Source organism: Caballeronia fortuita, assembly GCF_001544835.2.
Taxonomy (GTDB): domain Bacteria; phylum Pseudomonadota; class Gammaproteobacteria; order Burkholderiales; family Burkholderiaceae; genus Caballeronia; species Caballeronia fortuita.
This window is the reverse complement of record NZ_FCNX02000006.1, coordinates 229408-284452: the sequence shown is the minus strand read 5'-3', so window position 1 is coordinate 284452 and position 55045 is coordinate 229408. Positions and strand designations below refer to the sequence as shown.

The 55045-nt window shown below is 63.8% G+C and carries 56 protein-coding genes (2 of these 56 running past the window's edge); 30 read left to right on the top strand and 26 right to left on the bottom strand.

Features of this window, described 5'->3' with window-relative positions; translation table 11 throughout:
• The 11 genes from AWB77_RS35790 to AWB77_RS14005 form a co-directional block, all read left to right on the top strand.
• Positions 1 to 122, top strand: partial view of a hypothetical protein gene (locus tag AWB77_RS35790; protein ID WP_157694810.1) — the 3' portion only. Its footprint begins 199 nt before the window's first position; only the last 122 of its 321 coding nucleotides appear in the window; the start codon falls outside the window, past its left edge; it ends in the stop codon at positions 120 to 122.
• Positions 123 to 628: 506 nt separating this feature from the next.
• Positions 629 to 1876, top strand: a complete 1248-nt coding sequence (locus AWB77_RS14050; RefSeq protein WP_061135036.1) for a molybdopterin-binding domain-containing protein — start codon at positions 629 to 631, stop codon at positions 1874 to 1876.
• Complete coding sequence (locus tag AWB77_RS14045) at positions 1873 to 3567, top strand: formylmethanofuran dehydrogenase subunit A (RefSeq protein WP_061135035.1); 1695 nt, start codon at positions 1873 to 1875, stop codon at positions 3565 to 3567. The genes AWB77_RS14050 and AWB77_RS14045 overlap by 4 nt, the downstream gene beginning before the upstream one ends.
• Before the next feature lie 3 nt (positions 3568 to 3570).
• Positions 3571 to 4512: a formylmethanofuran--tetrahydromethanopterin N-formyltransferase gene (fhcD, locus tag AWB77_RS14040; protein ID WP_061135034.1), complete on the top strand. Its 942-nt coding sequence runs from the start codon at positions 3571 to 3573 to the stop codon at positions 4510 to 4512.
• Positions 4509 to 5330, top strand: a complete 822-nt coding sequence (locus tag AWB77_RS14035) for a formylmethanofuran dehydrogenase subunit C (protein ID WP_061135033.1) — start codon at positions 4509 to 4511, stop codon at positions 5328 to 5330. The genes fhcD and AWB77_RS14035 overlap by 4 nt, the downstream gene beginning before the upstream one ends.
• A gap of 46 nt (positions 5331 to 5376) precedes the next feature.
• Complete coding sequence (locus AWB77_RS14030) at positions 5377 to 5949, top strand: cytochrome b (protein WP_061135032.1); 573 nt, start codon at positions 5377 to 5379, stop codon at positions 5947 to 5949.
• Positions 5946 to 6866: a pyrroloquinoline quinone biosynthesis protein PqqB gene (gene pqqB, locus AWB77_RS14025; protein WP_061135148.1), complete on the top strand. Its 921-nt coding sequence runs from the start codon at positions 5946 to 5948 to the stop codon at positions 6864 to 6866. The genes AWB77_RS14030 and pqqB overlap by 4 nt, the downstream gene beginning before the upstream one ends.
• Before the next feature lie 14 nt (positions 6867 to 6880).
• The gene (gene pqqC / locus AWB77_RS14020) at positions 6881 to 7627 is read left to right on the top strand and encodes a pyrroloquinoline-quinone synthase PqqC (RefSeq protein ID WP_061135031.1); all 747 of its coding nucleotides are present in this window, start codon (positions 6881 to 6883) and stop codon (positions 7625 to 7627) included.
• Complete coding sequence (pqqD, locus tag AWB77_RS14015) at positions 7624 to 7932, top strand: pyrroloquinoline quinone biosynthesis peptide chaperone PqqD (RefSeq protein ID WP_244158545.1); 309 nt, start codon at positions 7624 to 7626, stop codon at positions 7930 to 7932. Before pqqC ends, pqqD begins: the two co-directional genes overlap by 4 nt.
• Before the next feature lie 4 nt (positions 7933 to 7936).
• Entirely contained in the window at positions 7937 to 9151 is a 1215-nt protein-coding gene (gene pqqE, locus AWB77_RS14010; RefSeq protein ID WP_061135030.1) for a pyrroloquinoline quinone biosynthesis protein PqqE, read from the top strand.
• Positions 9148 to 9822: a response regulator gene (locus AWB77_RS14005; RefSeq protein WP_061135029.1), complete on the top strand. Its 675-nt coding sequence runs from the start codon at positions 9148 to 9150 to the stop codon at positions 9820 to 9822. The genes pqqE and AWB77_RS14005 overlap by 4 nt, the downstream gene beginning before the upstream one ends.
• Here AWB77_RS14005 and AWB77_RS14000 read toward each other — a convergent pair.
• A complete protein-coding gene (locus tag AWB77_RS14000; protein WP_061135146.1) occupies positions 9768 to 10763 on the bottom strand; it encodes a histidine kinase in 996 nt (331 codons plus the stop codon). The two genes, AWB77_RS14005 and AWB77_RS14000, sit on opposite strands and share 55 nt — an antisense overlap.
• Positions 10764 to 10939: 176 nt before the next feature.
• On the opposite strand from AWB77_RS14000, the gene AWB77_RS13995 reads away from it, so the two are divergent.
• Positions 10940 to 13252 (top strand): TonB-dependent receptor, encoded by a 2313-nt coding sequence (locus tag AWB77_RS13995; protein ID WP_061135028.1) that lies wholly within the window; start codon positions 10940 to 10942, stop codon positions 13250 to 13252.
• A 35-nt stretch (positions 13253 to 13287) separates the two neighbouring features.
• On the opposite strand, the gene AWB77_RS13990 is transcribed toward AWB77_RS13995, so the two are convergent.
• The 3 genes from AWB77_RS13990 to AWB77_RS13980 form a co-directional block, all read right to left on the bottom strand.
• Entirely contained in the window at positions 13288 to 14358 is a 1071-nt protein-coding gene (locus AWB77_RS13990; protein ID WP_061135145.1) for a beta-propeller fold lactonase family protein, read from the bottom strand.
• Between the two features lie 140 nt (positions 14359 to 14498).
• Positions 14499 to 15026 (bottom strand): DUF3280 domain-containing protein, encoded by a 528-nt coding sequence (locus AWB77_RS13985; RefSeq protein ID WP_061135027.1) that lies wholly within the window; start codon positions 15024 to 15026, stop codon positions 14499 to 14501.
• Positions 15027 to 15091: 65 nt separating this feature from the next.
• Positions 15092 to 17287 carry a SulP family inorganic anion transporter gene (locus tag AWB77_RS13980; protein ID WP_096031130.1) on the bottom strand — a complete coding sequence of 732 codons (2196 nt, stop codon included), beginning with the start codon at positions 17285 to 17287 and terminating at the stop codon, positions 15092 to 15094.
• A gap of 240 nt (positions 17288 to 17527) precedes the next feature.
• Between AWB77_RS13980 and AWB77_RS13975 the strand changes: the two genes are divergently transcribed.
• The 3 genes from AWB77_RS13975 (at position 17528) to AWB77_RS13965 (ending at position 18792) form a co-directional block, all read left to right on the top strand.
• Complete coding sequence (locus tag AWB77_RS13975; RefSeq protein ID WP_061135025.1) at positions 17528 to 17851, top strand: hypothetical protein; 324 nt, start codon at positions 17528 to 17530, stop codon at positions 17849 to 17851.
• Between the two features lie 11 nt (positions 17852 to 17862).
• On the top strand, positions 17863 to 18234 hold the full coding sequence (locus AWB77_RS13970) for a VOC family protein (protein WP_244158544.1): 372 nt from the start codon (positions 17863 to 17865) through the stop codon (positions 18232 to 18234).
• Between the two features lie 309 nt (positions 18235 to 18543).
• A complete protein-coding gene (locus tag AWB77_RS13965; RefSeq protein ID WP_061135023.1) occupies positions 18544 to 18792 on the top strand; it encodes a hypothetical protein in 249 nt (82 codons plus the stop codon).
• Positions 18793 to 18811: 19 nt separating this feature from the next.
• On the opposite strand, the gene AWB77_RS13960 is transcribed toward AWB77_RS13965, so the two are convergent.
• Both AWB77_RS13960 and AWB77_RS13955 read right to left on the bottom strand, forming a co-directional pair.
• Positions 18812 to 19366 (bottom strand): J domain-containing protein, encoded by a 555-nt coding sequence (locus AWB77_RS13960; RefSeq protein WP_061135022.1) that lies wholly within the window; start codon positions 19364 to 19366, stop codon positions 18812 to 18814.
• An 87-nt stretch (positions 19367 to 19453) separates the two neighbouring features.
• Complete coding sequence (locus AWB77_RS13955) at positions 19454 to 19774, bottom strand: hypothetical protein (RefSeq protein WP_061135021.1); 321 nt, start codon at positions 19772 to 19774, stop codon at positions 19454 to 19456.
• An 87-nt stretch (positions 19775 to 19861) separates the two neighbouring features.
• Between AWB77_RS13955 and AWB77_RS13950 the strand changes: the two genes are divergently transcribed.
• From AWB77_RS13950 to AWB77_RS13940, 3 genes are all read left to right on the top strand, one after another.
• Positions 19862 to 20410 carry a phosphonate degradation HD-domain oxygenase gene (locus AWB77_RS13950; RefSeq protein WP_061135020.1) on the top strand — a complete coding sequence of 183 codons (549 nt, stop codon included), beginning with the start codon at positions 19862 to 19864 and terminating at the stop codon, positions 20408 to 20410.
• Between the two features lie 108 nt (positions 20411 to 20518).
• Positions 20519 to 21928, top strand: a complete 1410-nt coding sequence (locus tag AWB77_RS13945; RefSeq protein WP_061135019.1) for an MFS transporter — start codon at positions 20519 to 20521, stop codon at positions 21926 to 21928.
• A 117-nt stretch (positions 21929 to 22045) separates the two neighbouring features.
• Complete coding sequence (locus AWB77_RS13940) at positions 22046 to 22621, top strand: lytic transglycosylase domain-containing protein (RefSeq protein WP_061135018.1); 576 nt, start codon at positions 22046 to 22048, stop codon at positions 22619 to 22621.
• Between the two features lie 141 nt (positions 22622 to 22762).
• Here the strand turns inward: AWB77_RS13940 and AWB77_RS13935 are convergent, their stop codons facing one another.
• The 3 genes from AWB77_RS13935 to AWB77_RS35785 form a co-directional block, all read right to left on the bottom strand.
• The gene (locus tag AWB77_RS13935) at positions 22763 to 23170 is read right to left on the bottom strand and encodes a hypothetical protein (RefSeq protein ID WP_061135017.1); all 408 of its coding nucleotides are present in this window, start codon (positions 23168 to 23170) and stop codon (positions 22763 to 22765) included.
• Positions 23171 to 23268: 98 nt separating this feature from the next.
• Positions 23269 to 23580: a hypothetical protein gene (locus AWB77_RS13930; protein ID WP_061135016.1), complete on the bottom strand. Its 312-nt coding sequence runs from the start codon at positions 23578 to 23580 to the stop codon at positions 23269 to 23271.
• A gap of 90 nt (positions 23581 to 23670) precedes the next feature.
• Positions 23671 to 23970, bottom strand: coding sequence for a hypothetical protein (locus AWB77_RS35785; protein WP_157694809.1), 300 nt, complete (start codon positions 23968 to 23970; stop codon positions 23671 to 23673).
• On the opposite strand from AWB77_RS35785, the gene AWB77_RS13925 reads away from it, so the two are divergent.
• The gene (locus AWB77_RS13925) at positions 23969 to 24442 is read left to right on the top strand and encodes a hypothetical protein (RefSeq protein WP_061135015.1); all 474 of its coding nucleotides are present in this window, start codon (positions 23969 to 23971) and stop codon (positions 24440 to 24442) included. The genes AWB77_RS35785 and AWB77_RS13925 overlap by 2 nt on opposite strands.
• A 204-nt stretch (positions 24443 to 24646) precedes the next feature.
• Positions 24647 to 25150, top strand: a complete 504-nt coding sequence (locus AWB77_RS13920) for an Mpo1 family 2-hydroxy fatty acid dioxygenase (RefSeq protein WP_061135014.1) — start codon at positions 24647 to 24649, stop codon at positions 25148 to 25150.
• On the opposite strand, the gene rarD is transcribed toward AWB77_RS13920, so the two are convergent.
• On the bottom strand, positions 25151 to 26125 hold the full coding sequence (rarD, locus tag AWB77_RS13915; protein ID WP_061135013.1) for an EamA family transporter RarD: 975 nt from the start codon (positions 26123 to 26125) through the stop codon (positions 25151 to 25153).
• Between the two features lie 375 nt (positions 26126 to 26500).
• On the opposite strand from rarD, the gene egtD reads away from it, so the two are divergent.
• Complete coding sequence (gene egtD / locus AWB77_RS13910; RefSeq protein WP_061135012.1) at positions 26501 to 27469, top strand: L-histidine N(alpha)-methyltransferase; 969 nt, start codon at positions 26501 to 26503, stop codon at positions 27467 to 27469.
• On the opposite strand, the gene AWB77_RS13905 is transcribed toward egtD, so the two are convergent.
• From AWB77_RS13905 to AWB77_RS13885, 5 genes are read right to left on the bottom strand one after another with little or no spacing between them, the layout of a single operon-like run.
• A complete protein-coding gene (locus tag AWB77_RS13905; RefSeq protein WP_061135011.1) occupies positions 27466 to 27762 on the bottom strand; it encodes an acylphosphatase in 297 nt (98 codons plus the stop codon). The two genes, egtD and AWB77_RS13905, sit on opposite strands and share 4 nt — an antisense overlap.
• Before the next feature lie 49 nt (positions 27763 to 27811).
• Positions 27812 to 28951, bottom strand: coding sequence for a hybrid sensor histidine kinase/response regulator (locus AWB77_RS13900; protein WP_061135010.1), 1140 nt, complete (start codon positions 28949 to 28951; stop codon positions 27812 to 27814).
• A gap of 22 nt (positions 28952 to 28973) precedes the next feature.
• Positions 28974 to 29570 (bottom strand): chemotaxis protein CheB, encoded by a 597-nt coding sequence (locus AWB77_RS13895; RefSeq protein WP_061135009.1) that lies wholly within the window; start codon positions 29568 to 29570, stop codon positions 28974 to 28976.
• A gap of 2 nt (positions 29571 to 29572) precedes the next feature.
• Positions 29573 to 30418, bottom strand: a complete 846-nt coding sequence (locus tag AWB77_RS13890) for a CheR family methyltransferase (RefSeq protein WP_061135144.1) — start codon at positions 30416 to 30418, stop codon at positions 29573 to 29575.
• The gene (locus AWB77_RS13885; protein WP_061135008.1) at positions 30415 to 33558 is read right to left on the bottom strand and encodes a response regulator; all 3144 of its coding nucleotides are present in this window, start codon (positions 33556 to 33558) and stop codon (positions 30415 to 30417) included. The genes AWB77_RS13890 and AWB77_RS13885 overlap by 4 nt, the downstream gene beginning before the upstream one ends.
• Before the next feature lie 160 nt (positions 33559 to 33718).
• On the opposite strand from AWB77_RS13885, the gene hpnA reads away from it, so the two are divergent.
• The 3 genes from hpnA (at position 33719) to AWB77_RS13870 (ending at position 37932) form a co-directional block, all read left to right on the top strand.
• Entirely contained in the window at positions 33719 to 34729 is a 1011-nt protein-coding gene (gene hpnA, locus AWB77_RS13880) for a hopanoid-associated sugar epimerase (RefSeq protein WP_061135007.1), read from the top strand.
• Positions 34730 to 34972: 243 nt separating this feature from the next.
• Positions 34973 to 37219, top strand: coding sequence for an NADP-dependent isocitrate dehydrogenase (locus AWB77_RS13875; protein ID WP_061135143.1), 2247 nt, complete (start codon positions 34973 to 34975; stop codon positions 37217 to 37219).
• A 200-nt stretch (positions 37220 to 37419) separates the two neighbouring features.
• A complete protein-coding gene (locus tag AWB77_RS13870; RefSeq protein ID WP_061135142.1) occupies positions 37420 to 37932 on the top strand; it encodes a hypothetical protein in 513 nt (170 codons plus the stop codon).
• 12 nt (positions 37933 to 37944) lie between these two features.
• Here the strand turns inward: AWB77_RS13870 and AWB77_RS13865 are convergent, their stop codons facing one another.
• On the bottom strand, positions 37945 to 39147 hold the full coding sequence (locus AWB77_RS13865) for a glycosyltransferase (protein ID WP_061135006.1): 1203 nt from the start codon (positions 39145 to 39147) through the stop codon (positions 37945 to 37947).
• A gap of 406 nt (positions 39148 to 39553) precedes the next feature.
• Here AWB77_RS13865 and ispH point away from each other — a divergent pair, with 406 nt between their 5' ends.
• Together ispH and hpnH are read left to right on the top strand one after the other, a co-directional pair.
• Positions 39554 to 40516: a 4-hydroxy-3-methylbut-2-enyl diphosphate reductase gene (gene ispH / locus AWB77_RS13860; RefSeq protein ID WP_061135005.1), complete on the top strand. Its 963-nt coding sequence runs from the start codon at positions 39554 to 39556 to the stop codon at positions 40514 to 40516.
• 13 nt (positions 40517 to 40529) lie between these two features.
• Positions 40530 to 41684 carry an adenosyl-hopene transferase HpnH gene (gene hpnH / locus AWB77_RS13855; RefSeq protein ID WP_061135004.1) on the top strand — a complete coding sequence of 385 codons (1155 nt, stop codon included), beginning with the start codon at positions 40530 to 40532 and terminating at the stop codon, positions 41682 to 41684.
• 66 nt (positions 41685 to 41750) lie between these two features.
• Here the strand turns inward: hpnH and AWB77_RS13850 are convergent, their stop codons facing one another.
• From AWB77_RS13850 to AWB77_RS13835, 4 genes are all read right to left on the bottom strand, one after another.
• A complete protein-coding gene (locus AWB77_RS13850; RefSeq protein WP_061135003.1) occupies positions 41751 to 42146 on the bottom strand; it encodes a type II toxin-antitoxin system VapC family toxin in 396 nt (131 codons plus the stop codon).
• Entirely contained in the window at positions 42143 to 42382 is a 240-nt protein-coding gene (locus AWB77_RS13845) for a type II toxin-antitoxin system Phd/YefM family antitoxin (RefSeq protein WP_374728695.1), read from the bottom strand. Before AWB77_RS13845 ends, AWB77_RS13850 begins: the two co-directional genes overlap by 4 nt.
• A gap of 140 nt (positions 42383 to 42522) precedes the next feature.
• The gene (locus AWB77_RS13840) at positions 42523 to 42717 is read right to left on the bottom strand and encodes a YbdD/YjiX family protein (RefSeq protein WP_008354281.1); all 195 of its coding nucleotides are present in this window, start codon (positions 42715 to 42717) and stop codon (positions 42523 to 42525) included.
• Between the two features lie 11 nt (positions 42718 to 42728).
• Positions 42729 to 44813 carry a carbon starvation CstA family protein gene (locus AWB77_RS13835; protein ID WP_061135002.1) on the bottom strand — a complete coding sequence of 695 codons (2085 nt, stop codon included), beginning with the start codon at positions 44811 to 44813 and terminating at the stop codon, positions 42729 to 42731.
• 149 nt (positions 44814 to 44962) lie between these two features.
• Between AWB77_RS13835 and AWB77_RS13830 the strand changes: the two genes are divergently transcribed.
• Complete coding sequence (locus AWB77_RS13830) at positions 44963 to 46390, top strand: cache domain-containing protein (protein ID WP_061135001.1); 1428 nt, start codon at positions 44963 to 44965, stop codon at positions 46388 to 46390.
• Positions 46380 to 47018, top strand: a complete 639-nt coding sequence (locus tag AWB77_RS13825) for a response regulator (RefSeq protein WP_061135000.1) — start codon at positions 46380 to 46382, stop codon at positions 47016 to 47018. Before AWB77_RS13830 ends, AWB77_RS13825 begins: the two co-directional genes overlap by 11 nt.
• 30 nt (positions 47019 to 47048) lie before the next feature.
• Here AWB77_RS13825 and AWB77_RS13820 read toward each other — a convergent pair whose 3' ends face one another.
• Positions 47049 to 47666: an MlaC/ttg2D family ABC transporter substrate-binding protein gene (locus tag AWB77_RS13820; RefSeq protein WP_061134999.1), complete on the bottom strand. Its 618-nt coding sequence runs from the start codon at positions 47664 to 47666 to the stop codon at positions 47049 to 47051.
• Between the two features lie 215 nt (positions 47667 to 47881).
• Here AWB77_RS13820 and hpnN point away from each other — a divergent pair, with 215 nt between their 5' ends.
• Both hpnN and AWB77_RS13810 read left to right on the top strand, forming a co-directional pair.
• The gene (gene hpnN / locus AWB77_RS13815) at positions 47882 to 50542 is read left to right on the top strand and encodes a hopanoid transporter HpnN (protein WP_061134998.1); all 2661 of its coding nucleotides are present in this window, start codon (positions 47882 to 47884) and stop codon (positions 50540 to 50542) included.
• On the top strand, positions 50539 to 51513 hold the full coding sequence (locus AWB77_RS13810; RefSeq protein ID WP_061134997.1) for an MlaA family lipoprotein: 975 nt from the start codon (positions 50539 to 50541) through the stop codon (positions 51511 to 51513). Before hpnN ends, AWB77_RS13810 begins: the two co-directional genes overlap by 4 nt.
• A gap of 72 nt (positions 51514 to 51585) precedes the next feature.
• Here the strand turns inward: AWB77_RS13810 and AWB77_RS13805 are convergent, their stop codons facing one another.
• The 5 genes from AWB77_RS13805 to shc all read right to left on the bottom strand — a co-directional run.
• Positions 51586 to 51894, bottom strand: coding sequence for a type II toxin-antitoxin system RelE family toxin (locus AWB77_RS13805; RefSeq protein ID WP_061134996.1), 309 nt, complete (start codon positions 51892 to 51894; stop codon positions 51586 to 51588).
• A complete protein-coding gene (locus tag AWB77_RS13800; protein ID WP_061134995.1) occupies positions 51894 to 52145 on the bottom strand; it encodes a type II toxin-antitoxin system Phd/YefM family antitoxin in 252 nt (83 codons plus the stop codon). Before AWB77_RS13800 ends, AWB77_RS13805 begins: the two co-directional genes overlap by 1 nt.
• Before the next feature lie 66 nt (positions 52146 to 52211).
• Complete coding sequence (locus AWB77_RS13795; RefSeq protein WP_061134994.1) at positions 52212 to 52685, bottom strand: acyl-CoA thioesterase; 474 nt, start codon at positions 52683 to 52685, stop codon at positions 52212 to 52214.
• A gap of 123 nt (positions 52686 to 52808) precedes the next feature.
• Positions 52809 to 53465, bottom strand: coding sequence for a phosphorylase (locus tag AWB77_RS13790; RefSeq protein WP_061135140.1), 657 nt, complete (start codon positions 53463 to 53465; stop codon positions 52809 to 52811).
• 26 nt (positions 53466 to 53491) lie between these two features.
• Positions 53492 to 55045, bottom strand: partial view of a squalene--hopene cyclase gene (gene shc, locus AWB77_RS13785; RefSeq protein WP_061134993.1) — the 3' portion only. 426 nt of this gene lie beyond the right edge of the window; 1554 of the gene's 1980 nt are visible here — the last part of the coding sequence; its start codon lies beyond the right edge, outside the window; its stop codon occupies positions 53492 to 53494.

Here is a 55045-nt window from a genome sequence, read left to right as displayed (position 1 = left end):
TTCGCTTCGGTCTATTAGCATTGCCCCTGTGCGGGGCGGCACTCACTTTCTTTGCTGCTGCAAAGAAAGTAAGCAAAGAAAGCAGCTTCTGTTACGCCCGCGGTCACACGCAGTTTGGGTAGTCCTCTCGTTCACCGTGGCACTCGCCTAAAGAGTGCCCTCATCACAATCACCCGGCTTGGCTCGCGCACGGTCCGATTCGCGAGTCCGTTTAGCGCGCGGGTTCAGCACCAAACAGCTCCGGCCCGCTTCGCGGCCGATGGGTCAAGCGGGTTTGCAAGTGCTTCTTCTTCGATGGTTTCGCTCGCATACCCAACGGCAGCGCGCAGCGCCGTGCCGACGCTTTTTCGCGCTGAACCAGCGCGTTATACGGTGTTGGGCGGCAGACCGTGCGCGAGCCAAGCCCGATTGGGCCTATGAGGGCGACACTTAGGCGAGTGCCACCGAGGACGAGAGTACTACCCAAACTGCGTGTGACCGCGGGCCTGAAAAGCTGCTTTCTTTGCTTACTTTCTTTGCAGCAGCAAAGAAAGTAAGTGCCGCCCCGCACAGGGGCAGTGCTAATAGACCGACACGAAAACGGGACCAACCGAAAAAAAAGGCATAAACCTTGCTCCAAAGCTCCACCATGCACGAACCCCCACCATCCCCAACGCCGAACCGGCAGGCCCCGGCCTGGACCTGCCCCTTCTGCCCTCTGCTATGCGACGACATCGCACTCGCGCCCGCCCTAGCGGCGCCTCACCCCGCGTGCCTGCGTCTGGAAGCATCCCTTGCCCGCTTCGGTCCAGACGATGCAAACCAAAGACCAACGATAAACGCGCAAATCACCAACGAAACATCGGCGCTCTCGCAAGCCGCTGCGATCCTGTCGAAAGCACGTCGACCGCTCTTCAGCGGACTCGCGACCGACGTAGCCGGCGCACGCGCGCTCTATGAACTCGCCGCACAGCACGGCGCAATCCTCGATCATCTGCACGGCGACACGCTCGCCGACAGCAATCGCGCCCTGCAAGACCGCGGCGCATTCTTCACGACGCTCTCCGAAGTGCGCTCGCGCGCCGATCTCATCGTCGTGTTTGGATGCGAGCCGTCGAAGCACTATCCGCGCTTCTTCGAACGCATCGCAAGCGAAAGCCTCGATAAGCAAGCCGTATTCGTCGGATGCGGCATCGATAAAGCCGCACCCGCCAACGCCGAATCCATCCTCCCGAACGCCGATCCATTCGATACGCTCGCGCTATGGTCCGCGCTCGTTGAAGGCGGCCGCGCGATTCCCGCGCCCGAACTCGCCGCGCTGACCGAACGCATCAACGCCGCGCAATACACCGCGTTCATCTACGAACCGTCGGCACTGCTGACGCAACATGCGACGCTCGCGATCGAAGCGCTGCAACGCATCGTCAAGGCGCTCAACCGCACTACGCGCGCAGGCACGCTCGCCCTGACCGGCGACGATGGCGCCGCGTCCGTCAATCAAACGATCACGTGGCTCTCGGGCTTTCCGCTGCGCACGCGCGTCGCGTACGGTCTGCCGCTCGATCACGACGCGCATCGCTATCGCACGCAGACGCTGCTGCAGCGCGGCGAAATCGATGCGCTCGTCTGGGTGTCGAGCTTCGCGCCCGAACCGCTGCCTGCATCGCTCGATGACAACGTGCCCGCGATCATCCTCGCGCATCCATCGACGAATGTGCCCGCGCGCCACGCGCCGACCGTGTTCATTCCGGTCGCGACGCCCGGCATCGACAGCGGCGGCCATCTCTTTCGCGTCGATACATCGGTCGTCGCGCCCCTCGCCGCCGCGCGCGACTACGCATTGCCGACGGTCGCATCGATCGCGTCGCAACTCGCGCAGGCAAGGAGACGCGCATGAGCCTCACGTGCCTCAAAGGCGGCACGCTGTACGATCCTGCGAACGGCGTCGATGGCGTGAAGCGCGATATCTATATCCGCGATGGCCGTATCGTCGATGCTGCTTCGAACGAAAGCATCGACCGCGATTACGACGCCAGCGGCATGATCGTAATGGCGGGCGGCATCGACCTGCATTCGCATATCGGCGGCGGCAAGACGAATCTGTCGCGCGTGCTCTTGCCCGAAGATCATCGCGACGATCCGCGCGCCGTGCCGCATCGTCCCGACGAAGGGCGTTACATGCGTCTGCCCTCTTGCGGCGTATGCGCGCCGGGCACACTCGCGGCGGGCTATCGCTACGCGGAAATGGGTTACACGGCAGCGTTCGAGCCGGCGATGATCGCGTCGAACGCGCGTCACGCGCATCTGGAAATGGGCGACACGCCGATCATCGATCACGGCGCCTACGTGATGATGGGCAACGACGAACTCTTTCTTCAAATGCTCGCCGCACACGAAGACTTCGAACGTCTGCGCGATTACGTCGGATGGACCATCGATTCGAGCAAGGCGCTCGGCGTGAAAGTCGTGAATCCGGGCGGGATATCGGCGTTCAAGTTCAATCAGCGATCCTTGGATGTCGATGAAAGACACGTGCGTTACGGCATCACGCCGCGCGATGTGTTGAAGACGCTCACGCGCGCGCTCACCGATCTGCGCGTGCCGCATCCGCTGCATGTCCATGCGAGCAATCTCGGCGTGCCGGGCAACATCGAATCGACCATCAGGACGATGGACACAGCCGAAGGCCTGCCCATTCATCTGACGCATATCCAGTTTCATAGCTACGGCACCGAAGGCCCGCGCAAGTTTTCATCGGGCGCGCGCGCGATTGCCGATGCGGTGAACGCGCGTCCCAACGTGACGATCGATGTCGGCCAGATCATCTTCGGCCAGACAGTCACCGCATCGGGCGACACGATGATGCAGTTCAAGAACGCGCCGATGGCCCGGCCGCGCAAATGGATTCTCGGCGATATCGAATGCGATGCGGGTTGCGGCGTCGTGCCGTTCAAGTATCGCGAACAGAGCTTCGTGAATGCGCTGCAATGGATCATCGGGCTGGAGATCTTTCTGCTCGTCGACGATCCCTGGCGCGTCTCGATGACCACCGATCATCCGAACGGCGCGCCCTTCACGAGCTATCCGCATCTGATTCGTCTGCTGATGGACAAGTCCTTTCGCGACGAACAACTCGACACGCTGCACGCCGACGCGAAGACCGCGAGCGCACTCGCCGAGATCACGCGCGAGTTCTCGCTGTACGACATCGCGATCATCACGCGCGCCGGTCCCGCGAAGCTGCTGGGACTTACGGATCGCGGGCATCTCGGCGCGGGCGCGGCGGCGGATATCGCCGTGTATCGCGACGATGCGGATCGCGAGCGCATGTTCACATCGCCCGCGTATGTGTTCAAGGACGGCGAGCTTATCGCGCGCGACGGCACGCTGCTCGCGACGCCCACGGGCGGCATTCATTATGTGCGCCCCGAGTACGACCGCGCGATCGAAAAGCGCGTGCGCGAATTCACACAGAAGAATCTCGCGACGCGCTTCGAGAACATCGCTATCGGCGACGATGAGATCTGCGCATGCTGCAACGGCGGGCGGCTGTTGCCCGTCGCGTGCTTCGCGGCGAGCGGGAGCTGACGCATGCGCATCAACGACACGCTGATCGACGACACCTTCGCCGAAGCCTTCCCGATGAAAGCGACGCGCCTCGTCATCACCGCGCATTCGTCGACGTGGGCGCGCCATGCGGCCGATTCGCTGACGGGCTTCGCCACGTCCGTCATCGATTGCGGCTGCGAAGCGGGCATCGAACGGGATCTCTCCGGCGACGAAACGCCCGATGGCAGGCCGGGCATCGCGGTGCTGATCTTCGCGATATCGTCGAAGGAACTGGCGAAGCAGATCGCGCGGCGCGTCGGTCAATGTGTGCTGACGTGCCCGACGACCGCGGTCTATGGCGGCATCGATCCCGCGAACACGCGCGCGCCGCTCTCCGACAATGCGCCGCTCGGCGCGGCGCTGCGGTTCTTCGGCGACGGCTATCAGATATCGAAAGTGCTCGACGGCACGCGCTACTGGCGCGTGCCCGTGATGGACGGCGAGTTCGTCTGCGAGGACTTCACCGCGACGGTCAAAGCGGTCGGCGGCGGCAATCTGCTGTTTCTCGCGCGCGATATCGACAGCGCATTGCACGCCGCCGAATCGGCCGTCGCCGCGATGCATCGGCTGCCGAACATCATCACGCCGTTTCCGGGCGGCGTCGTGCGCTCGGGTTCGAAGATCGGCTCGAAGTATGCGGGCGCGACGGCATCCACGAACGATGCGTTCTGCCCGACGCTCGTCGGTCTGTCGAAAAAAAGCGAATTGACGCCGGATATCGCATGCGTACTCGAAATCGTGATCGACGGTCTCACCGATGCCGACGTCGGCGCTGCGATGACCGCGGGCATCGCAGCCGCGACGAACATCGGGCGCGCGGGCGGCGTGCTGCGCATTTCGGCGGGCAACTACGGCGGCAAGCTCGGGCCGTATCATTTCAAACTGCATGAACTGTCTAAGGATATCGACGGGAGCCGCGCATGAACGCGATCACGTTGCGCGTAAAAAATGCGCCTGGCTTTCGCGTCGACGGGTCGAAATTACTGCCCGCGACACTGGCCGACGTGTCATCGGGCGAGTTACCGCGTATGGTGTTGCAGGGCGCAGGCGAAACGTGCGCGCTCGCCGATCTCTTCGATATCGCCATCGAAGAAGCCGATGCGCCCGCGCTCGCGATAGAAGGCGATGCGCCGTGGCTCGATCGCATCGGCGCGAACATGACCGAAGGCACGCTCGTCGTTCGCGGCAATGCGGGCGATTACGCGGGCATAAAGATGTCGGGCGGCCAGTTGCACATACAAGGCGATGCGGGCGCGTTCGCCGCGTGCGAGATGCAGGGCGGGCGCGTATCGATCGACGGCGACGCGGGCGATTTCGCCGCGAGCGCGCTGGCGGGCGACATGGAAGGCATGACGGGCGGCACGCTTTTGATTCGCGGCAACGCGGGCGCGCGGCTCGCGGATCGCATGCGGCGCGGCACGGTGCTCGTCGCCGGCGATGCGGGCGATTTCGCGGCGTCGCGGCTCGTCGCGGGCTCGGTCTGCATCGGAGGGAAAGTGGGCGCACACTTGGCCTATGGCATGCGGCGCGGCACGGTGCTGCTGGCCAACGCGCCAGCGCGCATTGCCCCGACCTTCACCGAAGGCGGTCATGGCTTCGACACGTTCTGGCTGCTCTTCACGCGCATGCTCGCAAAGGAGGCCGCGCCTTTTTCACGGTTCGCGGGCAAGATGGTGCCGCGGCGTTACGCGGGCGATCTCGCCGTGGATGGGCGCGGGGAATTGCTGATCGCCAATTCATAGCCGGGAGATGAACAATGGATCATTGGCACTTCACGGGAGACGTTCGATGAGTACCGCGCAAACCGGCGCAACGTCGCGTCAGGGCGGCATCGATACCGCCAGCGAGCGTTATGCTCGCCCGATGATCGCGCTGCACTGGCTCATCGCGATCGCGATCATCGCGATGCTGTGCATCGGCTTCTATATGGTCGGCCTGCCGCGCGGGCTGCCGTTCAAGTCGGATCTCGTCAACTTTCACAAGTCGCTTGGAATCACGGTTTTCCTGCTGGTGCTGCTCCGCATCGTCGCACGTCTGGTTTATCGCCGGCCGCCTTTGCCGCCGATGCGAACGTGGCAACGCGCCGCCGCGAGCATTACGCAGGCTCTTTTATACGTAGGCATGATCGCGATGCCGCTCACCGGTTATCTCGGCTCGTCCTTCAACAAGTTCGGCACGAAGTTCTGGGGCATCGCGCTGCCGCAATGGGGATGGGACGACAAGCCCATGCGGCAGATCTTCTTCGGCATTCACGAATATCTCGCCTGGATCATGGCTGCGCTCGTCATCGTGCATTTTCTCGGCGCGATGAAACATCAACTGATCGATAAAGACGGTCTCTTGCGGAGGATGTGGCCGTGAAGATACGCGTGCTCGGTTCATCGGCGGGCGGCGGGTTTCCGCAATGGAACTGCAACTGCCGCAATTGCGACGGTGTGCGGCGCGGCACCATCGCGGCACGCGCGCGCACGCAATCGTCCATTGCCGTTACCGATAACGGCGAGGACTGGCTCCTCGTCAACGCATCGCCGGACATTCTCGCGCAGATCGCCGCGAATCCGGATTTGCAGCCCGCGCGTCGCGTGCGCGACACGGGCATCGCCGCCGTCATCACGATGGATGCGCAGATCGATCACGTCACAGGTCTTCTGATGCTCCGCGAGCGCGGCACGCCGCTGCCGCTCTATACCACCGATGCCGTATGGCAAGACCTGTCGACCGGCTTTCCGATCACGTCGATTCTTGCGCATTACTGCGGCGTGGAGCACAGGGGCATCGCGCTCGATGGCGCATCGTTCTCCGTGCCGGAACTGCCGCGCGTGAGCATCGACGCATTGCCTTTGTCCAGCAAGGCGCCGCCATATTCGCCGCGTCGCGATGCGCCTGAAACGGGCGACAACATCGGCCTGATGTTCACGAACACGGCAACGGGCAAACGCGCGTTCTATGCGCCGGGACTGGGCGCGCTGGAGCCGCACGTGCTCGATGCGATGCGCGAGGCAGACTTGTTGCTCGTCGACGGCACTGTCTGGACCGACGATGAAATGATCCGCCTCGGCCTCACGAAGAAGACTGGCCGCGACATGGGCCACCTCGCGCAAACTGGCGCGGGCGGCATGATCGACGTGCTCGATTCCATCGATCGCGATAGCGTGCGGAAGGTGCTGATCCATATCAACAACACGAATCCGATCCTCATCGAGGATGGACCCGAAAGGCGCATGTTGGCCGAGCACGGCATCGAAGTCGCGCATGACGGCATGAGCTTCGAGCTATGACTGGAGATTCACGGATGTTCGATCCGATGCAGAACCCGACCACAGGCCCCATCTTCACCAAAGCGGACGACGACGGCCCCGCGTGGACGCGCGACCAATTCGAAGCGCAGTTGCGCGCGAAGGGCACGGCGTATCACATCCATCACCCGTTCAACGTGAAGATGAATAGCGGCGGCTGCTCGAAAGAACAGATACGCGGCTGGGTCGCGAACCGCTTCTACTATCAGATCAACATTCCGCTGAAGGATGCGGCGGTGATGTCGAATTGTCCCGACCGCGAAACGCGCCGCCGCTGGGTGCTGCGCATTCTCGATCACGACGGTCATGACGATCAGCCTGGTGGGATCGAAGCATGGGCGCGTCTCGGCGATGCGGTCGGCCTCTCGCGCGACGAATTATGGTCGCTCAAACTGGTGACGCCGGGCGTGCGCTTCGCCGTCGATGCGTACGTGAACTTCGCGCGGCGCGCGCCGTGGCAGGAGTCGGTGTGTTCGTCGCTGACCGAAATGTTCGCGCCGCAGATTCACAAGGACCGGCTCGCCACGTGGCCCGAGCATTACACGTGGATCGAGCCTGAAGGGCTTTCGTATTTCCGCTCGCGCGTATCGCTTGCGCAGCGCGATGTCGAACACGGGCTCGAAGTGACGCTCGCGCATTTCACGACGCGCAAGGAACAGCAGCGCGCGCTCGATATCCTGCAGTTCAAGCTCGATATCCTCTGGACCATGCTCGATTCGATCGAAAAGGCCTTTCCGCAATGAGCGATACCCATCCAACGCAACGCAAGCAGGAAGCGGTCGAAGCACCCGACGATTCGTTGCATCCGAGACTCAAGCGCCTTTTTCGCCTGCAATGGGAACCGGCGCAGAACGCGCACGTGCTGCTTTATCCGGAAGGCATGGTGAAGCTCAATCAGAGCGCATCGGAGATTCTTCTGCGCTGCGATGGTTCGCGCGATATCCCCGCGCTCGTCGCGGATCTGGAACAGGCGTTCAACGCAACCAATCTCGGCGACGACGTGCGCGCGTTCATCGCCGGCGCGCGTGCGCGAGGCTGGCTGGAGTAGCAACATGACCGACTTGTCCGAACCGATCGCCAAGCCCGGCCACGAAGACGCGCCGGACGCGCCGGACGCGCCTCTCGCGCCACCGCTCTGGCTGCTTGCCGAACTCACGTATCGCTGTCCGCTGCATTGCGTGTTCTGCTACAACCCGGTGAATTACGCCGATCACACACGAGAACTCGATACCGCGCAATGGATCGACGTGCTGCGTCAAGCACGCGCGCTGGGCGCGGCGCAACTCGGCTTCTCCGGCGGCGAGCCGCTCTTGCGCGACGACCTCGAAACGCTCGTGGCCGAAGCGCGCAAGCTCGGCTTCTATACGAATCTCATCACGTCGGGCATCGGTCTGACGGAGAAGCGCATCGGCGCATTGCAGGACGCCGGTCTGGATCACATCCAGCTTTCGTTTCAGGACTCTTCGCAAGAGCTCAACGACTTTCTGTCGAGCACGAAGACCTTCGACTACAAGAAGCGCGTCGCGAGCCTGATCAAGGCGCATGGCTTTCCGATGGTGCTCAACTGCGTGCTGCATCGCTATAACCTGCCGCATATCGGACGCATCATCGACATGGCGCTCGCGATGGGCGCCGAATATCTCGAACTCGCGAACACGCAGTACTACGGCTGGGCGCACAAGAACCGCGCGCAACTCATGCCGACGAAAGAGCAGCTCGACGAAGCGGAAGCGGTCGTCGAACGCTATCGCAAAGAAATTGGCGACAAGTGCAAGATCTTCTTCGTCGTGCCCGATTATTACGAGCGCAGGCCGAAGCGCTGCATGAACGGCTGGGGCTCGGTGTTTCTCGGCATCGCGCCCGATGGCGCGGCGCTGCCCTGTCACACCGCGCGCTCGCTGCCGGGTCTCACGTTTCCGAACGTCACCGAGACGCCGATCAAGGACATCTGGTACGAGAGCGATGCGTTCAATCGCTTTCGCGGCTTCGGCTGGATGAAAGAGCCGTGCCGCAGTTGCGATGAAAAATCCATCGACATGGGCGGCTGCCGCTGTCAGGCGTATCTGCTCACGCAAGACCCCGCGAACGCCGATCCCGTCTGCGACAAGTCTCCGCATCACGAACGCGTGATCGAAGTGGTGCGCGCGGCATCGGCGCGGCAGGAACCGCAAGAGCAGCCGATCATCTTCCGCAACGATGCGAACTCGAAGCGCATCGCGGCAGAAGCCTCCGGTAATGGTGCACAAGAAGGAGAAGAGAAGCCATGACTGCCGACATCTCCGTACTGCTCGTCGACGATCACGCCGTCGTGCGTGAAGGCTATAAACGCCTGCTCGAACTGAGTCCCGACGTGAACGTCGCAGGCGAAGCGGCGGATGCGGCCGAGGCCTATCAGAAGTTCTGCACGTTGCAGCCGGATGTCGTCGTGATGGATCTCGCGCTGCCCGGCGCAAGCGGTATCGAGGCGATGCGCCGCATGCTCGCGCGCGAACCGCATGCGCATGTGCTCATCTTCAGCGTGCACGAGGAAGCGATCTTCGTGCGGCGCGCGCTCGATGCCGGCGCGCGCGGCTATGTCACGAAAGCGAGCGCGCCAGATGTGCTCGTCGAGGCTGTGCGCGCCGTCGCGCGGCGCGTTTCGTATTTGAGTCCCGATGTATCGCAGGCGCTCGCATTGCGCGCGAGCATTCAGGAAGGACGTCAGTTATCCGCGCGCGAATTCGAAGTGCTGCGCTTGCTTGTGCAGGGTTATACGCTGCCGAGCATTGCGGAGAAACTAGGCTTGAGTCAGAAGACGGTCGCGAATCATCAGTCGGTGATACGGCAGAAATTCGGCGCGGATAACGGCGTGCAACTCGCGCAGATGGCGAATCGGCTGGGACTTCACTTCGCCGACTTCGCTTCGTCCGCGGTTGCGGGCAACGGCAGCCCCGCCTGAGCGGGCACCCGCGCGCACAACAGAAAGCCCGCGCCCGGCTCGCTCGCGATCTGAAACTCGCCGCCGAGTGCTTCCACGCGCTCGCGCATGCCGATGAGACCAAGCCCCTTGCGCGGCTTCGCGAGATCGACGCCCGGTCCGTCGTCGGCCATCGTCACGACGATTTCTTCCGGCGCGCGCGCCAGATAGATCTCCACGCGCGAAGTCCGCGCGAACTTCGACACGTTCGTCAGCCCTTCCTGCACGAGCCGATAGAGCGCGATGTTGAGCGCATCGCTGAGATCATCGAAGTTGCCATCGACGGCAAGCGTGAACGTCGCATCGGGCAAGCGCTCGCGCCAGCCATCGACGCAATGTTCTAGCGCCGTCGGCAAGCCGAATTCATCCAGCCCGATGGGACGCAGCTTGCGGATCATGCCGCCGATCTCGCGGTACACATGCGTCGCGCTTTGCATCAGCGCAAGCGACAGCCGATGAATCTCCGCCTCGCGCGTCGCCGACAGATCGCGGATACGCCCCGCATCGAGCGATATTGCGTTGAGGTATTGCCCGAGTTCGTCATGCAGTTCGCGCGCGAGATGCCGCCGTTCGGTTTCCTGTGCGGCGAGCGCCTGACTCGCGAGCCGGCGATTTTCCGCGAGCAGATGCTCGGCCTGTTCTTCGAGCGCGCGCCGCCGGCGCACTTCCGAGCGCGCCTCGCGATAGCGCCGCCACGCGAACCATGCGAAGCCGATAGCGAGCACGACGAGCGTCGGCGGCAGTTCGTCGACGTCGAAGCGCTCTGCCCGGCGCGTCGAACGATACATGTACTCGCTGAAATCGAAATGCGCGAAGAGTGCGGCGGCGATCAGCGTGACCGCGAGCAGGATGGCCAGATCGCGCCACACCGGCGAGCGTGACGACGCGTTCTTCGCGAGAGAGGGCACGGATTCGGATGGCATCACGGAATGCATTCTACGCACGGCTTGATCGCACAGTGCACGTTGCACAACGCGATTGGGAACGCTTCCCTGCGCAATCGGGAAAAGCTCCCGGTCAACTCGGGCAGTCTTATGCGACGCTTTCATTGAAAGAAACTTTCCCGGCACGTGGATCGGAATATAACAAGGAGACGACGATGAAGAGCATGCAGCGCCCGAGCGCGCCTGCGCATCCGTTCAAACCCCGAGCGGGTTTGCGCCTCGTCTTCGGCGGCGCGTTCGCCAGCATCACCGTGGCCGCGTGGGCGCAGACCGCCCCTGCTCCGCAAGCCGATACACCGCCCAACACCGAACTGCCTTCGATCATCGTGGTCGGCACGACACCGCTCATCGGCATCGGCACGCCGCTCGAGAAAGTCCCTGCGAACGTGCAGACGATCAAGGGCAAAGAGATCGAAGCGCAGCACTCGCCGACCATCACGAACTATCTGGAGAAGAACGTCGCGAGCGTCGATACCAACGATGCGCAAGGCAATCCGTGGCAGACCGACATCAACTATCGAGGCTTCACGGCTTCGCCCTTGCTCGGCACCCCGCAGGGCCTGTCGGTGTTCATGGACGGCGTGCGCATCAACGAGCCGTTCGGCGATGTCGTCAACTGGGATCTGATTCCGCAGGCCGCGATCCAGACGATGCAGATCATCCCAGGCTCGAACCCGACCTTCGGTCTCAACACGCTCGGCGGCGCCGTGGCGGTGACGACCAAGAACGGGCGCAGCAATCCGGGCGGCAACGTCGATGTCGGCTTCGGCTCGTTCGGTCGCAAGTACGCGCAGATCGAGCAAGGCGGTGTGATCGGCGATCATCTCGACTACTACTTCACCGCGAACATCACCAACGACAACGGCTGGGCCGATCACAACGCGAGCAAGCTGCGTCAGGCCTTCGGCAAGATCCGCTACACCGACGCCGACACGACGATCTCCGTTTCGATGGGCGGCGCCGACAACACGCTGAATGGCTCGCAGACGATTCCGCGTTCGTTCATGGACAACTTCCGTCAGGCCTACACGTTCCCCGACACGAACGAAAATCAGATCGGCTATCTGACGATCAATGCCGAGCATTACTTCACGCCGAACGTGCAGTTGAGCGGCAACGTGTACTACCGCCACTATCGCAACAAGAACACCAGCTCGAACGTCAACGACGATTTCGATCCCAATGGCGACGATGCCGACGAACTCGCGCAAGCCTTCAACGATCAGTCGGTGATCGTGACCGACAGCTACGGCGCGAGTCTGCAGCTCACGCTGCTCAACAAGCTGTTCGGCCGTGACAACCAGTTGGTGATCGGCGCGGCGGGCGACTTCGCCAATTCGCATTTCACGCAGGCGGAGCAGGCGGCGACATTCGAGGATAACCGCGCGACCATCGGCACCGGCCCGTTCGCGCCGACGACCGATGCGAAGACACACAACTCGAACCTCGGCATCTACTTCGAGAACACGTTCTCCTTCAACGAACAATGGTCGATGACGCTCGCCGGGCGCTACAACTGGGCGAAGGCGACCATCGGCGACGAAAGCGGCGTGCAGCCGCTGCTCGATGGAAATCACACGTTCTCGCGCTTCAATCCGGCCGTGGGCTTCAACTGGAATCCGACGCCGTACTTCACCGCATACGCGACGTACAACGAAGGCATGCGCTCGCCGACCGCCATCGAGCTGGCATGCGCGGACCCGGCGGCGCCGTGCTCGTTGCCGAACGATTTCATCGCGGACCCGGACCTGAAGCCGGTCATCTCGAAGACGTTCGAAGTGGGCGCGCGCGGACGTATCGGCGGTCATACGACATGGAGCGCGGCCGCCTACAGCACGACGCTCACCGACGACATCCAGTTCGTGAGCGCGCAAGGCGCGGGCAGCACGCTCGGCTATTTTCAGAACGTGGGCAAGACGCGGCGGCAGGGCTTCGAACTCGCGGGCCGCACGCAATGGGGACCGGTCGGCGTCGCGGCGAGCTATAGCTACGTGAACGCGACGTATCGATCGACGTGGACGGAAAGCAGCGCGAGCAATTCGAGCGCGGATGCCGACGGCAATATCACCGTGCACTCGGGCGATCGCATTCCGGGCATTCCGGCGAACACGGTGAAGATGCGCATCGACTACAGCCCGTTTGCGCAGTGGAACATCGGCACGAACCTCACGTATCGCAGCAACATCTTCGCGCGCGGCGACGAGAACAATCAGGACGTCAACGGCAGCGTCGCGGGCTACTTCCTGATCGATCTCGACACGACCTACAACGTGACCAAGCAACTCCAGGTCTACGCGACGGTGAAGAACCTGCTGAACAAGCGCTATGCGAACTTCGCGATCCTCGGCGAGAACTTCTTCGACGGACCGAACCACACGTTCAACAACGGCGCGACGATCAATGAGCAGTTTCTCGGCGTAGGCGCGCCGCGCGGCGTGTGGGTCGGGATGCGGTATGCGTGGAAGTGAGGCGTGAAACGTGAGACAGCGCGCACCGCGCTCGCTCAACGCCCGACAATCGACCCCGCGCTCGGCGGATACGTCACGATGCCCCACGCGAGCGGCAACTCGCCGATCTGCTTGACTTCCTTGTAGTCGGAGCCGTCGAGCACATAGACCGCGTTCGAACGCCCGCAGGCGAGCAGGAGCTTCGAGCCGTCCGGCGTGAAGCTGAAGTGCCAGCAACGCTGACCGACGGGCACGTCCTGCATATGCTCGTAAGTCGAGCCGTCGAAGACCTGCAAGGTCTTGTCGCGCGATGCCGCAACCAGCAGCCGCTTGCCCGACGGATCGAACGAAACGCCATACGGGCCGGTCTTCGTATCGACGGTCTTCACGGCCTTCAGGCTCGTGCCGTCGAGCACGACGAACTTGTTCGCGTTCTCGAGCGTGACGACGTATTGCTTGCCATTGGGCGAAGCCTTGATGCCGCGCGGACGCGAACCCTTGTCGAGCTTCACCGTGCGCACCGGCTTGCCCGTTCCGACGCGATACACCGACACCGTATCGTCGCCTTCGTTGGTCACGAGGATCAGCTTGCCGTCCGGCGAAAATTCGACGCCCTCGGTCTCGTGGCCGCTCTTGACCGAATGCGTGACCTTCATCGTCTTCAGATCGACGATGGCGATCTCGGCGGGCGGCGAGTTGGCGTCGTCGTCGTCCTTCTCGGGCTGGCCCGGCTTCGGCGGACCGCCGCTTTCGCCTGGCTCGTACGTCACATACGCATAGCCGCCGAAGACGCGCACGAACTCGGGATTCTTGCCGATCTTCGCGCGCCGCGTGACCTTGCCCGTCGACGTATCGATCTCCGAGAGATCGCTCGTCGCCTTGTTCGCCACGTAGAGACGCGTGCCGTCCTTGTTGAGCGAGAGACCGCGCGGACCATCCTTGCCGATATCCCAGGTCTTCGCGAGCGCGAGGCTGTCGAGATCGATCACGCCGACGCCGGCGTTTTCCGTCGTCACGTAGGCGGTCGGCGCGGCGGCATGCGCGGCGTTCACGGTGAATGCGAAGGCAAGCGACGCCGCGATCACCGGCGCGCGAGCAGAGCGCGCCGCCTTGATTCTGACTTGCATGGTCATCTCCAGCGGTTCCGATACGTGTCGATTGATTGTTCGTGTGCGTGGGCCCAACTTAGCCCAATCGGCGCGGCCGTGGCAACGGCATCGGCCGGGAGAAATTCCCGAATTGCATCGGCATCGCTTTGAACGCGATATCAGCGCGTAGCGGACGCATCGCTCGCGAGCAGATCGACGAGCGCCTTCGCGCCACGCTTCCACGACAGATCCGTGTTGCCGCGTATGTCGACCGAACGTTGGAAGAGCATCGTGCCGCTGTCCGCGTCTTCGACGCGCAGGTTCATGTTGAGGATGAGGTTGCTGATCTTCTGCACCCAGCACACGCCGACGCGCGACGCGCCCAGCGCCTTCGCCACGCGCCGCTCGCAGCCATTGCAGGCGTTCATGTGCTGCGTGTTCTTCAGCGTCGCGATGAGATCGCCGGCCTGCGCATTGTCGGCAACGCGAAAGAGCGCGCGCTCGCGCAGATCGTCGCGCAACACGCCGCTCAGCATCGCAAGACGCGCGGTCTGAATGCGGTCGGTCTCGGCATCGTTATAGGCAGCGTTATCGTCGATGAGCGTGCAGTCGAGCATCGCGATGGATTGCGGCGCGCTTTGCGCATGCGCGCCCGTCACGACGATGGCAAGCGCGAGCGCGGACATCGCGCGGACAATGTGTGTCATGTCGACGGCCTCGATGAAGGAACTACGCGCAAAAAGCAGATCGCGTGCCTATCGCGTGCCTGTTGTCACGATGCCGCGCGCAAGGCTTCATCGGCGAGCGCGAGCCGCGAGGCCATCATCTTCACGACGAAGCGATGCCATTCCTGCGCGGTCAACGGATCGTCGAGTTCCAGCTTGCGCAGACCGGCGAGCGTGAGACGGCGCAGGCGCGCGGGCTCGTCTGCGACGACATCGGCGCTGCGCGGCGCGTGCGTGTACACGGCCATCTCGCCGATGACCGTCCCTGGTCCGAACGAACGCAGCCGCACCGAGCGGCCATCGGCGAGCGGCAGCGACACCGTCACGCGCCCTTCTTCGACGATGTAAAGCGCATCGCCCGCGTCGCCGCGGCGAAAGAGCGCCTCGCCCGCGCCCACTTCGCATACATCGAGAAAGTCGGCCAGTCCGCGCAGCGCGTGCGCCGAAAAATGCGGCGCGAACATCGCACGAAAGTCGCCGCCCGCGACGCGCGGTTCGAGCGCGACCGTCGACGTCGCAAGCTGCTGCGCTTCGATCCATTCGAGGCCCGCGTCGAGCGTATCGAATTCGTGGATGCCGAGTGCGAGCGCGCCGGTTCGCCCGAGCAGCACGCGCGAGTTGCGCGGCAATGCGGTCAGCACGAGATCGGCGCCGATCGCCGCGCACGCCTGACGCAGCTTCACGAATGCGAGCGACACGGACGCGTCCATGCCGTTGGTCCATGCGAAATCGAGCACGACGTAACGCACCGGACGCGGTCCGTGCGAGCGGATGCGCTCGCGGATACGCTGCAGCATCGAATTCGCCGATCCGAAGAAGAGAAATCCTTGCAGGCACACGCCGCAAATCTGATCGCCACGCTCGATCAGCAAACGCGTTTCCTCGATGCTGCGCTCGACATTCGACGTGCGCGTGCGGCCATCGAACTCCATGCGCACGCAGCCCGCGCGGCCATAAAGCAGCGCGAACGTGACGCACGCCGCGACCACGCCCGCGACGACGCCCGCGATCACGCCATAGAACGCGATCACTGCGAGGATGAGCGGCACGAGCAGATATTCATGCCACGTGAGCTTGCGATATGCGCCGACGAGCCAGTCCACCATCAGACGCAAGCCCATGTAGATCTGCATGCCGACGAGCACGGGCACCGGAAAGAGCGAGACGAGATCGGGCGATGCGATCAGCAGAAAGAGACACGCGAGCGCGGCGAATACACCTGCCGCGCGGCTCGTCGCGCCGGCGCGCGCGTTGAGCATCGAGCGGTTGTACGACTGATAGCCGACCATGCCGCCGAAAAGGCCGCTCGCGATGTTCGCGAGGCCGGCCGCGCGCATCTCGCGATTGAGGTCGATGTCCTGCCCGGTCGCCGCGCCCATCGCGGTCGAATTCATGATGATCGTGATCGCCGACACCGACGTGACGATGAGCGTCTCGGGCAGATGCGCGACGATCGCGTGCCAGTCGATCTCGCCGCGTGCGAGCGACGATGGCAGATGCAGCTCCGGAATATGCAGCGCATGCGTCGGCACATGCTGAAGCAGGAGGCCCATGTCGCGCGCATCGTCGGGCGAGATGCCGGCGATGCGCAGCAGCGCATAGAAGAGCGCAATGCCGATGGCGAGCGTGATCGGCAATGCGGCAGCGTGACGCCAGGTGCGCGCGAGAATCGTCGCGAGCGCGCTGACGAAGAGCGCCGGCGTCCACGCGAGCCAGTGCAGTTGCGCGAGCTTCGGCAGCGTGTGCCAGTCGGGCGCGACACCCGTCAGCACGCGAAACGCGCCCGCGATCAGCAGATAGCCGGTGCCCGCGAGAAAGCCGCCCATCACCGGATACGGAAGAAACTGCAAGCTGCGGCTGCGCTTGGATGAACCAATCGCGAAAAGAATGAGGCCTGTCACGAGCGAGCACAACGCGATGGCGACGAGCACCGTCAACAGGATCACCGTGGGCGTGCCGCCGTTCGCGCGCACGCTGCTCGCGACGCCCGCCGCGACACCGACGAGAAACGCCGTCGCGTTGCTGTCCGGCCCGCCGATGTTCATGCGCATCGAGCTCGTCACCGCGATGACGAACGCCGTGACGATGCAGCTCACGAGGGCGGTCGGCACGCCGAGCTCGGCATAGCGCGCGAGGTCGGCGCTGAAGATGAGCGTGCCGAGACTCATTGCGTAGCACAGCATCATCAACGTGGACACGGTGCCCGCCGTGATGTCGCCGACGAGCGCGGCCGCGCGCGGCATGGCGCGCGCGAGAACCGTGCGATGTGTCGTGGCTGGCTTCACGGCGCCTCCCGTATCGGGACAAGGGCAGACGTATGCGATCGAACGCGAAGTGCGCCGGAAAGTATCCGCCGCGCGCGAAGACGCTGTCAATTTCCCGCAGCCTGCACTCGTTTCTTCTGACGTGAGTGCGCTGGGTGGATTCGCCGCGCCAACAGGAGTAACGTTGTTTTGCGAGCGAACACTACAAAGGAGGCGATCATGCCCGACGATCCCGCTCAATGGCACGTCTTCGAATACGAAGGTTTTGAAATTCACGTGCAGCCGCTGCAAAAGCCGACGCCCGAGCACGCGCCGCCGAGTGCGATCACGCGTTACGTGTATATCGGACATGTGTGCAGGCCGGGCGCGAATGCCGACGTGCCGGGCGAAGCGGTGCACTTTCACGCCGACGGCGACGATGCGTACAAGAGCGCGCAAGATGCAGTCGACGATGCGCGGCATATCGGCAAGAGCATCGTCGATGGCACGCATCCCGATCTTTCCGTGTTGCCGCTCGTATCGCATCAACATCATCCGGGATGACGAACGAACGCATGGAACCATCATCCGGCGACGCGCGCGTCGAAAGCCTGAGTGCGATCACGCTGGCGACGCGCGATATGCCGCGCGCGGTGCGCTTCTATGAAGCGCTCGGCTTTCGTATCGTGCATGGCGGCGCGAGCGAAGCCTTCACGTCGTTCGCGCTCGGCAGTTCGTTTCTCAACCTCACCACCGAGACGCATGCCCCGATTCATTTCTGGGGCCGCGTCATCGTCTATGTGTCCGATGTGGACGCGTTCTATCGGCAAGCACAGGCGCGTGGCATCGAGCCGCAATTCGCACCGCGCGATGCGCCCTGGAACGAGCGCTACTTCCATCTCACCGATCCCGACGGTCACGAACTCAGCTTCGCGCGTCCGCTGTAACGCTCGAGTCGGGCATGGCGTTCGCTTTATCTCAAGTGACGGGTAACGAACGCGTCGAACATTTCATATGAACGATCGCGCACATACCCTCGCAACACGTTGCACGACGATGGCTTCAACGGCGAAGGCGAAAAGAAGCGCGCTGTTGCTATTTCGCAAAAACGGGCACGGCTCAGGATTTGAAGCGTAGAGTTCAAGTGCTTTGTCAAGAACGTGGTGCGTCGCGGCAGGGGTTTTACTGGTAGGGCTTCAAACACCGGCGAGTTCGGCCGTTATCCCTATCATGAATGCCGCGTGCTGGAGACTGAGATGAAATGCGCGAACGAGCAGTCCCTTCGTTATCAGGTAGAAAAATGGCTGGCGCCGGGCAGCATGCCGGTGCATGTGAGGCAGTTCAGCCGCACGCGTTCGGACAGGCGGCGCTATGTCTGCGTCGAGGCGCTGCACGGTGCGGTATCGCGAGCGCTGTTCTTCTTCCGTCACGATGACGGCCACTGGTGCGTTTATCCGCCCGCGCCGAAACAGAGCAACATGCGCAGCGAAAGACTCGCGGCATGACGCGCTTCACAATCACGCTCTAAAAACGCATGTTGTTGAGGAACTGGAACCACATCGTGCCGAACGGGTTTGACGCATCGGCGGGAGCAGCGTCCTTCTCTTCATCTTTCTTTACCGCGCGCTCTTCCTCCCGCTCTTCTTTCTCTTCCCTCGCCTGACGCGACTCGTGCAGCGCGATCGCGCTATCCGCGATCTGCCGCGCGGCAGGCTCGTCGCATTGCGCGCCGAGCAGCACGCCGAAGACGACATCGCGGTTATGCCCTTGCGATGCGAAGCGCATGGCAAGCGACACACGTTGCGCACAGAGCGCTTCGCGTTCGGCTTCTTCCTGACGCACGCGTTCTTCCCAGCGACGCATCTCTTCGGTATAGATGCGGTCGTACACCTCGCGTTGCGCGCGATCGGAAAGAATGGCGTAGGCCTCTTTGATCTCGAGAAACTTTGCGCGTGCGGCGTCTTCATTGCCGACATTGCGATCGGGGTGGCAGCGCATCGCCGCCTTGCGATACGCGCGTTTGATGTCTTCTTCGGTGGCGTGCTCGTCGACGCCTAGCGTTTCGTATAGCGTTGCCATCGTCCGTTGAATGAGTGCGGGTCGCGAAGCATCGTAACACGCTAAAAACGGGGTCTTTTCATGCGATGCGGCATTGCAACACGAACCTCAACGCCCCGTGATCGTGCGGGCGGCCTTGCTTCCGAGCGTATCGAAGATGGCGCGCGCCGGCTTTAGATATCGTCCGATGTGAACGCGGATATTGATCACGCCCGCGATGAAGATCGCGAGCGTCAGCAGCACGTAATCGCGTCTCCCGGGCACGACGCCATAACGCGTGTGCAGCAGCACGAAGACGATCCACGCGAACGCCGGCGCATGCAGCGTCCAGTGGCGTTGCGCGAAATGCCACGCCATGCGGCGCACGTCGCGCCGCGATGCGCGATCGAGACCGGCGAACTCGGGACGTCGGCTGAAATAGAAAGGCATAGTGTCGGATTCAACTGCGCGTCACAAACGGCTGCGACAATCGCGAATTTCCCTCGTTCAGCATAACTGCTCTGTCCTTTCCTTACGATGGCGCTTTCAATCGACGATATCCGGCATCTCTTCGACAAACACGGTTCGATCGCCTATAGCGGCGAACCGGTTAGCCAGTTGCAGCACGCATTGCAAACCGCGACGCTCGCCGAAGCGTCGGGCGCGAGCCGCGAGCTGATCGTCGCGTCCTTGCTGCACGATCTCGGGCACTTGCTGAACCTGCAGGGCGAGACACCGAGCAAACGCGGCATCGACGATTTGCATCAATACTTCGCGCTGCCGTTCCTGCGTCCGCTTTTCTCCGATGCCGTGCTCGAACCGATTCGCCTGCATGTCGACGCGAAGCGCTGCCTGTGCGCGATCGATGCGTCGTATCACGCGCGGCTGTCGGCGGATTCGGTGCGCAGTCTGCAATTGCAAGGCGGCATATTCGACGATGAAACCGCGCAGGCGTTCCTCGCGAAGCCCTACGCGCGCGATGCCATCGCGTTGCGACGCTGGGACGATGAAGCGAAGGACGCACAGCGCGTCACGCCCGAGCTGGAGCACTTCATGGGAATCGCGCGGAGCGTGATGCTGGCTTAGTCAGGCGGCGCTGGTCGAAGAACGTCCGTGCGCGTAACGCGCTAGACTGTGCGCCATGCACTCATCCCCTTTTCATCGCGCCGTTCGCGCGCACGCGGGCGCGGCATCTTGAGGGGCGGCAACTTTCGCATCACCGCCGCCGTCGTCGCTTCGGCCCTTTTCATGCAGAACATGGACGGCACGATCGTCGCGACCGCCATCCCGGCGATGGCCCGCGATCTCAACGTCGACGCCGTTCATCTCTCGAGCGCGATCACTGCATATCTGGTCGCGCTAACCGTCTTCATTCCGGCAAGCGGCTGGGTCGCCGACCGCTTCGGCGCGCGCCGCGTGTTCATGTGGGCGATCGCAACCTTCACGCTCGCGTCGATCGCGTGCGCCGCCGCGATGAATCTGCCGCAATTGCTCGCCGCGCGCGTCGTGCAAGGTCTCGGCGGCGCGATGATGGTGCCCGTCGGCCGTCTGATCCTGTTTCGCGGCGTCAAGCGAGAAGAATTGCTCCAAGCGACGACGTGGCTCACCATGCCCGCGCTCGTCGGCCCGCTGCTCGGCCCGCCGCTCGGCGGTTTCCTCACCGACGCGCTCTCGTGGCGGAGCATCTTCTGGGTCAACGTGCCGGTGGGCATCGCCGGGATGGTGCTCACGTGGAAGCTGCTGCCGCCGTCGCCGCCCGAGGACCGCACGCCGCCCGATCTGCGCGGCATGGTGATGTCGGGCGCATCGCTCACGCTCTTCATGGTCGGCATTGAAAGCGCGGGCCGCGGCGTGTTGCCGGCGGGCGCGCCGTGGGTTTGCGTCGCCGCCGGACTGCTGCTTTTTCGCGCGACGGTGCTGCACTGCCGACGCGTGCCGAATCCGGCCATCGACTTCTCGCTGCTGTCGATTCCCACCTTCCACGCCGCGACGGTCGCGGGGAGTCTGTTTCGCGCCGGCGCAGGCGCGCTGCCCTTTCTCGTACCGCTGACGCTGCAGACGGGCTTCGGCTATAGCGCGACGGCGAGCGGTCTCGTCACGTTCGCGAGCGCGCTCGGCTCGTTCTGCATGCGCCCGATGACGTCGCTCGCGCTGCGGCATTTTTCGGTCCGCACGGTGTTGTGCTCGGGCAGCGTCGTGTTCGCGGCCGTGCTGCTCGCCTGCTCGACGATGTCGCAAGCCTGGCCCGCCGCCGGGATCTTCCTGCTCTTATTGCTGGGCGGACTCGGCCGCTCGCTCAGTTTCGCGACGATGGGCGCGCTCGCTTTCGCCGACGTACCCAAGCCGCGCCTCGCCGCGGCAACCTCATTTCAGGGCACCGCGCAGCAGTTGATGAAGGCGGTCGGCGTGACCGTCGCGTCCGGCACGATCCAGGCGACGATGCTCGTTTCGGGCAGCGCGCACACCGGGCGCTGGCAACTGGCGTGTGGATTCATCGTGACCGCGCTCGTCGTTCTGGCTTCCCTGCCGATGTTCACGCGTCTATCGGCGGACGCCGGCGAAGGCATTTCGATGCCCGCCGCCAAGCGCGTTGAACGCACCTAAGTCGACGCGTAATTCATTCCGATTCCCGGGACGAAACATCATATTTAAGACAAGTACATGATCCGCAAGGCTTTTTTATGAGGCTATAATGCGACTCCGCTTTGATCTGTCCATCCGATGCGCCGTGTCCTTGTCATCTTTGCCGCCTTTGCCTTCTCGCTGAGCACCGCGCCGGTCGCGCACGCTCAGGAAAACCCGCTCGCCGCCAGCGACGCGCTGGCGCAATCGGCCGGCGCGCAAGACCCCAAGGCGGATCAGGCAAGTCACAAGATTTCGGAGATGCTCACGCGCAAATTCGGCGTGGCGCGCGAGAAGGCGCAGACCATCGCGTCGGCGGTCATGTCGTCCGCATCGAAATATTCGCTTCCCCCGGCGCTGCTGCTCGCCATCATCTCGATCGAATCGCGCTTCAAGGAAACGGCACGCGGGCCCAACAATGCGACGGGGCTGATGCAAGTGGTGCCGTCGGCGCACAAGAAGCTCGTGCGCAACGTGGATTTGACGGACCCCGAGGACAATATCGAAACGGGATCGGCCATTCTGCACGGCTATGTGAAATCCGCTCAGGGCGACGTCGACGCCGCGCTGAAGAGCTACGGCGGCTCGCGCGCCTACGCCGAAAAGGTCAGCTTGCGCGCAAAAAGCTTTGAACCGGCGGCATCCGTCGAAGCTGCGTCGGCAAGCGGTCGATAAACTTCCGTCTTGCGCCGGTCATGGCGCTTCGACTCCTTCGTTCTTCCTTCTTCAATTCGATACCGCGCCGCCGCCAGGCGGATGCCGCATTGACGTCCCGATGACATCGCGGCGATCGCACCCGCGCGCGCGGACTTCGCATCAGTACGCCTTTTGCGAGCCGCTGCCGTCCGACTTCGTACCGCCCGAATTCATGTTGCCGTTGTTCGGCGCGCTGCGTTGCACGGTGCCCTGATCCTGGCCCATCCCGTTATTCACGCCGTTGCCCATGCCGCTCTTGGCGCCAGTCCCGGTACCAGTCGATCCATCCGACGAGCCGCCCATGCCGGTGCCGCCCATGCCGACGCCGCCGCCCTTGCCGCCCGCCGCCGATCCGCTGCCCGAGGAGCCGTTGCCACCCGCGCCCATCGAACCGCCTGCAGCAGCGCCTCCACCCGCGCCGCCGCCCGCACCGCCGCCGCCCGCGCCGCCGCCCGCCTGCGCATAGACGCCGCCAGACAGGCCCAGCACCAGCGCCGAGATCACCAACTTCTTCGTAGTCGCATTCATCGCAAGTCTCCCAAGTGTGCGTGCCGGTCGTCGCGTATCGGATGCAACAACCGTGAACGCTTTAGCGCAAGGGACGTGCCGCGCCTTTCATCATCCAGTCAGTAGCCGCACGGGACGTAGGCGTTGCGATAGTTGTCGTAACAGTAGCCAGGCGGTTGCGCGGGCTGCGCATAGACCGGCTGCGCATAAGCGGGTTGAACGTAGGCAGGTTGCTGATAGACGGGCTGCGCATTGGCGACCGACGTCACCAGCGCGCCGAGCACCGCGCCGCCGATCAACGCACCGACGATCGCGCCGCCGTCGCCTCCACCGCCACCACCGCGATGACCGCCGCCATATCCATGCGCCGATGCCTGACCCGCTGCCGTCAGACTTCCGATCATCAACAAGACGAGTGCTGCGCGTTTCATAAGTTTCTCCATTTCCCGTCGGCCGGGTTCATGGAAGTCATCTTAAGCAGACAGCGAAGAAATAACTGCACCAGTTGGTAACCGTGCATTTCAACGATTACAAATAGGCGGTTCAAAAACTCGTCTGATCCGGAATTTCAGTTCGGATGCCGAATTACCCTGGGCGGCGTTACACCCGTAACAAGTCGCGCGATCTATCCGGTAAGTAAAGATGTCGACTAAAGAAGAAGCAGCCGCTTTTACCGTGCTCGTTTCATTTGCTCGCCACTGGTTACCGTTTGTCACCAGAACGTCGTCAACGATTTCGGCCGACGCGGCGTTTTCACCGTCAGCGCGGCGCATTGCGCGCCACGCGTCCTCGAATAAAAGATCAAGGGAGTTCCAAACCATGAAGAAGATCGTCGCTGCTCTCGCATCCGTCATGCTCGTCTCCACTGCATTCGCGCAAACCGCCGCAACCGACGCCGGCAAAGCGCAACTGAAGGCAAACAACGAAAAAGCCGAAGCTCAGGCAACCGCCAACAAGAAGAAGGCCGACGCGCAACACGACGCCGCGAAGGCGCAGGCATCGGCGAACGAGGACAAGGCATCGGCGCAAGCCGACGCCAACAAGGAAGCCGCGAAGGTAGCGCAGGCGACCACGCCGGAACAAGCTTCCGACGCCCGCGGTGATGCCGCCAAGGCACAGGCGAAAGCCAACAAGAAAAAGCACGCTGCACAGTCGAAGGCCGACAAGAAAAAGCAGGACGCAGCGAAGGATGCCAACGTGGCGCAAGCGAAGGCCGACAAGGAAAAAGTCGAAGCGCAAAACGACGCGAACAAGTCGGCCGCCGATGCGAAGGTCGATGCGGCAAAGAAGTAAGGGAGGTCCGCGCCCTCGCATCGCGCACTGGGCATTGCATAACGAATAAACCAGTGCGTTTCGATTCAGGCGAGCTTTCGGGCTCGCCTTTTTCTTTTCTTCGGATTCGATGTTCGCAGTTCGTCTAAAGGTAAAGCTCTACCTGCCGATCTCCTCGCGCGGCTTATCATGCGTTGAAAAGAGAATACGAAGGAGACGCGCATCATGCGAACGCTCACCGATCAGCTATCCCGCTATGCTGAATATCATCGCGACAGGCGTAACGTCGCCACGCACTTCGTCGGCATTCCGCTGATCGTGCTAGCGACCGCCGCGCTGTTGAGCCGGCCCGCGTGGCCCGTGTTGTCGGGCGCGTTTCTGCTCACGCCCGCATGGGTGCTGTTTGCGCTCGCGACGCTCTATTACCTGTGGCTCGATGTGCCGCTCGGCATCGGCATGGGAATCGTGTCCGCGTCGAGCGCGGGCTTCGGGCAATGGGCCGCATCGCACGGCACATCGATGTGGCTCGCCATCGGCATCGGCATGTTCGTGATCGGCTGGATATTCCAGTTCGTCGGGCACGTGCGCTATGAGCATCGCAAGCCCGCGTTCGTCGATGATATCGTCGGCTTGCTGATCGGCCCACTCTTCGTTCTGGTCGAGCTTCTGTTCGGCCTCGGTCTCATGCGCGATCTGCACGATGCGATTCGAAGTCGCTCCGCGCGCTGATCAATCCACGCGCTCGATTTCCTCCGCGACCGTCTCGTGCTCCGCGCTCGCGTGGTGCTCGCTCATCGGCATGGTCTGTTTGCGCGAGCGCTCGCGCATCACGAGACGCGCGCTATGCACGCCCGTCAGCGCGACGGCGATCCAGATCGGCACATAAGTCCCGAGTTGTCGCGTGGAAAACGGCTCGCCGAGCAGCAGCACCGCAACGCCGACGAGCAACACCGGCTCCACGTAACCCAGAATGCCGAAGAGCGCGAGCGGCAAATGGCGGCTCGCGCGCAGATACGACGCGAGCGCGATCGTGCTCAACGCGCCGAGTCCGGCAAGCAGCAGCCACAGATGGGGCTGGCTCGCGACCTCCGCGACCGCGCCGCGCATGAACAGCATGACCACGGCGACGGGCGACATCAGCATGATCTCCACCGCGAACGACACGAGCGGGTCCGCATTGAGCCTGCGCCGCAACATGAAGTACGGCGGATAGCCAAGCATCACGACGAGCGTCGGCCACGCGAACGCGTGCGTGACGATCAGTTCATGCGCGACGCCGATGGCCGCCGCCGCCACGCCCGCCCACTGGAAACCGTCGAGCCGCTCGCCGTAGTGGAAGCGCCCTAGCAGCACCATCGCGAGCGGCAAAAGAAAATAGCCGAGCGATACCTCGAGCGCGCGCCCGTGCAACGGCGCCCAAAGGAAGATCCACAACTGCACGCCGAGCAATGCGGCTTCAATGGCCGAAAGCAGCAGCAATCGCGGCGTCTTGGCGAGCCTCGCCACGAGCGCGCATAATTGCGGCCAGCGCTTTCGCGCCACGACGAGCGCGAGCGCGCCCGGCAAGGTCCACACGATACGCCACGCGAAGATGTCGAGGCCGTCGAGCGGCGCGAGCCATTTCGTATAGCCCGACATCAGCGCGAAAAGCGTGGATGCCGCGACGGACAGCGCGATGCCGCGCGCGAGTTCATGCTGGTTCATCGAGTAATACGCTGCGCGTCGAAGGTGAATGCAAGCCGAATGAAACTTGAACTGCGCATTCTAAACGTCATGCGCGCTTCTTCTTAAGAACACGCTTCAAAAAAGCACGCACGCGTGCCCGCTTTTTGCTTCCTCATGCTTCGCATTTCGGCATGAACTCTGCCGCATGATCGCTGTCACTTGCGGTTGTCTTTTGCCGGTCACGATGATCGGCGACTCTTGTCGGTCCGGCATTCGCAACCGGTCCGGTCCCGAAGTCCGGGCGGCACTCTTCACCGTCATCCGCTGCCCACGTCATTGAATCCGCAGCAACACGCGCCGTGTCTTCGTTTCGCAGAAGGCACGCGAAGAAAACGCCGCATCGATGGAGACGTCATGACTCAACCCGCCTTGTCCCCCCGCTTCGCCAACGCCTTCGCGGAGGCCGTCTACGAAGGACTCAGCAAGCGTCCGCAAAAAGAATTGCCCTCGATGTATCTGTATGACGAAGTCGGCTCCGCGCTCTTCGAAGTCATCACCGCGCTGCCGGAATACGGCGTGACGCGCGCCGAAGAACGCGTGCTGAAGGACCACGCGACGGATATCGTCGCTGCAATGCCCGGCGAAATTCAGGTCGCGGAACTCGGCAGCGGCAGCGGCCGCAAGACGCGCCGCATTCTGGAAGCGTTGTGTAAAAAGCAGCCGACCGCTTACCATCCGATTGAAATTTCTCGCACCGCGCTCCAGTTGTGCCGGCGCGAACTGAGCGATATCGAACGCGTGTCGATCGTCGGGCACGAGCGCGATTATCTCGCCGGGCTTTCTGAAGTCAGCGCCAAGCGCAAGGACGGGGAGCGGCTTCTCGTGCTCTTTCTCGGCAGCACCATCGGCAATTTCGCGCGCCTGGCCGCAACGAAGTTCCTGCGCTCGATTCGCGGCATGCTGCAACCCGGCGACGCCCTCCTGCTCGGCACCGATCTCATCAAGCCGCTACCGGTTTTGATCGCGGCATACGACGATCCGGTCGGCGTCACGGCCGCATTCAATCTGAACATTCTTGCGCGCATCAACCGCGAACTGGGCGGCGACTTTCCGCTCGATGCATTCGAGCACGTCGCGCGCTTCAATCCGGATGCGCGCAGCATCGAAATGCATTTGCGTGCGAAGCGTGCGCTTTCCGTACGCGTGAGCGGCGCGGGCCTGCACGTGGACTTCCGCGAAGGCGAGACGATCTGGACGGAAAGCAGCCACAAATATGCAGCCGATGAAGTCGCGCCCATCGCCGCCGATGCGGGCTTCGAATGCACGCATCAGTGGCTCGACGACGAATGGCAGTTCGCGGAGAGTCTGCTCGTCGCGCGTTAGTGCTGCTCGAAGCGCTCGTACCGTTTTTCGACGTAGCGCTCCTCGCTGTGGAAGTCGGTGACGCGGGCATGGGGCGGCCCGCGTCGCAGCCATTCGAGCATCAGATCGACCTGATTGGCCGCGCCCTGCACGATCGCTTCGACGGAGCCGTCGTCGAGATTGGCGACCCAGCCGCGCACGCCGAGCGCGTGCGCCTTTCTCACCGTGTGATGCCTGAAGCCGACGCCCTGCACGACGCCGCGCACCCGCACGTAGTAGGTTTCGATTCTCGTATCCAGATCCGGGCCTGGCATCGCGCGTTCTCCTTTCCGATGTTCATAGCCCGCATTGTAGACACGCGCGTCAACTCAGGCGAAACGGCTGCGCCGTGTCGGCCCGCTCACCCGAGCGCGGATGCGGCTCGCGCGGCAGCGTCACTTCGAACACGGTGCCGGCTTCCGCGGTCGAACGCGCCTTGACGTCGCCGCCGTGCATCTGCGCGATCTCGCGCGTGATGTAAAGGCCGAGCCCGAGGCCGCTGGACTCGTTCTGACGCCGCCCCGAGCGATACGGCGCGAAGATTGTCGGCAGCACGTCGGCGGGAATCTCGCCCGCGTTCTGCACGGTGATGCTCACGTGCTCCGCGTTGCCGTCGAGACGCACTTGTATCGCCGATCCTTCGAGTCCATGTTGCAGCGCGTTGCCAATGAGATTCGAGAACACCTGCGAAAGGAGATCGCCGTCGCCTTGCAGGACCGTGTCGCCCTGACGCAGCACGAAGATGCGCCCTTTGCCGACGCGCGCCTCGTATTCATCGACAATATTCTTCGCGAGCGTCATCAGTTCCACCGGGCGCGGCTGCAGCGTTACGCGCCCGCCGCGCAGACGCGCGAGGTTGAGCAACTGATCGACCATGCGCACCATGCGCATCCCGCTCGACTTGATGCGCGTGCCGATGTTCGCGACGTTCTCGTCCTGCACGAAGCGCGCGAGATATTCCGCCGACGCGATCACGGCGCTCAAGGGCGTGCGCAGATCGTGGCCGAGCACGGCCATCAGCATTTCGTTCGCGTCGAGCAACTGCTGCACGGTCGCGAGTTGCGTCGCGAGCTGCTGCTTCTGACGTTCCATTTGAATGAAAACGTCGACCTTCGAATTGAGGATGCGCGAATCGAACGGCTTGTAGAGAAAATCCACGGCGCCCGCTTCGTAGCCGCGAAACGTGCGGCTCCCGTCCTGCGCGGTCGCCGTCAGAAAGATGATCGGCACATGCGCGGTGCGCGGGCTGCCGCGCATCAGCTCCGCGAGTTCGAAGCCGTCCATGCCGGGCATGTTGACATCGAGAATCGCGAGCGCGACGTCGTGCTTGAGCAGCAGTTCGAGCGCGGCCGGCCCCGATTCGGCCTTCAGCACCGACAGGTCCGGCCGCGCGAGCGATGCCTCGAGCGCGGTGATGTTGTTGCGAATGTCATCGACGATCAGCACGTGGATGGGTTGCGTCATCTGGTGACTCCTTGCCTTCTTTTCATGGCTTGCGGTCGGTGCATTGCGACAGGCGAACCGCCATTTCGTCCAGCGTCAGTACTTCGTGCACGGCGTCCGCCGCGATGGCCGCGAGCGGCATCGCCGGGGCCGAGGCCGTCTCCGGGTTTTGCGCCCAGCACGCGCCGCCCGCGTCGCGGATCGCGCGCGCACCGCGGGCGCCGTCGTCGTTCGCGCCCGACAGCACGATGCCGAGCAGCCGCTCGCCGTACGCATGCGCCGCCGATTCGAACAGCACGTCGACCGAGGGCCGCGAGAAGCGCACGGGCGGATCGACCGACAGCGCGATCGAAGGCGCCGCGCCGTCTTCTGCTTCGACGAGCATGTGATAGCCCGGCGGCGCGAAATACACGGTGCCCGGCACGATCACGTCCTTGTCGAACGGCTCTTCGATGGCGAGCTGGCAGCGCGACGCGAACAGGCCCGGCAAGAGGCTAGGCTGCCCTTGCCGCACATGCACGACGACGAGCACCGGCAGGCCGAATGCTCGCGGCAGCACCGGCAACAGGTGATTGAGCGCCTCGACGCCGCCCGCCGATGCGCCGATCACGACTGCCCCGATGCGGTGAGCGTCGAACATCGTCACACCTTCTGATAAAGCCGCTCGCGCGGATTGAAGTCCGCGAAACGGTCTGCGTAGGTGGAAAAGCGCAGGCTCTCCTTGCTGCCGAGACCGAGAAACCCGCGCCGCACGAGCGAATCGCTGAAGAGCCCGAGCGCGCGATCCTGCAGCGCACGATCGAAATAGATCAGCACATTGCGGCACGACACGAGATGCGCTTCGAGAAACACGCTATCGGTGGCGAGACTGTGGTCCGCGAACACCACGCGCGACTTGAGCGCCTGCGAGAATTTCGCCGCGCCATACGCCGCATGATAGTAGTCCGACAGCGACCGCTTGCCGCCCGCCGCCAGATAGTTCTGGCTGAAGCCCGCCATGCGCTCCAGCGGGTAAATTCCGCTTTCGGCCTGGCGCAGCGCTTCGGCGTTGATATCGGTCGCGTAGAACACGGTGCGCTCCGCGATCTTTTCTTCGGCGAACAACACCGCGAGCGACCACAGTTCCTCGCCGCTGCTGCATCCCGCGACCCACACCTTGATCGACGGATACGTCTGCAGAATCGGCACGACCTGCTCGCGGATCGCGCGGAAATACGGCGGATCGCGGAACATCTCGCTCACCTGCACCGTGAGGTATTGAAAGAGCCGCGCGAACAGCGCCGGGTCGCGCAGGATGCGCTCCTGCAAATGCGAAAGCGTTGGCAGGCCGAAATCGTGCACCGCCTGCGCGAGACGCCGCCTCAGCGAACTCACGGAGTAATGCCGGAAGTCGTGCTGATAGCGCAGGTAGATCGCTTCCAGAATCAGCTTCAGTTCGATGTCGAACGTCGCTTCTTCGTCGTGTCTGCCGTCGTTCGCCATGTTCATCGCTGCCGCAACCATACCCGACACAAAGAAACGAGCTTATCCACGTCGATGGGTTTCGATATGTAATCGTCCGCACCCGCCTCGAGACATTTCTCGCGATCGCTCGGCATCGCCTTTGCGGTCAGCGCGATGATCGGCAGCCGCGCGTGTTCCGGATGCCGGCGAATTTCGGTCATCGTGGTCAAGCCGTCCATCTCGGGCATCATGATGTCCATCAGCACGAGGTCGATATCGCTGCGGCGCGCGAGCGCCTCGAGCGCCTCGCGTCCGTTGCGGGCGATTTCGAGCGTCGCGCCGAGCGGCTCGATCACGCGCGACAGCGCGAAGATGTTGCGCACGTCGTCTTCCGCGAGCAGGATCGTGCGGCCCTCGAAGACGTCGTCGCGCTGTCGCGCCGCGCGCAACATGCGCTGCTGCTCGGGCGGCAGCGCGCTTTCGACGCTATGCAGGAACAGGGTCACTTCGTCGAGCAGGCGCTCCGGCGACTTCGCTCCCTTGATGATGATCGATTTCGAATAGCGGCGCAGACGCTGCTCTTCTTCCTGCGACAGCAATCGCCCGGTATAGACGATGACGGGCGGCGACGCGTGCCCGCCCCCCGTCGACACGCGTTCGAGCAGGTCGTAGCCGGAGCCGTCGGGCAGCGCCAGATCCATCACGACGCAATCGAACGGCGCGCGCTGCATTTCCTCGATGGCCTGCGCGATCGTTCCCGCCTCGACGATGCCGACCGTCTCGCTCGCGAGCAGTGCGTGAATGCTTTGGCGCAACGCCGGATCGTCCTCGACGACGAGCACGCGGCGCATGCCCTGCGCCGAGCGCGCTTCGAGCTTGCGGATCGCGTGGGCGAGCTCCTCGCGCGCGCTCGGTTTCAGCGTATAGCCGATCGCGCCGAGATGCAGCGCGACATCGGCGTGATCGGTGGCGGAGACGATGTGGATCGGAATGTGGCGCGTGAGCGGATCGTGCTTGAGCCATTCGAGCACGGTGAGACCCGACTGGTCCGGCAGGCCGATGTCGAGCAGAATGCCGTTCGGCTGCAGCGAGCGCGCCAGTTCGACGCCTTGCGTCGCGGTCGCCGCATGCACGCAGTCGAAGTCGAGTTCGTGCGCGAGATCGTAGAGGATGTGCGCGAACGGCTGATCGTCCTCGATGACGAGAATCGCGCGATCGGGGCGCTTGCGGTTGGCGCGGTCGTCGGCGATGCCGAGCGGCTCGGGAATCGCGGCGGGCGTCTGAATCTTTGGCGCCGGCGCGGGCGCCGAAACAGGCGCGGGCGTTGAAACAGGCGCGACCGGCTCCGGCTCGCGCATATGACCGATGGTGTCGAGCTTCGCGGTCACGGTGCCTTCGCGCGCTGCGATCGGCAGCGTCACCGAAAACACGCTGCCCTGCCCCAGTTCGCTCGACACCGACACCGACCCGCCGAGCAGCCGCGAGAACTCGCGCGATATCGACAGTCCGAGACCGCTGCCGCCATATTTGCGGCTCGTGGTGCCATCGGCTTGCTGGAACGCCTGGAAAATCATGTCCTGCTTTTCGCGTGCGATGCCGATGCCCGTGTCGCGCACGTCGAAGCGCAGCGCGTTGTCGCCCGCGCGCTCGACTGCGACCGTCACGCTGCCGCGCTCGGTGAACTTGAACGCGTTCGACAGCAGGTTGCGCAGCACTTGCAGAAGCCGCTGGCTGTCGGTGACGAAATACTGCGGCACGTTCTCGCCGTGCGCGGTGATGAATTCGACGCCCTTGTTCGCCGCGACGGGCGCGAACGACTGCCGCAGCGTTTCCAGCAACGCGTCGACGGAAGTGGGCGCGAACTGCACGTCCATCTGCCCCGCCTCGACCTTCGACAAATCGAGAATGTCGTTGATGAGCGAAAGCAGATCGCTGTTCGACGAGTGGATCGTCGCGGCGTAGCGCACCTGTTCGTCGCTCAGATTGCCTTGCTTGTTGTCCTGCAGCAGCTTGGCGAGAATCAGCGAGCTGTTGAGCGGCGTGCGCAGTTCGTGCGACATGTTCGCGAGGAACTCGGACTTGTACTGGCTCGCGCGCTCCATTTCGAGCGCGTTCGCGGTCAGTTCCTGCTGCGCCTGCATGAGCTCGGCCTTTTGCCGCTCCAGATGCTGTGTGTGCTCTTCGAGCTGCACGTTGGTCTGTTCGAGCTCGGCCTGCTGCTGTTCGAGGCGCGCCTGCGAATCCTGAAGCGCGCGGCCGCGTTCTTCGAGTTCCTCGTTCGACACGCGCAGTTCTTCCTGCTGCACCTGCAATTCCTCGCTCTGGCGCTGCGTCTCTTCGAGCAGTTCGACGAGGCGCGCGCGATAACGCGACGAGCGCATCGCCATGCCGATCGCTTCCGACGCCATTTCGAGCAGCGCGCGGGCATCGTCGAAGCGGCCTTCGGCGCCGACGAAACCAAGTTCGATCGCGCCAGCGACTTCCCCATCGGCGAAAAGCGGCGCGATGACGACGCGCGAGGCCGCCGCCGAGCCGAGCGCCGAACCCGCCTTCAGATAGTGCGACGCGGCGTCGCGCAGTTCGAGCACGCGCGCTTCCTCGACCGCCTGCCCGACGAGCCCTTCGCCACGCGCAATCCGCGCCGGCGCGCTGCCGTCGTCAGGCAGCGCCCACGCCGCGACGCGCACGAGCGCATCGCCGTCGAGCGCATAGACCACGCCGACTTTCGCATTGACGTACGGAATGATCGAACGAAGGATGCTCACGCCGATCGAAGCGGGAGACTGCTCGCCGCGCAGCTTCAGCCCAAGCTGTACGATGCCCTGCTGCAGCCAGGTCGTGCGTTGTACGGCAAGCCGCGATTTGATATACAGATGCGCCACCGCCGCGAGCACGAGCAGCACGACGATGCCCATCGCGCGGTTGATCTGCAGCACGTCGCGGCTCACGTTCGGATCGGCGGCGGCGAATACGTAGCCTGCGATCATCAGCGCCGCCGATGCGACCGCGGTGACGATCGGCACGGCGGGACGATCGACCCAGACGCAGAGCACGACGGGCAGCACGTAGAAGACCCAGATCGCGATTCGCATCGGCGTGAGCACGTCGATGCTGAACACGACGGCAAGCGTGATCGCGATGGCGAGATAAATAAAGGCGCCTGCGTTTCGAGTGTCCTGGGGCATCGTTCACCGGTTGTGTTCATGTTTTGCGCGGCCTCGCGGCAGCGGCAGGCGAGGACCATAGCATGAGCCGCGAGCCCTTGTCACATCGGCTTCAGCGGCTGTTTCTTGACGCGGCAATCGTTACTAAGCGCGTCGCGGCAGTATTTCCAACGAGGTAAGAATGACTGATTTTTCCGGCTCTCGCGTGCTCGTCACGGGCGCCTCGGGGTTCGTCGGGTCCGCGGTCGCGCGGCTCGCCATCGAGCGCGGTTTCGACGTGCGGGTGCTCGTGCGCAAGACGAGCCCGCGCAAGAACGTCGAATCGCTGAACGCGGAGATCGTCGTCGGCGACATGCGCGACGAAGCGTCGATGCGCGCCGCGCTCAAGGGCGTGCGCTTCCTGTTCCACGTCGCCGCCGATTACCGCATCTGGGCGCCCGATCCGGGCGAGATCGAGCGCGCGAATCTCCAGGGCACCGAAGCGACGATGCGCGCGGCGCTGGCCGAAGGCGTCGAGCGCATCGTCTATACGAGCAGCGTCGCGACGCTCAAGGTGACGAGTTCGGGCGCGATCGTCGACGAGACGAAGCCGTCGGATGCGCAAAGCACGATCGGCGCGTACAAGCGCAGTAAGGTGCTCGCGGAGCGCGCGGTCGAGCGGATGGTCGCGCAGAACGCGTTGCCCGCGGTGATCGTGAATCCGTCGACGCCGATCGGACCGCGCGACGTGCGCCCGACGCCGACCGGGCGCATCATCGTCGAAGCGGCGACGGGCAAGATTCCCGCATTCGTCGATACGGGCCTCAATCTCGTACACGTCGACGATGTCGCGAACGGGCACTTTCTCGCGCTGGAGCGCGGGAAGATCGGCGAGCGCTATATCCTGGGCGGCGAGAATCTGCCTTTGCAGCAGATGCTCGCGGACATCGCCGGATTCGTCGGGCGCAAGCCGCCGACCATCAAGCTGCCGCGCGGGCCGCTCTATCCGCTCGCGGTCGGCGCGGAGCTGTTCGCGAAGGTGAGCGGGAAAGAGCCGTTCGTAACCGTCGACGCGCTGCGGATGTCGAAGAACAAGATGTACTTCACGTCGGCGAAGGCCGAGCGTGAATTGGGGTACGCGGCGCGGCCGTATCGGGAGGGTCTGCGGGACGCGCTCGACTGGTTTCGCGCGAATGGGTATCTCGGTGGATGAAGCGCGAAATCATTTCGTGAAACGTGCCGGCCGCCGCGACGCGGCCGAAAACATCAACTCTTGTATAAGAGTCGAAAAATGTTAAGTGCTTGATATATCAATAAAAACGAGCTTTTTGACCGGATTCATGAGCCGAAATTCACACGCGCCCCTCGCAAAATCAGGCAGAATAGCGGTTTGTTGCCGGACGGGTGACGAGGCCGGCGGTTTTTTCCAACCTGTTTTCGGATGTCGAGACAAGCGATGAGTAATCAGCAACCCACCATCATCTACACCCTGACCGACGAAGCTCCGCTGCTCGCGACCAGCGCCTTTCTGCCGATCATCCGTACATTCACCGCGCCGGCGGGCGTCAACGTCGAGACGAGCGACATCTCCGTCGCGGCCCGCATTCTCGGCGAATTCCCCGAATTCCTGACCGACGAACAGAAGGTTCCCGACAATCTCGCGAAACTCGGCGAACTGACGCAGGACCCCGACACCAACATCATCAAGCTGCCGAACATCAGCGCGTCGCTGCATCAGTTGACGAGCGCGATCAAGGAACTGCAAAGCAAGGGCTACAAGCTGCCCGACTATCCCGAAGAGCCGAAGAACGACGAAGAGAAGGCCATCCGCGCGCGCTACGGCAAGTGCCTCGGCTCGGCGGTGAATCCGGTGCTGCGCGAAGGCAACTCGGACCGCCGCGCGCCGCTCGCCGTCAAGAACTACGCGAAGAAGCATCCGCACAGCATGGGCGAGTGGAGCATGGCCTCGCGCACGCACGTCGCGCACATGAAGCACGGCGACTTCTATCACGGCGAAAAGTCCATCACGAACGACCGCGCGCGCGAAGTCCGCATGGAACTCGTGACGAAGCGCGGCGAAACCATCGTGCTGAAGCCGAAGGTCAAGCTGCAGGACGGCGAGATCGTCGACAGCATGTTCATGAGCAAGAAGGCGCTCGTCGAGTTCTACGAAGACCAGATGCAGGACGCGTTCGATACGGGCGTCATGCTGTCGCTGCACGTCAAGGCGACCATGATGAAGGTCTCGCACCCGATCGTGTTCGGCCACGCCGTCAAGGTGTTCTATAAAGACGCGTTCGCCAAGCACGCGAAGCTTTTCGAAGAACTCGGCATCAACGTGAACAACGGCCTCGTCGATCTCTACACGAAGATCGAGACGCTGCCGGAATCGCAGCGCGACGAAGTCATCCGCGACATGCACGCGTGCCACGAAAAGCGCCCGGCGCTCGCGATGGTCGATTCGGCCAAGGGCATCTCGAACCTGCACGCGCCGAACGACGTGATCGTCGACGCTTCCATGCCCGCGATGATCCGCGCAGGCGGCAAGATGTGGGGCGCCGACGGCCGTCCGCAGGACACGAAGTGCCTGATCCCGGAAAGCACGTTCGCGCGCATCTATCAGGAAATCATCAATTTCTGCAAGACCAACGGCGCGTTCGACCCGAAGACGATGGGCACGGTGCCGAACGTCGGCCTGATGGCGCAGAAGGCCGAAGAGTACGGCTCGCACGACAAGACCTTCGAGATCGCGGAAGACGGCACGGCGCGCATCGTCGATAACGCGACGGGCGAAGTCATCGAAGGGCTGACGCAGGAAGTCGAGAAGGGCGACATCTGGCGCATGTGCCTCGTGAAGGACGCGCCGATCCGCGACTGGGTCAAGCTCGCCGTCACGCGCGTGAAGAACTCGGGCACGCCGGCCGTGTTCTGGCTCGACCCGTATCGTCCGCACGAAGCCGAACTCATCAAGAAGGTCGAGACGTACCTGAAGGATCACGACACGACCGGCCTCGACATCCAGATCATGTCGCAAGTGCGCGCGATGCGTTACACGCTCGAGCGTGTGATTCGCGGCATGGACACGATCTCGGTTACCGGCAACATCCTGCGCGATTACCTCACCGACCTGTTCCCCATCATGGAACTCGGCACGAGCGCGAAGATGCTGTCCATCGTTCCGCTGATGGCGGGCGGCGGCCTGTACGAAACCGGCGCGGGCGGCTCGGCGCCGAAGCACGTCCAGCAGCTCGTGCAGGAAAACCATCTGCGCTGGGATTCCCTCGGCGAATTCCTCGCGCTGGCGGTGTCGCTGGAAGAACTCGGCATCAAGAACGGCAACGCGCGCGCGAAGCTCGTCGCGAAGGCGCTCGATTCGGCCACCGGCGAGCTGCTCGACAACAACAAGAGCCCGTCGCCGAAGACCGGTCAGCTCGACAATCGCGGCAGCCAGTTCTATCTCGCGATGTACTGGGCACAGGAACTCGCGTCGCAGTCGGAAGACCGCGCGCTCGCCGAGCAGTTCGCACCGCTCGCGAAGACGCTTGCCGAGAACGAGCAGAAGATCGTCGACGAACTCGCTGCCGTGCAGGGCAATGCGGCGGATATCGGCGGCTACTACAAGCCGGACGAGCAGAAGCTCGAAGCGGTGATGCGTCCGAGCAAGACGCTCAACGCGGCGCTCGAGCAGGTTCGCGCGAAGTAAGACCGCCCGGGCGCGTCATGCGCGCCCTGTCGAACCGGCATCTCTTCGGAGATGCCGGTTTCGTTTTTGGACTGAAGAAAAAACGCAGTGAAATCCGCAGGTTCGGTGCAATTGGTTACAACCTGTGCCGACCTCGCCAAAATCCGAGCGGGTAAAATCGTTGCCTCGCCGCCCGCTTGCCAGACACGAAGAACACTCGCATGAATCTACAAGACCAGCTCGGCGCGCTGGAGTCGAGCCTCGACACGCTCCTTCAGACCGCCGCCGCATCTGCCCGCTCATCCGCCGGACCCGTCGAAGCCGCCTCGCCGGACGAACCGCCCGCTTTGGGCGGCACGCCGCATGCCGGCGATTCCGCCGCGCCCGTCGAACCGCCCGACCTGAACGAACCGCCGCGCCTCGTCGTGTCACGGCCAGAGCGCGACGCGATCGAGATGACTATCGCGGGCAAGAGCGTGAAGCTGAGCCCGGAAGGCGTATCCGAACTGATCGAGCAATTGTCGAACGTGCGCGCGTCGATGTCGGCGGATCAGCCGGCGGGCATCGCACCGGGATGGCAGTTCGCCTCCACCAAGAACCCCATCATGGCGACGCAGAAATACGCGAATGGCGACCGCCTGCTCGTCATGCGCCACGCTGGGCACGGCTGGGTGCCGTTCACGTTTTCGCCGAACATGGTCATCGAGCTGTATGCCATGTTGACGAAGAAGTAAGCGCGAGCGCGCTTACGAGCCTTCCTGAGTCGGCGCCTGCACGCGCGCCTTCCATTGCCCGCCCTTGCCGCGCCAGTAGCGCACGGCCGAACCGAGCGTCGCGCTCACGTAAAACAACGCGACGAGCGGCAGCAGCGGCGCCCACAAAAGCGATCGACGGTAGTAACGCAGCATCGGACCATAGGCGATGCACATGAGCGCCCACGCCGCGCACGCGGGCCACGCGCGCGCGCCGTATGCCAGCGCGAGCACGGGCGGCGCGAGATAGATCACCGCCATGCCGAGCAACGTGCCGGCGAGCAGCAGCGGCGAGTAGCGCAGTTGCGTGAACGCCGTGCGCGCGATCATGTTCCAGATTTCGCGCCAGCTATCGTAAGGACGCAGCGATTCGCTGCGTTCGGCGAGATCGAGGCGGATCGCACGCGCATCGTTGCGCCCATCCCGATGCTTGATGCGCGCCGCGAGACTGCAATCGTCGATGAGTTCCTGTCGGATCGACTCGATCCCGCCCGCCGCGACGAGCGCCGACCGGCGCACGAGCATGCAGCCGCCCGCCGCGCCGGCGGTCGGCTTCTTCACGTCGTTGACCCACGCGAACGGATAGAGCTTCGCGAAGAAGAACACGAACGCGGGAATCAGCGCTTTTTCCCACGACGAATCGCAGCGCAGACGGACCATCAGCGAGACCAGATCGCGATCTTCGAGGATCGTGCGCGCGACGAGTTGCGTCGCGGCATCGGCCGGATGGTGGATGTCGGCGTCGGTCAGCAACAGGAATTCGGCGGGCAGGCCGAGCTTGTCGATGGCGGCGATCCCTTGCGACTGCGCCCATACTTTGCCGGACCAGCCCGGCGGCAACGGCTGCGCGGTCAGCACGGTCAGGCGGTCTTCCAGCCCCAGATCGCGGGCGGCGGCGAGCGCGACGCGGGCGGTGCCGTCGGTGCTGTGATCGTCGACGACGACGACGTGGAACGCGCCCGCATAGTCCTGCCGGAGCAGCGAGCCGACCGCGCGACCGATGACATCGGCCTCGTTGCGCGCGGGCACGACCGCCACGAGCGCGGGCCAGGCGCCGCGCCGCGCGATCTCCGCGTTCCCGACGGCGTGGATCGTGGCGCCCGAGAGTGGCGCGGCGGGCTGCGCGCGCCAGAAGCCGCCGCGCGCGAACAGCAAGACGATCCAGATCAGAAGAGACAGCCAGGCGATCAATAGCATGGGTAGACGATGAGGTCGAAAACGGCGACGCGGCGTTGCGCGAAAAACACACAGGGGAACGGCGCGGGAGACCGGCGGGAAGGCCCTTCGCCCAAGCGCGCGGGCGCCGGGTCTCGCCGACACGCGGTCCGAAGCGTCCGACAGTTTACTGGGTTCTCAAAATCGCCGTATTTGCGCGATCGCGCCGCGCCGCGGAGTCACGCGGGCATCGAGCACCCAAAAAGGGAACGCGTTAGAATACGCGGTCAACTTCGGCGCGCGAACCGGTACTCACCAGTCTTTTTTTCCGGTCTGCTTTCCCGGCACTCACAGACGTTGTCCGAGGCGTCACGAGGCCGCTTCACCGGAAAGCGCGAGCATCGCGCCGGCTAACCCGAAACCCGCGTCAGTCGGAGTTCGTTCGAATATGCGTATCATCCTTGCTCAACCCCGCGGCTTTTGTGCGGGCGTGGTCCGTGCGATCGAAATCGTCGATCGGGCCCTCGAACGTCATGGCGCGCCGGTCTATGTGCGTCACGAGATCGTTCATAACCGTCATGTCGTCGACAATCTGCGCAGCAAGGGCGCACGGTTCGTCGAAGAACTCGACGAAGTGCCGCACGGCGCGGTCGCTATTTTCAGTGCGCATGGCGTCGCGCGCAGCGTCGAAAAAGATGCGCAGACGCGCGGGCTCGATGTTCTCGACGCCACTTGCCCGCTCGTCACCAAAGTTCACGTGCAGGGGCGCCAGTATGTGTCGCAGGGGCGCACGCTCATTCTGATCGGCCACGCAGGCCATCCGGAAGTGGAAGGCACGATCGGGCAGATTCCCGGCGACGTTGTGCTCGTACAGAGCGAAGCCGAAGTCGGGACGATGACGCTCGCGCCCGACACGCCCGTCGCCTATGTCACGCAGACCACGCTTTCGGTCGACGACACGCGCGGCATCATCGACGCGTTGCAGCGCCGCTTCACGGATATCGTCGGCCCGGACACGCGCGACATCTGCTACGCGACGCAAAACCGCCAGGCCGCCGTGCGCGAGCTGTCGAGCCAGGTGGACGTGCTGCTCGTGGTCGGCGCGACCAACAGTTCCAATTCGAACCGCCTGCGGGAGATCGGCGCCGAGACCGGCGTTCCGAGCTACCTCGTCGCGGACGGTTCGGAGATCAAGCCGGAATGGTTTGCCGATGTGCAAACGGTCGGCATCACCGCGGGTGCTTCGGCGCCCGAAGAAATGGTCAAACATGTGATCGATGCCCTGCGCGCGTTCGGAAACGTCGAAGTCACGACGATGAACGGCCGCGAGGAAAAGGTCGAATTCAAACTCCCCGCGAAGCTCATTCAGCCGGTGGCCGCCGTTGCGGCAACCGCGATTCGCGAAGAATAAGGAGAGGACACAATTGTCTATCCCGATGCTCCAGAAGGCGCGCGTTGGCGCCTACATCTTCAAGCAGCACTTCACGGGCACCAAGCGTTACCCGCTCGCGCTGATGCTCGAACCGCTGTTCCGCTGCAATCTCGCGTGTAACGGCTGCGGCAAGATCGATTACCCGGATCCGATCCTGAACCAGCGCCTGTCGCTGCAGGAATGTCTCGAAGCTGTCGACGAGTGCGGTGCGCCGGTCGTGTCGATCGCGGGCGGCGAGCCGTTGCTGCACAAGGAAATGCCGCAGATCGTGAAGGGCATCATGGCGCGCAAGAAGTTCGTGTATCTCTGCACGAACGCGTTGCTGATGGAAAAGAAGATGGACGATTACGAGCCGAGCCCGTACTTCGTCTGGTCCGTGCATCTCGACGGCGACCGTGAAGCGCACGATCACTCGGTCTCGCAGCCGGGCACGTACGACAAGGCGGTCGCGGCCATCAAGGAAGCGAAGCGCCGCGGCTTTCGCGTGAACATCAACTGCACGCTGTTCAACGACGCGGAGCCGGAGCGCGTCGCGAAGTTCTTCGATACGCTCGGCCCGATCGGCGTCGATGGCATTACGGTATCGCCGGGTTATGCGTATGAGCGCGCGCCGGATCAGCAGCACTTCCTGAACCGCGAAAAGACGAAGAACCTGTTCCGCGAAATCTTCAAGCGCGGCAACAACGGCAAGAAGTGGTCGTTCAGCCAGTCGACGCTGTTCCTCGACTTCCTCGCGGGCAACCAGACGTATCAATGCACGCCGTGGGGCAACCCGGCGCGTACGGTGTTCGGCTGGCAAAAGCCGTGTTATCTGGTCGGCGAAGGTTACGTGAAGACCTTCAAGGAACTGATGGAAACCACCGACTGGGACAAGTACGGCACGGGCAAGTACGAGAAGTGCGCGGACTGCATGGTCCACTGCGGCTTCGAGGCGACCGCCGTGATGGACACGGTGGCGCATCCGCTGAAGGCCGCGAAGATCGCCTTGTCGGGTCCGCGCACGACGGGCGCATTTGCGAAGGATCTGCCGATCGACAAGCAGCGCCCGGCGGAGTACGTGTTCTCGAAGCACGTCGAGATCAAGCTGGAAGAAATCGGGCGCGCGCAGAAGAACAAGGGCGCGAAGACGGCGGCGGCGGTGAATTGAGCTTCGCTTGAGCGAAGTGAAGAAAGGGCGGATGGCTCGGGTCATCCGCCCTTTTTGGTTTATCGGCTACCAGATCGTCCTGACGTGTTCGTAGCTTCGAATCTGCCGGTCTTTAGTCACGAGCGGCGCGGATAACGAGCGCGCCGTGGCGACGATCATGCGGTCCGCGGGGTCACTATGGAACTCGCCGGGAAGATCGGCCGACGCAAGCGCGATATGGCGGTCGATGGGTGCGAAGCGCACGCCTGCAATTCGGCCAATCCTGTCGAACCAGCCGGCGACATCCATGGCCAGCCGGAGCCGGCCCTTCTTGATGAGAAGCATGACTTCCCACGCAGTCATCGTCGAAACGACGATTTCGCCTTCTTCCTGCACTTCACGATCAATCGCGGCGCGCGCTGGCTTGCTCAATCCCCTTCCCTCGACCCACCAAAGAAGCGCGTGAGTATCTAGCACTATCATGGAAGCATCTCCCAATCCTCCAGCCCTACAGGTTCGAGAGGATCTTCATAGAACAGCACGCTTCCACGCAATTCTTCCAGCGGCGTAGGCGATGAACTCTCATACCGCCGCACTTCCAGCACCGGTTTTCCATGGTCTGTCACAATCATATGTTCTCCTGTCGATTCCACGAGACGAAAGTATTCGAGCGCCTTCGCCTTGAACTCCGATTTCGACACTCGCTTGACAGCCATGATATCGCCCATAGTTACATTCATGTGGTCATTTTAGCCTCGTCCGAATGGAATAGGCAAAACGGACATGTGGCGCCGGGCAAAAAAAAACGCGACGGCTCTCGCCATCGCGTTTTCATCAACTATCCTCGCAAAGCGTCAGGTCAACAGCACTTCCCCGCCCCGCTCCCATACCGCGCCTCCTGCCGCTCGCGGAAGAACTCCGCGTACGACATGACCGGCTTGTCCGGATGCGTCGTCTGCATGTGCGTGACGTACGCGTCGTAATCGGGCATCCCGACCATCAGACGCATCGTCTGGCCGAGATACCGTCCCGCTTGCCGAAGATCGGAAAACATCGCTCGACTCCTCAATGGCCCGCGCGCGCCGCGCCGGACGCGCCGGAAGGCATCGCCTCGAACGGCGTCTCGCGCACGGTCGGCTTCGCCACGCGACGCGCGCGCAGCACCGCCAGCACGCCATACACCGCAATGCTCAAGACGACGAAGATGAACAGCCCGGCAAGCGCCGCATCGACGTAATCGTTGAAGATGATGCGCTGCATTTCCGCGAGCGACTTCGCCGGCGCCATCACCTTGCCCGCGTCGTACGCGTCCTTCAGCTTGCCCGCGTGCGCAAGGAAACCGACCTTCGGATTCGCGTCGAAAATCTTCTGCCAGCCGGCGGTCAACGTGCAGATCAGCAGCCAAATAGTCGGCACGAGCGTAACCCATGCATAACGCTCGCGCTTCATCTTGAACAGCACGACGGTGCCGAGCATCAGCGCGATGCCAGCAAGCATCTGGTTCGAGATGCCGAAGAGCGGCCACAGTGTGTTGATGCCGCCGAACGGATCGACCACGCCCTGATACAGGAAATAGCCCCAAGCCGCGACGCACAGACCCGTCGCGATGAGATTGGCGGGCAGCGATTCCGTGCGGCGCAGCGCCGGATGAAACGTGCCGAGCAAGTCCTGCAGCATGAAGCGGCCGGCGCGCGTGCCCGCATCGACGGCAGTGAGGATGAAAAGCGCCTCGAACAGAATGGCGAAGTGATACCAGAACGCCATCATCGCCGGACCGCCGATCACCTGATGAAGAATGTGCGCCATGCCGACCGCGAGCGTCGGCGCGCCGCCGGCACGCGCGATGATCGTCGTCTCGCCGACCGCCTTGGCCGTCGACGTCAGCATGTCGGGCGTCAGCACGAAGCCCCAGCCGGTGACGGTCTGCGCGACCGCTTCGGGCGTCGAGCCGAGCAGCGCGGCGGGGCTGTTCATCGCGAAGTACACGCCAGGCTCGATCACGCAGGCGGCGACGAGCGCCATCATCGCGACGAACGATTCCATCAGCATCGCGCCATAGCCGATGAAGCGCATGTTGACTTCGTTGTCGATCATCTTGGGCGTCGTGCCCGAAGAAATCAGCGCGTGGAAGCCCGACACCGCGCCGCACGCGATCGTGATGAAGAGGAACGGGAACAGGTTGCCCGCCCACACCGGACCGGAGCCGTCGACGAACTTCGTGAACGCCGGCATCTTCAGTTCGGGTGCGACGATCAGAATGCCGATCGCGAGCCCAAGGATCGTGCCGATCTTGAGGAACGTCGACAGATAATCGCGCGGCGCGAGCAGCAGCCACACCGGCAGCACCGACGCGACGAAGCCATAGCCGATCAGAATCCACACGAGCTGCACGCCCGTGAACGTGAAGTACGGCGCGAGCGTCGCCGATTCGGCCACGTGCCCGCCATAGACGATCGCGAGCATCAGCCCGACGAAACCGATGATCGACACCTCGCCGATACGCCCCGGACGAATGTAGCGCGTATAGACGCCCATGATGAGCGCGATCGGAATGGTCGCGGCGACCGTAAACGTGCCCCACGGCGAATTCGTCAGCGCCTTCACGACGATCAGCGCGAGCACGGCGAGAATGATCACCATGATGAGGAACGCGCCGAACAGCGCAATCACGCCAGGCACGGTGCCGAGTTCCATCTTGATGAGATCGCCGAGCGAGCGGCCGTCGCGGCGCGTCGAGATGAACAGGACGACGAAGTCCTGCACCGCGCCCGCGAACACGACGCCCGCGAGAATCCACAGCATGCCGGGCGTGTAGCCCATCTGCGCCGCGAGCACCGGGCCGACGAGCGGACCCGCGCCCGCGATCGCCGCGAAGTGATGGCCGAACAGCACGTACTTGTTGGTCGGCACGTAGTCGAGGCCATCGTTGTGACGGATGGCCGGCGTCATGCGCAGGCCGTCGAGTTGCAGCACTTTCGCCGCGATGAAGCGCGAGTAGAAGCGGTAAGCGATGAGATACACGCAGACCGCCGCGATGACGATCCATAGTGCGCTGATCCGCTCGCCGTGCGCGAGCGCGATGGTGCCGAATGCGAACGCGCCCAGTAGCGCGAGCGCGATCCAGACCAGGAATCCGGAAGCCCGATTCATGGCGTCTCCTTAGTTATTGACCGCTGCGGGTCGATGGATGCGCCGTGATAGCGCATTGGGCGGTAGTATTCGCTTTCGCCCGGGCGCTTACAAGCGCATAACTACGTATGCGCGCTACGTGGCTTCACGTAGCGGAAAACCCTGTATCGATGAGTCTCAAGGCCAAGATCTTCCTGCTGGCGATCGTGCCGTTCGCGCTGGCGATCGGCGGGATCGGCTACGGCGTGCGTCAGCAGGCGCAATCGCTCGCGCAGGCGCAGCACGAAACCACGCAGGCGGCGTACATGTCGAGCAAGGAAATCGAGCTGCGGCATTACGTGGAAATTGCGAAGAGCGCGATCGCGTCTTACTACGACGCGCCCGCATCCGATCCTCGCAGCGACGACGAACGCCGCCGCCTCGCGCTCGACGCGCTGCAGCGCCTCGATTTCGGCCAGGATGGCTACTTTTTCGTCTATACGATGCGCGGCACGTCGCTGATGCATCCGCGCCAGCCCGATCTCGTCGGACGCGATCTCTGGCTCATGCGCGATCCGAACGGCGCACTGACGATTCAGGAACTGATCCAGCAGGCGTCCAGAGGCGGCGGCTACGTGCGCTATGTGTGGCGGCGGCCATCGACGGGACTGCTCGCGCCGAAGCTCGGCTATGTCGTGCCGCTCGAACGCTGGGGCTGGATGATGGGCACGGGCATCTATCTCGAAGACGTCGAAACGACGCTTGCGCGCATCGATTCCCGCGCCGCCGCGAACATCGGGCGCACGCTGACGTGGATCGGCGCGATCGCGCTCGCGGCGCTCGCGATCATCGCGGTATGCGGCGCGGTGCTCAATATCAGCGAACATCGCAGCGCGGACGCGAAGTTGAAACGCCTCGCGCGGCAAGTGGTGGATTCGCAGGAACAGGAGCGCGCGCGGCTGTCGCGCGAACTGCACGACGGCATCAGTCAGATGCTGGTCTCGGTGAAGCTGCTCCTCGAATCGGCGCTCGCGCGGTTCGAGCGCGGCGCGGCGCGCGAGCCGACCGCGGAAGCCGCGCTTTCGACGAGCCTCGGACGCCTTTCCGGCACGCTGCGCGAAGTGCGCCGCATCTCGCACGCGCTGCGCCCCGCGATGCTCGACGATCTCGGGCTCGCCGCCGCGCTCGAACAACTCGCGCGCGAATTCGACGGACAGGACGGCATCGAAGTGCGTTTCGAAGCGACGGACAACGGCCAACCCTCTTCGGCGCAACGCACGACGCTGCCCGATCCCGTCAACACCGTGCTCTTTCGCATCGCGCAGGAGGCGCTGACCAACATCGCGCGGCATGCGCAGGCGTCGCGTGCGGCGATCACGCTCGATATCGCGGCGCACGCCGTCACGCTCGACATCACGGACAACGGCCGCGGCTTCGACGCGCACGACGCGTTCTCCGACCCGGCGAGCGGCGTGGGCCTGCGCAATATGCGCGAGCGGCTCGACACGCTCGGCGGCACGCTCGCGATCAGCTCGCAGCTCGGCCGCACGTCGATCACCGCGCGCGTGCCGCTGCCGCTCGCCGCACCGAATCTTCAAGGACATACCGATGAGCGCTGACATCGCACGCATCATCCTCGTGGACGATCATCCGCTCGTGCGCGACGGCTTGCGCGCGCGCCTCGACTCCGTGCCGCATCTTCGCGTGATCGGCGAGGCGGGCAACGCGAAGGAGGCGCTCGCGCTCGCCGCCGACGAATCCAGTCCGCCCGACCTTGCGTTGATGGACGTCGGCATGGCGGGCATGAGCGGCATCGAACTGGCGGCACTCTTTCACGAGCGGCATCCGGGCATACGCGTGCTGATGCTGTCGATGCACGACAACGTGGAATACGTGAAGCAGGCGGTGCGCGCGGGCGCGAGCGGCTATGTGCTGAAGGATTCGCCCGCCGCCGAGATCATCCAGGCGATCGGCGCGGTGCTCGCGGACAAGACGTTTTTCAGCGCGGGGCTCGCCGCGCGCATGATTCAGGCACAGTCGATGCAGACGCCGCTCGAACGTCTGACGCCGCGCGAACTCGATATTCTCGACGCGCTCGCCGAAGGCTTATCGAGCAAGCAGATCGCGCAGCAGCACGGGTTGTCCGTGCGCACGGTGGAAACGCACCGCTTGAATTTGAAGCGCAAACTGGATATCGACGGCCAGGCCGAGCTGATCAAGTTCGCGGTGGAGCACCGCCGCACCTGAAGCCCGGCCTTGCCGGAAAGAAGGACGGCGTCAGCCGGCGGAACGGGCGTTGTGCTCGGACAGGAACTTGATGAGGCCGTCCACGCCGCCTTTTTGCAGTTGCCCCGCGAACTGTTGCTGATAGACCTGGATGAGCCAGGCGCCCATCATGTCGATGTCGTAGATCTTCCAGCCTTGCGGCGTCTTCTCCAGGCGGTAGCGCACGGGGTTGTCGCCGCCGGTGGAGATGACGTGCGATTCGACGACGGTATCCTTCGCGTTGGCGTCGATGTTGGGGGCATCGAACGTGAACTTCACGTCCTGATCGCGCAACTGCGCAAGCGACGCCGCGTAGGTGCGCACCAGCAGGATCTGGAACTGGTCGTAGAGCTGCTTTTGCTGCTCGGGCGTGGCGCTCGCCCAGGCCTTGCCGACCGCGATGCGCGTCGTGCGCTGGAAGTCGGTGGCGGGCAGAAAGCGCGTTTCGACGAGCTGCGTGATCTTCGCCATGTCGCCGCCGCGCGCTTGCGGATCGGCCTTCATCGCGTTGACCGTGCCTTCGACGGCATTCTTCACGACGGCGTCGGGACTCGTTTGTGCGAGGGCCTCGCCTGCGAAGGACATCGAAGCGAGGAAAAAAGCAAAGCAAATGGACAGATAGCGTTTCATGGCACCCGTTCTCTGATCAGGTTTGGCTGCGCGGGTCGTGCGGCCTTCGGACGTTGCATAAGCGGCCAGTTGGCTGCGGGGTCAGTATACCGACACTGCGCCGTTGCAACAGTTCAGCGCCAGGTAGCGCGCCCGCGGCCGGTATACTTCGCGGCATCATGCAATTCGCGCGTTCGCACGCGCAAAAAATAACAGGGCACCCAGGTAGCGTCTTCATGCTGACGTCCAACATTACTCGCTTCGTCACTCTCGCCATTCGCCGGCCGGCGTGGATCATCGCCATTTCGTTGCTGCTCGGCGTGCTCTCCGCGATTTATGTCGTTCATCACTTCAAGATCAGCACCGACGTCAGTCAGCTGATCGAGACGGAACCGGAGTGGGCGGCGCGCAGCAAGGCCATCGAGGAGGCGTTTCCGCAGCGCGGCGCGACCTTGCTGATCGTCGTTCAGGCACCCGCTCAGGAATTCGCCGATGCCGCCGCGAACGACCTCGCCGCCGCGCTTGCGAAGGAGCCGGAGCGCTTCAAGTCCGTGTCGCAGCCCGCGGGCGGCGCGTTTTTCGAGCACAACGGCCTGCTCTATCTGCCGGCGGCCAAGGTCGAGCAGGTCACGAAGCAGCTCGTGCAGGCACGCCCGCTCATCAATACGCTCGCGCACGACCCAACGCTCACCGGCCTTGCGCAGACGCTCAGCACCACGCTGAACCTGCCGCTGACGCTCGGACAGGTCAATCTCGGCCAGATGGCCGGTTTGCTCGGCAAGAGCGCGGCCGTGCTCGACGACGTGCTGGCGAATCGGCCGGCGGCGTTCTCGTGGCGCGGCCTCGCGGATTCATCGCCGGGTGATGCGCCCGGACGTGCGTTCGTCACCGTGCTGCCGGAGCTGAACTTCAACGCGCTGAAGGCGGCGGCGGGCGCTTCGGAAGAGATTCGCGCGAAGGCCGCGGAACTGGGCATCGACAAAAAGTATGGCGCGACGCTGCATCTGACCGGCGCGCAACCGCTCGCCGACGAGGAATTTGCCTCCGTGCAGGACGGCGCCGTGCTCAACGGCGTGCTGACCTTCCTCGTCGTGCTAATGATCCTTTGGGTCGCGCTGCGCTCCAAGCGCATGATCCTCGCGGTGTTCATCACGCTTTTCGTCGGGCTCGCGATCACGGCGGCGCTCGGGCTCATGATGGTCCACGCGCTCAACATGATCTCGGTTGCGTTCATGGTGCTGTTCGTCGGGCTCGGCGTGGACTTCGGCATTCAGTTCGGCGTGAAGTATCGGGAAGAGCGTTACAAGCACAAGCGGCTCGACGTATCGCTCGCGGAAACCGCGCGGCACGTCGCGGTGCCGCTCACGCTCGCCGCCACCGCGACCGCCGCGAGCTTCTTCTCCTTTCTGCCGACGGCGTATCGCGGCGTGTCGGAACTGGGACTGATCGCGGGCGTCGGCATGTTCGTAGCGTATGCGACCAACATGACGCTCCTGCCCGCGCTCATCAAGGTGTTCGCGCCGCCGGGCGAAGCGCATTCGCCGGGCTTTCCAGTGCTTGCGCCCGTCGACGAATTTCTCGACCGTCATCGCAAGCCGGTGCTGATCGGCACGCTGGTCGTCGTGATCGGCGCGCTGCCGCTGCTCTTCAATCTGCGTTTCGACTTCAATCCGCTGCATCTGAAGGATCCGCACACCGAGTCGATGGCCACGCTCCTTGCGCTCAGGGATTCGCCCGAAGGCGCGGTCAATGATGTCGCCGTGCTCGCGCCGTCGCTCGCCGATGCCGATCGCATCGCCGCGAAGCTAAGCAAGCTGCCCGAAGTCGGCAGCGCGACGACGCTCTCCTCGCTCATCCCCGGCGATCAGCCGAAAAAGCTCGATCTCATCAAGGCCGCCGCCGATCAACTTCTGCCTGCGCTCGATCAGCAGACGGCCGCGCCCGTGACGGACGCGGTGCGCGTCGCGGCGCTCACGCGCGTATCGAACCAGCTTTCGCTCGCCGCCGACGAGCATCCCGGCCCCGGCGAAAAGGAAGCGAAACATCTGTCCGACACGCTCGCGAAACTCGCGCAAGCCGACGCCGCCACGCGCGATCGCGCCGAGCACGCGATGGCCGAGCCGCTGCGCCTCGCGCTCGCGCAACTGCGCGCGCTGCTCACGCCGGCGGAAATCACGCGCGAAACGCTGCCGCCGCCGATGGTTGCATCGTTCGTGACGCCACAGGGCCAGGCGCTCGTCGATGTCGCGCCGAAGATCGCGCCCGGCGCCGATCCGAACGACGACACGCTGCTCGCCCGCTTCGCCGATGCCGTCCAGAAGGCCGAACCCAACGCGATCGGCGGGCCGATCTCGGTGCGCCATTCGGCGGAGACGATCATCAAGGCGTTCGAACAGGCAGCGCTCTATTCGCTGATCGCGATCGCCGTGCTGCTCTGGATCGCGCTGCGCCGTTTTGGCGACGTTCTGAGAACTTTGGTACCGTTGCTCGTTTCCGCGATCGTCACGCTGGAGTTGTGCGTGGTCTTCAGGATGCCGCTCAACTTCGCGAACATCATCGCGCTGCCGCTGATGCTGGGCGTCGGCGTCGCGTTCAAGATCTATTTCGTGATGGCGTGGCGTTCCGGCCAGACACGGCTGCTACAGTCCAGCCTCACGCATGCCGTTATGTTCAGTGCGGCGACGACCGCGACGGCATTCGGCAGCCTGTGGTTCTCGCATCATCCGGGCACATCGAGCATGGGGCGGCTGCTGGCGCTGTCGCTTTTCTGCACGCTGGTCGGCGCAGTGGTGTTTCAACCGGTGCTGATGGGCAAACCGCGCAAGGTGCGAGCGGCCGCGCGCGCGAAGCTCAGGGCGGCGCAACGACATGACAACCTAAGAGGAATTGAAGAATGAAGTCGGGATCGACGGCCTTGACCGCTCGTGCAGTGCGTAAATTGGGGTTGAGTCTGGCGATGGCGGGCGCGCTCGCGACGGCGGGATGCGCGACCGGCCCGGATCGCAATCCGAAAGACCCGCTCGAGCCGATGAACCGCAAGATCTTCACGTTCAACGACACGCTCGATACCTACGTCGCGAAGCCCGTCGCGCAGTTCTACGTCGATTACACGCCGAGCCCGTTCCGCACGGCCGTCAGCAACTTCTTCTCGAACCTCGGCGACTTCTCCAACTTCGCGAACAACCTTCTGCAGTTGAAGATCACCGACGCGACGCAGGACTTGATGCGTATCGCGATGAATTCGGTGTTCGGCATCGGCGGGTTGATCGACATTGCATCGCCGGCCGGGTTGCCGAAGCATCATCAGGACTTCGGCCTGACGCTCGGTCACTACGGCATGCCGTCGGGGCCGTATCTCGTGCTGCCGCTGCTCGGCCCGAGCTCGTTCCGCGATTCGACGACATGGCTCGTCGACTGGCGCGTGAATCCGCTGAGCTACTCGGACCCGGAGATTCGCTGGCCGCTGTTCGGCGTGAACTTCGTGAGCGCGCGCGCGGACCTGATCGGCGCGACCGATCTGCTTTCTGCTGCCGCGCTCGACAAATATGCGTTCGTGCGGGATGCGTACACGCAGCGGCGTCAATATCTGTTGACGGGCGGCGGCACGAGTACGCTGCCCGATTACGGCGACGAAGGCGCATCGGCGCCGGAAGGCGCGAGCGCGCCGGGCGAGACGGGCGGCGGCAGTACGGAGCAAGGTTTGCCGACCTATGTCGATCCGGGCGCGGCGGCATCGCCGGCGGGCGGTGTCGGCGGGAAATCGCCCGCGCCGGAAGAGAACGCGCCGAAAGCGCAGCCGTCGACGGGATCGAGCAAGGAGCAAGGATTGCCGCAGTATGACGATCCGGCGGCGCAACCTGCGAAGTGATGGGTTCGGGGTAAGAAAAACGGGCGCTACGGCGCCCGTTTCTGTTTTTAGTGTGTGCGCAAGAGACCCGCATCAAAGACTTTGCGCCTGCTCCCACGCAGCGGCGGCAGCTTCATAGATGCCCCCATCCCGACGTCCGACCGCCAGGACGATGATATCGCGATCCACCTCGTCGTCGCGGACCAGATAAACGAGCCGATAGCCCAGACCGCGCAGCTTGATCTTGTAACAGTCGACAAGCGGCGAGTGCAGTTCGGACCCGGGAGTACGCGGCGTCTCCAGACGCCTTCTCAGCGCTTGTTTGAAGAGCGCTTTGACGGAGCCATCCAGCTTCGCCCAATCGTCGAGTGCTTCCGGCACGAACCGTAGTTCGTGCGTCATCACAGATCGTCGAGGCTGACTTTTACGGCGCGCTTCACCGACTTGAGGCGGGACTCAACCACCGTCGCAAGCTGGCGCTCGTCGAACAACTCGGCCATCTCGGCCATCAATTCCGGAGACACCGTGTAGAAAGCGGGTCGATTGTGGTTAAGCACGGCAACCGGTTCGCCGCCCGCTTCTTCAACGACCTTTCCCGGGTTCTGCTTGAACTCCGAGATGCTGACCGACAACACACTGTGGATCCTCTGCATGATGACACCCCGAAACAGGTTTAAATTTCGACCTATTTTACTCGCCTTCGAGCCACGGATGCGCAGTCAGTGTGCAGCTTCTTCCGCCACGTCCTCGAGCAAGTCATCGCCTGAAACCTTCGGCGCTTCGACGACGCCCTGATCGCGCCGATACGCCTCGAACAGTTCATCGGCGTAACGGATCTGCGTGCGGCCGTGCGGCGCGGGCTCGCCCTGCTCGTTCAGATTGACGAACACCATCTTCTCGACGGTCAGAATGCTCTTGCGCGTGATCTTGTTGCGCACTTCGGCGCGCAGCGTGATCGACGTGCGGCCAAAATGCGTCGCGGTGATGCCTAGCTCGATGATGTCACCCTGACGCGCCGAACTCACGAAGTTGATCTCGGACATGAACTTGGTGACGACGCGCTGGTTGCCCAGTTGCGAGATGGCGTAAATCGCGGCCTCTTCGTCGATCCAGCGCAGCAAGCTGCCGCCAAAGAGCGTGCCGTTCGGGTTCAGATCCTCGGGCTTGACCCACTTACGGGTGTGAAAATTCATTTGCGGTACCTCACTTTCGTTACGGCGCGCGTCGCAAACGGCGACGCGTTCGATCAGGGTTTTCCCTGATTATAACGAGATGAGGGTTAACCCGCAGAAAGCAAGGCTTCAAGCAGACGCGGTTCAATCGAGCACGAGCGCCCGCGCCGCTTCGAGCGCGCGCCGCGCCTGCACGAGCGTCGCGCGGGCGTCGCTGGCATCGGATGCGAGCCGCAACAGCGCGCCCAGTTGCGACGGATCGCGCAGCAGTTCGCGCACGATCGGACCGATAGCCGTCGTGCCGTCGTCGCGCAAACCCGCCGTGGCGGCGGGCGGCAAGGTGCGCCATGCCGGATCGACGACCGCGCGGCACACCGCGAAGGGCAAGCCGCGCGCCGTCGCGATCGCCCCGGCGATATGCGATTCCATATCGACGGCGAGCGCGCCCGTCGACGAATGCAGCGAGCGCTTGTCCGCCTCGCTCGTCACGGGCGCGGCGACGCCCGCCATCTTGCCGCGCCGCGCGACGCGCTCGACCGGTGTGCCCGCGAAAGCATCGACGATGCGCGCGGACCACGCCGCATCGGTCTGCAACTCGCCGAACGGGCCGCACACGCTCTCGGCGACGATCAGCGCGCCCGGCTCGAGTTCCGGCGCGAGCCCGCCCGCCGTGCCGAAGCTGACGATGCCCGAGCAGCCGCGCGCGATCGCATCGGACAGCGCGCGTTCGAGCCAGTCGGCGCGCGCCGCAAACACGACATCCACGCCGCGTCCCCGCACGATCTTCGCCTCGAACGCCATGCCCGTCACGGCGACGACGGGCGCGTTCACATCGCCGCCGTCACGCGCGTGAGTCCGTCGCGCGTCAGATTGCGATAGCGCGCGAGCGCCCACAGCGGGAAGAATTTGCGATAGCCGTGGTATCGCAGATAGAACACGCGCGGGAAGCCGGTCGCGGTGAAGCGCGTTTCGTCCCACAGGCCGTGCGCGCGTTGCGTCTTCAGCAGATAACCGATGCCGCGCGCGACCGCCGGATGCTCGACGAGCCCCGCCGCCATCAGCCCGAGCAGCGCCCACGCCGTCTGCGACGCCGTGCTCGGCGCCTGTTCGTATCCGCGATAGTCGAGCTTATAGCTCTCGCCGTCCTCGCCCCAGCCGCCGTCGTCGTTCTGGATGCCGACGAGCCAGTCCGCCGCGCGCTTCATGCGCGTGTCCGTCGGCGCGACGCCCGCCGCGTTCAGCGCGGACATCGCCGACCAGGTGCCGTAGATGAAATTCATGCCCCAGCGCCCGTACCAGCTTCCATCGCGTTCCTGATCCCGCACGATGTATTCGAAGGCGCGCCGCGCGGGCTCGCTGTTGAGCGACGTTTCGCCGAGCTGCGCGAGCATCGACAGACAGCGCGCGGACACATCGACGGTCGGCGGATCGAGCAGCGCGCCGTGATCGGAAAACGGGATGTTGTTCAGATAGAACTGCGTGTTCTCCGGCTCGAACGCGCCCCAGCCGCCGTCGCTGCTCTGCATGCCGACGACCCATTCGCGCGCCCGCGCGATCGATTCGCCGTACAGCGCGGTGCCGTTCTCGCGATCCGCGCGCTCCATCGCCATCGCGACGACGGCGGTGTCGTCGACATCCGGATAGTGCGGATTCGCGAACTGGAACGCCCAGCCGCCCGGCCGCACGTCGGGACGGCGCGATACCCAGTCGCCGCGCACGTCGAGAATCTGCAGCGGCACCAGCCAGTCGAGGCCGCGCTTGACCGCCGCGCGCGCCTTCGGCATGCCGGTTTCGAGAAGCGCGTGCGCCGCGAGCGACGTATCCCACACCGGCGACAGACACGGCTGGCAATACGCTTCGCCGTCTTCGGCTTCATCGACAATCAGCAGCTTGTCGAGCGACTTGCGGGCGATCGCGCGATTCGGATGCTCCGGCGGATAGCCGAGCACGTCGTACATCATCACCGAATTGGCCATCGCAGGGAAAATCGCGCCGAGGCCGTCCTCGCCGTTCAGCCGCTCGTCGACGAAGCGCACGGCTTCATCGATCGCGCGCTCGCGGCCGGCTTTCGGCAGGAGCGGGTCGGCGGCCCGCAAGATCGAATCGACGACGCGGAAAAACGCAAACCAGCCGCGGCTCTGATGCCCGGCGCGCGACGGCATGCCCGTATTGACCGGCGGATTCGTGAACACTTCGTCGATGCGCACGCCGCGCGGATTGCGCGCGCGCGGGCGTTTGGCGTTGAGCACGAGCATCGGCACGATCACCGTGCGCGCCCAGTACGACACCTTCGACAGATGGAACGGGAACCACATCGGCAAACGCATGATTTCGACGGGCATCATCGGCACCGCGCGCCACGACACGACGCCGAAGAGCGC

What these genes read in the sequence shown, in the direction of transcription:
- AWB77_RS14050 (WP_061135036.1), top strand. Translation starts at nt 629, where the DNA reads ATGCACGAACCCCCACCATCCCCAACGCCGAACCGGCAGGCCCCGGCC.
- AWB77_RS14045 (WP_061135035.1), top strand. Translation starts at nt 1,873, where the DNA reads ATGAGCCTCACGTGCCTCAAAGGCGGCACGCTGTACGATCCTGCGAAC.
- fhcD (WP_061135034.1), top strand. Translation starts at nt 3,571, where the DNA reads ATGCGCATCAACGACACGCTGATCGACGACACCTTCGCCGAAGCCTTC.
- AWB77_RS14035 (WP_061135033.1), top strand. Translation starts at nt 4,509, where the DNA reads ATGAACGCGATCACGTTGCGCGTAAAAAATGCGCCTGGCTTTCGCGTC.
- AWB77_RS14030 (WP_061135032.1), top strand. Translation starts at nt 5,377, where the DNA reads ATGAGTACCGCGCAAACCGGCGCAACGTCGCGTCAGGGCGGCATCGAT.
- pqqC (WP_061135031.1), top strand. Translation starts at nt 6,881, where the DNA reads ATGTTCGATCCGATGCAGAACCCGACCACAGGCCCCATCTTCACCAAA.
- pqqD (WP_244158545.1), top strand. Translation starts at nt 7,624, where the DNA reads ATGAGCGATACCCATCCAACGCAACGCAAGCAGGAAGCGGTCGAAGCA.
- pqqE (WP_061135030.1), top strand. Translation starts at nt 7,937, where the DNA reads ATGACCGACTTGTCCGAACCGATCGCCAAGCCCGGCCACGAAGACGCG.
- AWB77_RS14005 (WP_061135029.1), top strand. Translation starts at nt 9,148, where the DNA reads ATGACTGCCGACATCTCCGTACTGCTCGTCGACGATCACGCCGTCGTG.
- AWB77_RS14000 (WP_061135146.1), bottom strand. Translation starts at nt 10,763, where the DNA reads ATGCCATCCGAATCCGTGCCCTCTCTCGCGAAGAACGCGTCGTCACGC.
- AWB77_RS13995 (WP_061135028.1), top strand. Translation starts at nt 10,940, where the DNA reads ATGAAGAGCATGCAGCGCCCGAGCGCGCCTGCGCATCCGTTCAAACCC.
- AWB77_RS13990 (WP_061135145.1), bottom strand. Translation starts at nt 14,358, where the DNA reads ATGCAAGTCAGAATCAAGGCGGCGCGCTCTGCTCGCGCGCCGGTGATC.
- AWB77_RS13985 (WP_061135027.1), bottom strand. Translation starts at nt 15,026, where the DNA reads ATGACACACATTGTCCGCGCGATGTCCGCGCTCGCGCTTGCCATCGTC.
- AWB77_RS13980 (WP_096031130.1), bottom strand. Translation starts at nt 17,287, where the DNA reads ATGCCGCGCGCGGCCGCGCTCGTCGGCGACATCACGGCGGGCACCGTG.
- AWB77_RS13975 (WP_061135025.1), top strand. Translation starts at nt 17,528, where the DNA reads ATGCCCGACGATCCCGCTCAATGGCACGTCTTCGAATACGAAGGTTTT.
- AWB77_RS13970 (WP_244158544.1), top strand. Translation starts at nt 17,863, where the DNA reads ATGGAACCATCATCCGGCGACGCGCGCGTCGAAAGCCTGAGTGCGATC.
- AWB77_RS13965 (WP_061135023.1), top strand. Translation starts at nt 18,544, where the DNA reads ATGAAATGCGCGAACGAGCAGTCCCTTCGTTATCAGGTAGAAAAATGG.
- AWB77_RS13960 (WP_061135022.1), bottom strand. Translation starts at nt 19,366, where the DNA reads ATGGCAACGCTATACGAAACGCTAGGCGTCGACGAGCACGCCACCGAA.
- AWB77_RS13955 (WP_061135021.1), bottom strand. Translation starts at nt 19,774, where the DNA reads ATGCCTTTCTATTTCAGCCGACGTCCCGAGTTCGCCGGTCTCGATCGC.
- AWB77_RS13950 (WP_061135020.1), top strand. Translation starts at nt 19,862, where the DNA reads ATGGCGCTTTCAATCGACGATATCCGGCATCTCTTCGACAAACACGGT.
- AWB77_RS13940 (WP_061135018.1), top strand. Translation starts at nt 22,046, where the DNA reads ATGCGCCGTGTCCTTGTCATCTTTGCCGCCTTTGCCTTCTCGCTGAGC.
- AWB77_RS13935 (WP_061135017.1), bottom strand. Translation starts at nt 23,170, where the DNA reads ATGAATGCGACTACGAAGAAGTTGGTGATCTCGGCGCTGGTGCTGGGC.
- AWB77_RS13930 (WP_061135016.1), bottom strand. Translation starts at nt 23,580, where the DNA reads ATGAAACGCGCAGCACTCGTCTTGTTGATGATCGGAAGTCTGACGGCA.
- AWB77_RS13925 (WP_061135015.1), top strand. Translation starts at nt 23,969, where the DNA reads ATGAAGAAGATCGTCGCTGCTCTCGCATCCGTCATGCTCGTCTCCACT.
- AWB77_RS35785 (WP_157694809.1), bottom strand. Translation starts at nt 23,970, where the DNA reads ATGGTTTGGAACTCCCTTGATCTTTTATTCGAGGACGCGTGGCGCGCA.
- AWB77_RS13920 (WP_061135014.1), top strand. Translation starts at nt 24,647, where the DNA reads ATGCGAACGCTCACCGATCAGCTATCCCGCTATGCTGAATATCATCGC.
- rarD (WP_061135013.1), bottom strand. Translation starts at nt 26,125, where the DNA reads ATGAACCAGCATGAACTCGCGCGCGGCATCGCGCTGTCCGTCGCGGCA.
- egtD (WP_061135012.1), top strand. Translation starts at nt 26,501, where the DNA reads ATGACTCAACCCGCCTTGTCCCCCCGCTTCGCCAACGCCTTCGCGGAG.
- AWB77_RS13905 (WP_061135011.1), bottom strand. Translation starts at nt 27,762, where the DNA reads ATGCCAGGCCCGGATCTGGATACGAGAATCGAAACCTACTACGTGCGG.
- AWB77_RS13900 (WP_061135010.1), bottom strand. Translation starts at nt 28,951, where the DNA reads ATGACGCAACCCATCCACGTGCTGATCGTCGATGACATTCGCAACAAC.
- AWB77_RS13895 (WP_061135009.1), bottom strand. Translation starts at nt 29,570, where the DNA reads ATGTTCGACGCTCACCGCATCGGGGCAGTCGTGATCGGCGCATCGGCG.
- AWB77_RS13890 (WP_061135144.1), bottom strand. Translation starts at nt 30,418, where the DNA reads ATGAACATGGCGAACGACGGCAGACACGACGAAGAAGCGACGTTCGAC.
- AWB77_RS13885 (WP_061135008.1), bottom strand. Translation starts at nt 33,558, where the DNA reads ATGCCCCAGGACACTCGAAACGCAGGCGCCTTTATTTATCTCGCCATC.
- hpnA (WP_061135007.1), top strand. Translation starts at nt 33,719, where the DNA reads ATGACTGATTTTTCCGGCTCTCGCGTGCTCGTCACGGGCGCCTCGGGG.
- AWB77_RS13875 (WP_061135143.1), top strand. Translation starts at nt 34,973, where the DNA reads ATGAGTAATCAGCAACCCACCATCATCTACACCCTGACCGACGAAGCT.
- AWB77_RS13870 (WP_061135142.1), top strand. Translation starts at nt 37,420, where the DNA reads ATGAATCTACAAGACCAGCTCGGCGCGCTGGAGTCGAGCCTCGACACG.
- AWB77_RS13865 (WP_061135006.1), bottom strand. Translation starts at nt 39,147, where the DNA reads ATGCTATTGATCGCCTGGCTGTCTCTTCTGATCTGGATCGTCTTGCTG.
- ispH (WP_061135005.1), top strand. Translation starts at nt 39,554, where the DNA reads ATGCGTATCATCCTTGCTCAACCCCGCGGCTTTTGTGCGGGCGTGGTC.
- AWB77_RS13850 (WP_061135003.1), bottom strand. Translation starts at nt 42,146, where the DNA reads ATGATAGTGCTAGATACTCACGCGCTTCTTTGGTGGGTCGAGGGAAGG.
- AWB77_RS13840 (WP_008354281.1), bottom strand. Translation starts at nt 42,717, where the DNA reads ATGTTTTCCGATCTTCGGCAAGCGGGACGGTATCTCGGCCAGACGATG.
- AWB77_RS13835 (WP_061135002.1), bottom strand. Translation starts at nt 44,813, where the DNA reads ATGAATCGGGCTTCCGGATTCCTGGTCTGGATCGCGCTCGCGCTACTG.
- AWB77_RS13830 (WP_061135001.1), top strand. Translation starts at nt 44,963, where the DNA reads ATGAGTCTCAAGGCCAAGATCTTCCTGCTGGCGATCGTGCCGTTCGCG.
- AWB77_RS13825 (WP_061135000.1), top strand. Translation starts at nt 46,380, where the DNA reads ATGAGCGCTGACATCGCACGCATCATCCTCGTGGACGATCATCCGCTC.
- AWB77_RS13820 (WP_061134999.1), bottom strand. Translation starts at nt 47,666, where the DNA reads ATGAAACGCTATCTGTCCATTTGCTTTGCTTTTTTCCTCGCTTCGATG.
- hpnN (WP_061134998.1), top strand. Translation starts at nt 47,882, where the DNA reads ATGCTGACGTCCAACATTACTCGCTTCGTCACTCTCGCCATTCGCCGG.
- AWB77_RS13810 (WP_061134997.1), top strand. Translation starts at nt 50,539, where the DNA reads ATGAAGTCGGGATCGACGGCCTTGACCGCTCGTGCAGTGCGTAAATTG.
- AWB77_RS13805 (WP_061134996.1), bottom strand. Translation starts at nt 51,894, where the DNA reads ATGACGCACGAACTACGGTTCGTGCCGGAAGCACTCGACGATTGGGCG.
- AWB77_RS13800 (WP_061134995.1), bottom strand. Translation starts at nt 52,145, where the DNA reads ATGCAGAGGATCCACAGTGTGTTGTCGGTCAGCATCTCGGAGTTCAAG.
- AWB77_RS13795 (WP_061134994.1), bottom strand. Translation starts at nt 52,685, where the DNA reads ATGAATTTTCACACCCGTAAGTGGGTCAAGCCCGAGGATCTGAACCCG.
- AWB77_RS13790 (WP_061135140.1), bottom strand. Translation starts at nt 53,465, where the DNA reads ATGGCGTTCGAGGCGAAGATCGTGCGGGGACGCGGCGTGGATGTCGTG.